This window comes from Mesorhizobium sp. LHD-90 (assembly GCF_030929505.1).
Taxonomy (GTDB): Bacteria; Pseudomonadota; Alphaproteobacteria; order Rhizobiales; family Rhizobiaceae; genus Kumtagia.
Map to the genome: position 1 here is coordinate 169518 of NZ_JAVFVV010000008.1, position 56489 is coordinate 226006.

At 65.1% G+C, this 56489-nt stretch carries 54 protein-coding genes (1 of these 54 only partly in view); 18 read left to right on the forward strand and 36 right to left on the reverse strand.

Translation table 11 applies throughout. From position 1 onward, the window contains the following. Positions 1-790: the 5' portion of an L-threonine 3-dehydrogenase gene (gene tdh / locus RB623_RS13315; RefSeq protein WP_308057327.1), read on the reverse strand. Its footprint begins 245 nt before the window's first position; the window shows 790 of its 1035 coding nt (coding positions 1-790); the start codon lies at positions 788-790; the stop codon falls past the left edge of the window. A 239-nt stretch (positions 791-1029) separates the two neighbouring features. After that, positions 1030-2217 (reverse strand): glycine C-acetyltransferase, encoded by a 1188-nt coding sequence (locus tag RB623_RS13320; protein WP_308057328.1) that lies wholly within the window; start codon positions 2215-2217, stop codon positions 1030-1032. 140 nt (positions 2218-2357) lie between these two features. Between RB623_RS13320 and RB623_RS13325 the strand changes: the two genes are divergently transcribed. Next, positions 2358-3464, forward strand: coding sequence for a mandelate racemase/muconate lactonizing enzyme family protein (locus RB623_RS13325; protein WP_308057329.1), 1107 nt, complete (start codon positions 2358-2360; stop codon positions 3462-3464). 177 nt (positions 3465-3641) lie between these two features. Further along, a complete protein-coding gene (locus RB623_RS13330; protein ID WP_308057330.1) occupies positions 3642-4004 on the forward strand; it encodes an SPW repeat protein in 363 nt (120 codons plus the stop codon). Between the two features lie 124 nt (positions 4005-4128). On the opposite strand, the gene RB623_RS13335 is transcribed toward RB623_RS13330, so the two are convergent. Together RB623_RS13335 and RB623_RS13340 are read right to left on the reverse strand one after the other, a co-directional pair. Continuing rightward, a complete protein-coding gene (locus tag RB623_RS13335; protein WP_308057331.1) occupies positions 4129-5331 on the reverse strand; it encodes an acyl-CoA dehydrogenase in 1203 nt (400 codons plus the stop codon). A gap of 155 nt (positions 5332-5486) precedes the next feature. Continuing rightward, positions 5487-7208, reverse strand: coding sequence for an adenylate/guanylate cyclase domain-containing protein (locus RB623_RS13340; protein WP_308057441.1), 1722 nt, complete (start codon positions 7206-7208; stop codon positions 5487-5489). A gap of 308 nt (positions 7209-7516) precedes the next feature. On the opposite strand from RB623_RS13340, the gene RB623_RS13345 reads away from it, so the two are divergent. After that, a complete protein-coding gene (locus tag RB623_RS13345; RefSeq protein ID WP_308057332.1) occupies positions 7517-8173 on the forward strand; it encodes a DUF2270 domain-containing protein in 657 nt (218 codons plus the stop codon). An 89-nt stretch (positions 8174-8262) separates the two neighbouring features. On the opposite strand, the gene RB623_RS13350 is transcribed toward RB623_RS13345, so the two are convergent. From RB623_RS13350 to RB623_RS13370, 5 genes are all read right to left on the reverse strand, one after another. Beyond that, a complete protein-coding gene (locus RB623_RS13350) occupies positions 8263-8559 on the reverse strand; it encodes a type II toxin-antitoxin system RelE/ParE family toxin (RefSeq protein WP_308057333.1) in 297 nt (98 codons plus the stop codon). Further along, on the reverse strand, positions 8556-8786 hold the full coding sequence (locus RB623_RS13355; protein ID WP_308057334.1) for a hypothetical protein: 231 nt from the start codon (positions 8784-8786) through the stop codon (positions 8556-8558). Before RB623_RS13355 ends, RB623_RS13350 begins: the two co-directional genes overlap by 4 nt. Positions 8787-8906: 120 nt before the next feature. Beyond that, positions 8907-9590 (reverse strand): superoxide dismutase, encoded by a 684-nt coding sequence (locus RB623_RS13360; protein ID WP_308057335.1) that lies wholly within the window; start codon positions 9588-9590, stop codon positions 8907-8909. 199 nt (positions 9591-9789) lie between these two features. Then, positions 9790-10059, reverse strand: a complete 270-nt coding sequence (locus RB623_RS13365; protein WP_308057336.1) for a hypothetical protein — start codon at positions 10057-10059, stop codon at positions 9790-9792. 43 nt (positions 10060-10102) lie between these two features. Continuing rightward, a complete protein-coding gene (locus RB623_RS13370) occupies positions 10103-11857 on the reverse strand; it encodes an adenylate/guanylate cyclase domain-containing protein (RefSeq protein WP_308057337.1) in 1755 nt (584 codons plus the stop codon). A gap of 139 nt (positions 11858-11996) precedes the next feature. On the opposite strand from RB623_RS13370, the gene mutL reads away from it, so the two are divergent. Continuing rightward, positions 11997-13826, forward strand: coding sequence for a DNA mismatch repair endonuclease MutL (gene mutL, locus RB623_RS13375; RefSeq protein WP_308057338.1), 1830 nt, complete (start codon positions 11997-11999; stop codon positions 13824-13826). A gap of 315 nt (positions 13827-14141) precedes the next feature. On the opposite strand, the gene RB623_RS13380 is transcribed toward mutL, so the two are convergent. The 3 genes from RB623_RS13380 to RB623_RS13390 all read right to left on the reverse strand — a co-directional run bounded on the left by RB623_RS13380 (position 14142) and on the right by RB623_RS13390 (position 16449). Next, positions 14142-14888 carry an amino acid ABC transporter ATP-binding protein gene (locus RB623_RS13380; RefSeq protein ID WP_308057339.1) on the reverse strand — a complete coding sequence of 249 codons (747 nt, stop codon included), beginning with the start codon at positions 14886-14888 and terminating at the stop codon, positions 14142-14144. Further along, complete coding sequence (locus RB623_RS13385) at positions 14885-15565, reverse strand: ABC transporter permease subunit (protein WP_308057340.1); 681 nt, start codon at positions 15563-15565, stop codon at positions 14885-14887. The genes RB623_RS13380 and RB623_RS13385 overlap by 4 nt, the downstream gene beginning before the upstream one ends. 110 nt (positions 15566-15675) lie before the next feature. Further along, positions 15676-16449 carry an amino acid ABC transporter substrate-binding protein gene (locus tag RB623_RS13390; RefSeq protein ID WP_308057341.1) on the reverse strand — a complete coding sequence of 258 codons (774 nt, stop codon included), beginning with the start codon at positions 16447-16449 and terminating at the stop codon, positions 15676-15678. A gap of 251 nt (positions 16450-16700) precedes the next feature. Between RB623_RS13390 and RB623_RS13395 the strand changes: the two genes are divergently transcribed. Continuing rightward, positions 16701-16937 carry a DUF2093 domain-containing protein gene (locus RB623_RS13395; RefSeq protein WP_308057342.1) on the forward strand — a complete coding sequence of 79 codons (237 nt, stop codon included), beginning with the start codon at positions 16701-16703 and terminating at the stop codon, positions 16935-16937. Here RB623_RS13395 and lpxK read toward each other — a convergent pair. From lpxK to RB623_RS13425, 6 genes are all read right to left on the reverse strand, one after another. Then, positions 16930-17949: a tetraacyldisaccharide 4'-kinase gene (gene lpxK / locus RB623_RS13400; protein ID WP_308057343.1), complete on the reverse strand. Its 1020-nt coding sequence runs from the start codon at positions 17947-17949 to the stop codon at positions 16930-16932. The genes RB623_RS13395 and lpxK overlap by 8 nt on opposite strands. Further along, positions 17950-19266, reverse strand: a complete 1317-nt coding sequence (waaA, locus tag RB623_RS13405; protein ID WP_308057344.1) for a lipid IV(A) 3-deoxy-D-manno-octulosonic acid transferase — start codon at positions 19264-19266, stop codon at positions 17950-17952. It lies immediately after the preceding gene. Beyond that, positions 19263-20051 (reverse strand): lysophospholipid acyltransferase family protein, encoded by a 789-nt coding sequence (locus tag RB623_RS13410; protein ID WP_308057345.1) that lies wholly within the window; start codon positions 20049-20051, stop codon positions 19263-19265. Before RB623_RS13410 ends, waaA begins: the two co-directional genes overlap by 4 nt. After that, complete coding sequence (locus tag RB623_RS13415) at positions 20051-20305, reverse strand: DUF4170 domain-containing protein (protein ID WP_308057346.1); 255 nt, start codon at positions 20303-20305, stop codon at positions 20051-20053. Before RB623_RS13415 ends, RB623_RS13410 begins: the two co-directional genes overlap by 1 nt. An 84-nt stretch (positions 20306-20389) precedes the next feature. After that, positions 20390-21214: a 3'(2'),5'-bisphosphate nucleotidase CysQ gene (locus RB623_RS13420; protein ID WP_308057347.1), complete on the reverse strand. Its 825-nt coding sequence runs from the start codon at positions 21212-21214 to the stop codon at positions 20390-20392. After that, the gene (locus RB623_RS13425) at positions 21201-22544 is read right to left on the reverse strand and encodes a TldD/PmbA family protein (protein ID WP_308057349.1); all 1344 of its coding nucleotides are present in this window, start codon (positions 22542-22544) and stop codon (positions 21201-21203) included. The genes RB623_RS13420 and RB623_RS13425 overlap by 14 nt, the downstream gene beginning before the upstream one ends. A 122-nt stretch (positions 22545-22666) precedes the next feature. Between RB623_RS13425 and RB623_RS13430 the strand changes: the two genes are divergently transcribed. Both RB623_RS13430 and RB623_RS13435 read left to right on the forward strand, forming a co-directional pair. Further along, positions 22667-23083, forward strand: a complete 417-nt coding sequence (locus tag RB623_RS13430; protein ID WP_308057350.1) for a VOC family protein — start codon at positions 22667-22669, stop codon at positions 23081-23083. A 52-nt stretch (positions 23084-23135) separates the two neighbouring features. After that, positions 23136-24527, forward strand: a complete 1392-nt coding sequence (locus tag RB623_RS13435; protein ID WP_308057351.1) for an MATE family efflux transporter — start codon at positions 23136-23138, stop codon at positions 24525-24527. Between the two features lie 299 nt (positions 24528-24826). Here RB623_RS13435 and RB623_RS13440 read toward each other — a convergent pair whose 3' ends face one another. The 5 genes from RB623_RS13440 to RB623_RS13460 form a co-directional block, all read right to left on the reverse strand. Further along, positions 24827-25669, reverse strand: a complete 843-nt coding sequence (locus RB623_RS13440; protein WP_308057352.1) for a patatin-like phospholipase family protein — start codon at positions 25667-25669, stop codon at positions 24827-24829. Continuing rightward, entirely contained in the window at positions 25669-27012 is a 1344-nt protein-coding gene (locus tag RB623_RS13445; RefSeq protein ID WP_308057353.1) for a pitrilysin family protein, read from the reverse strand. Before RB623_RS13445 ends, RB623_RS13440 begins: the two co-directional genes overlap by 1 nt. A 35-nt stretch (positions 27013-27047) precedes the next feature. Next, the gene (locus tag RB623_RS13450) at positions 27048-28370 is read right to left on the reverse strand and encodes a M16 family metallopeptidase (protein WP_374121674.1); all 1323 of its coding nucleotides are present in this window, start codon (positions 28368-28370) and stop codon (positions 27048-27050) included. 179 nt (positions 28371-28549) lie between these two features. After that, complete coding sequence (gene rsmD, locus RB623_RS13455) at positions 28550-29104, reverse strand: 16S rRNA (guanine(966)-N(2))-methyltransferase RsmD (protein ID WP_308057355.1); 555 nt, start codon at positions 29102-29104, stop codon at positions 28550-28552. 6 nt (positions 29105-29110) lie between these two features. Continuing rightward, positions 29111-31330, reverse strand: coding sequence for a pseudouridine synthase (locus RB623_RS13460; protein ID WP_308057356.1), 2220 nt, complete (start codon positions 31328-31330; stop codon positions 29111-29113). Positions 31331-31406: 76 nt separating this feature from the next. On the opposite strand from RB623_RS13460, the gene RB623_RS13465 reads away from it, so the two are divergent. Continuing rightward, positions 31407-31859, forward strand: coding sequence for a nucleoside deaminase (locus RB623_RS13465; RefSeq protein WP_308057442.1), 453 nt, complete (start codon positions 31407-31409; stop codon positions 31857-31859). Between the two features lie 30 nt (positions 31860-31889). Here the strand turns inward: RB623_RS13465 and RB623_RS13470 are convergent, their stop codons facing one another. Beyond that, entirely contained in the window at positions 31890-32594 is a 705-nt protein-coding gene (locus RB623_RS13470) for a hypothetical protein (RefSeq protein ID WP_308057357.1), read from the reverse strand. Between the two features lie 132 nt (positions 32595-32726). Next, positions 32727-35900: an isoleucine--tRNA ligase gene (ileS, locus tag RB623_RS13475; protein ID WP_308057358.1), complete on the reverse strand. Its 3174-nt coding sequence runs from the start codon at positions 35898-35900 to the stop codon at positions 32727-32729. Between the two features lie 469 nt (positions 35901-36369). On the opposite strand from ileS, the gene RB623_RS13480 reads away from it, so the two are divergent. Then, positions 36370-37422: a hypothetical protein gene (locus tag RB623_RS13480; protein ID WP_308057359.1), complete on the forward strand. Its 1053-nt coding sequence runs from the start codon at positions 36370-36372 to the stop codon at positions 37420-37422. A gap of 39 nt (positions 37423-37461) precedes the next feature. Here RB623_RS13480 and RB623_RS13485 read toward each other — a convergent pair whose 3' ends face one another. Next, on the reverse strand, positions 37462-38280 hold the full coding sequence (locus tag RB623_RS13485) for a MipA/OmpV family protein (RefSeq protein ID WP_308057360.1): 819 nt from the start codon (positions 38278-38280) through the stop codon (positions 37462-37464). 90 nt (positions 38281-38370) lie between these two features. Further along, positions 38371-38697 (reverse strand): hypothetical protein, encoded by a 327-nt coding sequence (locus RB623_RS13490; protein WP_308057361.1) that lies wholly within the window; start codon positions 38695-38697, stop codon positions 38371-38373. A 251-nt stretch (positions 38698-38948) separates the two neighbouring features. Between RB623_RS13490 and RB623_RS13495 the strand changes: the two genes are divergently transcribed. Then, positions 38949-39512: an HdeD family acid-resistance protein gene (locus tag RB623_RS13495; protein ID WP_308057362.1), complete on the forward strand. Its 564-nt coding sequence runs from the start codon at positions 38949-38951 to the stop codon at positions 39510-39512. Between the two features lie 3 nt (positions 39513-39515). On the opposite strand, the gene RB623_RS13500 is transcribed toward RB623_RS13495, so the two are convergent. Next, positions 39516-40502, reverse strand: coding sequence for a bifunctional riboflavin kinase/FAD synthetase (locus RB623_RS13500; RefSeq protein ID WP_308057363.1), 987 nt, complete (start codon positions 40500-40502; stop codon positions 39516-39518). A gap of 16 nt (positions 40503-40518) precedes the next feature. Continuing rightward, positions 40519-41361 (reverse strand): TIGR01459 family HAD-type hydrolase, encoded by an 843-nt coding sequence (locus tag RB623_RS13505; RefSeq protein ID WP_308057364.1) that lies wholly within the window; start codon positions 41359-41361, stop codon positions 40519-40521. 588 nt (positions 41362-41949) lie between these two features. Between RB623_RS13505 and groES the strand changes: the two genes are divergently transcribed. From groES to RB623_RS13535, 6 genes are all read left to right on the forward strand, one after another. Further along, on the forward strand, positions 41950-42246 hold the full coding sequence (gene groES, locus RB623_RS13510; protein ID WP_308057365.1) for a co-chaperone GroES: 297 nt from the start codon (positions 41950-41952) through the stop codon (positions 42244-42246). Positions 42247-42305: 59 nt separating this feature from the next. Then, entirely contained in the window at positions 42306-43949 is a 1644-nt protein-coding gene (gene groL / locus RB623_RS13515; protein ID WP_308057366.1) for a chaperonin GroEL, read from the forward strand. 116 nt (positions 43950-44065) lie between these two features. Continuing rightward, a complete protein-coding gene (locus RB623_RS13520) occupies positions 44066-45754 on the forward strand; it encodes a hypothetical protein (RefSeq protein WP_308057367.1) in 1689 nt (562 codons plus the stop codon). Between the two features lie 544 nt (positions 45755-46298). Further along, complete coding sequence (locus tag RB623_RS13525; RefSeq protein ID WP_308057368.1) at positions 46299-46883, forward strand: class I SAM-dependent methyltransferase; 585 nt, start codon at positions 46299-46301, stop codon at positions 46881-46883. 164 nt (positions 46884-47047) lie between these two features. After that, complete coding sequence (gene fumC, locus RB623_RS13530) at positions 47048-48439, forward strand: class II fumarate hydratase (protein ID WP_308057369.1); 1392 nt, start codon at positions 47048-47050, stop codon at positions 48437-48439. A 106-nt stretch (positions 48440-48545) separates the two neighbouring features. Continuing rightward, on the forward strand, positions 48546-48965 hold the full coding sequence (locus tag RB623_RS13535; RefSeq protein WP_308057370.1) for a DoxX family protein: 420 nt from the start codon (positions 48546-48548) through the stop codon (positions 48963-48965). A 124-nt stretch (positions 48966-49089) separates the two neighbouring features. Here the strand turns inward: RB623_RS13535 and RB623_RS13540 are convergent, their stop codons facing one another. Further along, entirely contained in the window at positions 49090-49686 is a 597-nt protein-coding gene (locus tag RB623_RS13540; RefSeq protein ID WP_308057371.1) for a glutathione S-transferase family protein, read from the reverse strand. 234 nt (positions 49687-49920) lie between these two features. Then, the gene (locus RB623_RS13545; protein WP_308057372.1) at positions 49921-50613 is read right to left on the reverse strand and encodes a helix-turn-helix domain-containing protein; all 693 of its coding nucleotides are present in this window, start codon (positions 50611-50613) and stop codon (positions 49921-49923) included. A gap of 237 nt (positions 50614-50850) precedes the next feature. Here RB623_RS13545 and RB623_RS13550 point away from each other — a divergent pair, with 237 nt between their 5' ends. Both RB623_RS13550 and RB623_RS13555 read left to right on the forward strand, forming a co-directional pair. Next, the gene (locus tag RB623_RS13550; RefSeq protein ID WP_308057443.1) at positions 50851-51957 is read left to right on the forward strand and encodes an acyl-CoA dehydrogenase family protein; all 1107 of its coding nucleotides are present in this window, start codon (positions 50851-50853) and stop codon (positions 51955-51957) included. 361 nt (positions 51958-52318) lie between these two features. After that, positions 52319-53161 carry a hypothetical protein gene (locus RB623_RS13555; protein WP_308057373.1) on the forward strand — a complete coding sequence of 281 codons (843 nt, stop codon included), beginning with the start codon at positions 52319-52321 and terminating at the stop codon, positions 53159-53161. Between the two features lie 119 nt (positions 53162-53280). Here the strand turns inward: RB623_RS13555 and RB623_RS13560 are convergent, their stop codons facing one another. The 5 genes from RB623_RS13560 to RB623_RS13580 form a co-directional block, all read right to left on the reverse strand. Next, positions 53281-53997, reverse strand: coding sequence for a ribonuclease T2 (locus RB623_RS13560; protein ID WP_308057374.1), 717 nt, complete (start codon positions 53995-53997; stop codon positions 53281-53283). Between the two features lie 7 nt (positions 53998-54004). Beyond that, complete coding sequence (locus tag RB623_RS13565) at positions 54005-54442, reverse strand: hypothetical protein (protein ID WP_308057375.1); 438 nt, start codon at positions 54440-54442, stop codon at positions 54005-54007. A 67-nt stretch (positions 54443-54509) separates the two neighbouring features. Beyond that, positions 54510-55370: a 23S rRNA (adenine(2030)-N(6))-methyltransferase RlmJ gene (locus tag RB623_RS13570; protein ID WP_308057376.1), complete on the reverse strand. Its 861-nt coding sequence runs from the start codon at positions 55368-55370 to the stop codon at positions 54510-54512. A 13-nt stretch (positions 55371-55383) separates the two neighbouring features. Next, on the reverse strand, positions 55384-55998 hold the full coding sequence (locus tag RB623_RS13575) for a hypothetical protein (RefSeq protein WP_308057377.1): 615 nt from the start codon (positions 55996-55998) through the stop codon (positions 55384-55386). A gap of 19 nt (positions 55999-56017) precedes the next feature. Next, positions 56018-56467 carry a DNA polymerase III subunit chi gene (locus tag RB623_RS13580; protein ID WP_308057378.1) on the reverse strand — a complete coding sequence of 150 codons (450 nt, stop codon included), beginning with the start codon at positions 56465-56467 and terminating at the stop codon, positions 56018-56020. Positions 56468-56489: the final 22 nt, after the last annotated feature.

Genomic DNA, 56489 nt, shown 5'->3' on the forward strand with positions numbered 1-56489 from the left:
CGATCTTGCCGCCATTGTTCATGGTGTCGATCATGTCGCGGAAGGCGGGCGCCGCGCCCGACATCTCCAGCCCGACGTCAAAACCCTCGGTCATGCCGATGCCGCTCATTACGTCGCGCAGCTTTTCCTTCGAGGCATCGACCACATGCTGCACGCCGAGTTTTTTGGCCAGCGCCAGCCGCACCGGGTTGATGTCGGTGATCACCACTTTTCGTGCACCGACGCACTGGGCGACGAGCGCGCCCATGATGCCGATCGGCCCGGCGCCGGTGACCAGCACGTCCTCGCCGACCAGGTCGAAGGAAAGCGCGGTGTGCACGGCATTGCCGAGCGGATCGAAGATCGCCGCCACCTCGTCCGGAATGTCGTCGGGGATTGGCACGACATTGTGCTGCGGGATCGCCAAAAATTCGCCGAAGGCGCCCGGCCGGTTGACGCCAACGCCCAGCGTATTGCGGCAGAGATGCCCCCTGCCCGCGCGGCAGTTGCGGCAATGGCCGCAGACGATGTGGCCCTCGCCGGAGACGCGCTGGCCGACCTTGTATTCGGTCACCGCGGAGCCAAAATCGGCGACCGTGCCGACAAATTCATGGCCGGTCACCATCGGTACGGGCACGGTTTTCTGCGCCCACTGATCCCAGTTGTAGATATGGACGTCGGTGCCGCAGATCGCCGTCTTCTTGACCTTGATCAGCACGTCGTTGGGGCCGATCTCGGGGACCGGTACCTGTTCCATCCAGATTCCCGGCTCGGCCTTGGCTTTGACGAGGGCACGCATCATGTTGGACATAAGATTACTCCGAGCCGGTCAAATGAGTTCATCATCCTGCGGCCTGCCGTCAGAATCGGCTAGTGCCTCGAATTCTATCGGCGCCTGGCGACGGGTAAACCGCGCGCGGGCACATTCTGAATGCGAAAAGAGGTACTGGGAGCCGCCGTCAACCCAAAGATTCATCAGCCGGAACTCTATTGCATTCCGGTCGGAACTTTCGATCAAGCGCCCACAAAAGCAGCACTGGCTTCCAGGATTCATATCACGCCGAGTTCTCGCCCCACCTCCTCAAACGCCTCGACCGCTCGATCGATATCCGCGCTCGAATGCGCCGCCGACATCTGCGTCCTGATGCGCGCCTGACCCTTCGGCACCACCGGGAAGGAAAAGCCGATGACGTAGATGCCGCGCTTCAGCATCCTTGCCGCCATTTCCTGCGCAAGTGATGCGTCGCCCAGCATCACCGGGATGATCGGATGATCGGCGCCGGCGAGCGTGAATCCCAGCTTGGTCATCGACGCGCGGAAGCGCGCGGCGTTGCCGTAAAGCTTTTCGCGCAGGCCGTCGCCCTGCTCGATTAGCTCGAATACTTTCAGCGACGCGCCGGCGATCGCCGGCATCAGCGTGTTGGAGAACAGGTACGGCCGCGAGCGCTGGCGCAGCCAGTCGACCACTTCGCGCTTGCCCGAGGTGTAGCCCCCGGACGCGCCGCCCAGCGCCTTGCCGAGCGTGCCGGTGATGATGTCCACCCTGCCCTCGACGCCGCAATGTTCAGCCGAGCCGCGACCGTGCTTGCCGACGAAGCCGACGGCGTGGCTGTCGTCGACCATGACCATGGCGCCGTATTTTTCGGCGAGATCGCAGACGCCCCGCAGATTGGCGATGATGCCGTCCATGGAAAACACACCGTCGGTGGCGATCAGCTTGAAGCGGCTGCCTTCCGCCTTCTTCAATTCCTCTTCCAGCGCAGCCATGTCGTTGTTGGCGTAGCGAAAACGTTTCGCCTTGGAGAGCCGCACGCCGTCGATGATCGAGGCGTGGTTGAGCGCATCAGAGATGATGGCGTCCTCTTCGGAAAGCAGAGTCTCGAACAGGCCGCCATTGGCGTCGAAGCAGGAGCCGTAGAGGATCGTGTCCTCCATGCCGAGGAATCGCGAGATCGTCGCTTCCAACTGCTTGTGTTCCTCCTGCGTGCCGCAGATGAAACGCACCGAGGCCATGCCGTAGCCGTAGCGGTCGAGTGCATTCTTGGCCGCCTCGCGCAGATCAGCATTGTCGGCAAGGCCGAGATAGTTGTTGGCGCAGAAGTTCAGAACCTTGCCACCGCCGGCCACCTCGATCTCGGCGGACTGGGTGGAGGTGATCACCCGCTCGGATTTATAGAGCCCGGCCAATTTCAGCCCTTCCAGTTCGGTTGACAGATGGGCGAGGAAAGGCTGGCTCATGAAAAACCTCCGGATGCGGCAGGGTTAGCGCCGAAAGCCACCGAACTCTAGCAGAAATCCGACCAGCCCACGCGCCGCTTCTCTCGCGGCGGGCAGCGTGCCGGCCGGCTACGTTGGATGAACATCGAGGCCAAGACACAATGACAATCGTTTCGATCACGCTGTTCCGCCAATGGCATCCGTTCCGCGACGGGACCTATCGCTGTTCGGGCGGACGCAGCGCCGAAGGATTCGATTCCACCATCGTCGAGATAAGGACGCGCGACGGGCTTGCCGGCTATGGCGAGATGGCGCCGCTCGGCAGCTTTTATGACCCGGCCTTCGCCGCAGGCGCGCGCGCGGCAATGCGCGAGCTTTGCCCGCGGCTGGTCGGCGAGGGCGCTTCAGGCATCGAGGCGCTGAGCCGCCGCATGGACCTGCTGCTGAAAGGGCATCCCTACGCCAAGGCGGCGATCGACATGGCGCTGTGGGATCTTGCCGGCAAGCGCGCAGCACTGCCGCTCGCCGCGCTCACCGGCGGCGCGGAAGGCTCGGCCGTCCCGCTCTACCGATCGCTGGCGCAGGAAGCGCCCGACGCCATGGCGGCACGGGCGCAAAAATACGTCGCCGAGGGTTACCGCCGGCTGCAGGTCAAGGTCGGGCTCGAGGTCGACGAGGATGTGGCGCGGCTGGAGGCGGTGCGCGCCGCCGTGCCTTCCGGCACCGTGCTGTTTTGCGACGCCAATGCAAGCTGGGGCACTGCGGAGGTCAGGCGTTTCCTCGGCGCCACCCGCGATCTCGACTATGTGCTGGAACAGCCCTGTGCCAGCTATGAGGAGAACCTGGCGATCCGCGCCGCCTGCGACCGGCCGCTGGTGCTCGACGAGACCATCGACAGCGTCGACGTGCTGCTACGCGCCATTTCCGACGGGCTGGTCGACGGCATCACCATAAAGCTGGCGCGGGTCGGCGGCATCACCAGGGCCAAGCTGATCCGCGACGTCGCGATTGCCCGCAATTTGAAGATCACCATCGAGGACACCGGCGGCGCCGAGATCGACACATCAGCCTATTGCGCGCTGATGCTGTCGACGCCAGAAACACTTCGCCAGCACACGGTCGATTTCCACAACTGGGTGACGGTTTCGAACGCCCGCGCCGATTTCCGCATCGAGGGCGGCGCCATCACGCCGCCGTGCGGAGCGGGACTGGGGGTCGAGGTCGATCCGAAGGCGTTGGGCGAGCCTGTTTTCGTGGCGCGGTTGTAGGTCGCTTCGCGAGAACGAAAGAGCGTCGTCTACGCACGAACAGAACGTTCACGACGATTTGTTCCGCGTGGTGGCATTGCAGCTCTTGAACGATCGTTCACCGAAATTACCTCGATGCGAAGCGTGCTGTGCACGCGAAGTGAACGCTTTGATCAAGCTTCATCCGTGGAGGTTGTCATGGCTTATTCGCTGATGGAAGGCAGGAAAGGACAAGACTGGATCAACCTTGTCCTCGCGGTCTGCCTGTTCATTTCCCCCTGGCTCGTCGGGTTCGTGACCGACGCCAGGCCGGCGTGGAACGCCTGGATCGTGGGCGTCGTGCTCGCCGGCTTTGCGCTCGCAGCGATTTCGGCGTTCGCCGAGTGGGAGGAATGGGTGAACTTCGTGCTCGGCCTTTGGCTGGTCGTTTCGCCCTGGCTGCTCGGATTTTCCGCCAATGTGAACGCGATGTGGACCCATGTGATCATGGGCGTGCTTGTCGCGGCCGCGTCGGCCTGGGCGGTCTGGGACTTTCGACATGGCCCGCACGCGCATGCGTGACCGGCCCGGCGGCCAAACGCCGAACCGAACGATGTAAGACAATCGGTCCGCCATGCAGATGGCGGGCCGATGTCGTTAGAGCGAGATGAGATGATACCCCGCACAGGACGCGGGGAAAAGCGGCTCAGAAAAACGCCTGCAGCCCGGTCTGCGCGCGGCCAAGGATCAGCGCATGCACGTCGTGCGCGCCTTCGTAGGTGTTCACCGTTTCCAGATTCTGCGCGTGGCGCATGACGTGGTAGCCGATCTGGATGCCGTTGCCGCCATGCATGTCGCGGGCCTGGCGGGCGATGTCGAGCGCCTTGCCGCAATTGTTGCGCTTGACGATGGAGATCATCTCGGGGGCCATCTTACCCTCGTCCATCAGCCGGCCGACGCGCAACGAACCCTGCAGTCCGAGCGCGATGTCGGTCTGCATGTCCGCCAGCTTCTTCTGGTAGAGTTGCATGCCGGCCAGCGGCTTTCCGAACTGTTTTCGGTCGAGGCCATACTGCCGGGCGCGGAACCAGCAATCTTCCGCCGCGCCCAAAGCGCCCCAGGAGATGCCGTAGCGGGCGCGGTTCAAACAGCCGAACGGCCCCTTCAGGCCCGCGACGTTGGGCAGCAGCGCGTCCTCGCCGACCTCCACATTGTCCATCACGATTTCGCCGGTGATCGAGGCGCGCAGGCTGAGCTTTCCGTCGATCTTCGGCGCGGAGAGGCCCTTCATGCCCTTTTCCAGGACAAAACCCTTGATCTGGTTGTCGTGCGCGGCCGACTTCGCCCACACCACGAACACATCGGCGATCGGCGCGTTGGAGATCCATATCTTCGAGCCCGAGAGCCGGTAGCCGCCGGCGGTCTTTTCGGCCCGCGTCTTCATGCCGCCCGGATCGGAGCCGGCGTCCGGCTCGGTCAGGCCGAAGCAGCCTATCCATTCGCCCGACGCCAGTTTCGGCAGGTATTTCGTGCGCTGTTCCTCCGTGCCGTAGGCATGGATGGGGTACATGACCAGCGACGACTGCACCGACATCATCGAGCGGTAGCCGGAATCGATGCGCTCCACCTCGCGCGCCACCAAGCCATAGGACACATAGCCAGCGCCGAGCCCGCCATATTCTTCCGGAATGGTGATGCCGAGCAGGCCGGCCTCGCCCATCTCGCGAAAGATCGCCGGGTCGGTCTCCTCATTCATGTAGGCCGCCTCGACGCGCGGCGCGAGCTTGTCTGCGGCGAATGCCGCAGCACCGTCACGCAGCATGCGTTCGTCCTCGGACAACTGATCCTCCAGCAGGAACGGATCGTTCCAGACAAAGGAAGCGGCGGCGGCCTTGCTCTCGAGGTTCATGTCAAAAATCCAGTCCTGGTTCTCGCATCGATTTTAGTGCGGAAAGTGCAGCCGGTCGAAGCCTTTCTGGGGCCTTCCGTCAAGTGGAAACGAACCCGGTCGGTTGGACCAGTCATTGACGCGCCTTCACTCTGTAGCGGCCAAGCCGGTCCGGGCTACTCGGGCAATCCGGCCTTGATCAATCCCTCGCGCAGCAATTCGCGGTCTTCGGCCCGTTCGAGCAGGATGTCCTTGCGAAAAAACTCGGCGATGGAAAAATCCGGCCTCTCTTCCAAGATAGCCGCCTTCAGCGCCTCGACCTCGGTGGCATGCCCAAGCTGGGCGTCGCAGGCGGCAAGTCGCGCGCGCAACCAGTATCCGGGGGTCGGAATTTCGGAGAACTCCTGGGCGGCTTCGGCAAATCGCCCCAGCGAATAATAGACGACGCCGAAACGGGCATGGTACCAGACCGGTGGAAATGGATTGAGCCGCCCCGCCTCCTGCATCCTTTCCAACCCCTCGTCGATCTTGCCGCGAAGAACCAGCAGATAGCCCAGGCCCATCCGCCGGTCGGCGTCATTCGGATTGAGTTCCACCGCACGCCGGAAATGCTGCTCGGCAGCGTGGTATTGGCGCCGAAACAACCACATGGTGCCGATTACGCGATGGCAATGGCTTTCCTGTGGATCGAGTTCGAGCGCCCGCGACGCCATGACGAATGCTTCGTCGATGATCTCGGGAGGGGCTGCCGTATGCCCATAAAGGGCCGTGTGGGTCATGGCCAGGTTCGCATGAGCCAGGGCGAAATACGGGTCGAGCTCGACCGCGCGCGCGAACATCTCCTGGGCCTTCCTGTTGTCGTCCCCGGCGAAGCCTCGGTAGTGGGCCAGGCCGCGCAGCAGGCAGTCATAGGCGTCGAGGCTGGTTGTCGGCACGCGCAACGAACGCTGCAACCTCGCATCCTGAATTCGCCCGACCAGGGTGGAGACGATCGTCCGAGCAAGTTCGTCCTGGACAGCGAAGATGTCGGTCAGGCTGCGATCGTAGCGCTCGGCCCAGATGTGGGCGCCGGTGGCCGCCTCGATCAGTTGCGCCGTGATCCGAATACGGTCGCCGGAGCGACGGATGCTGCCCTCCAGAAGGTGGGATACGCCAAGCTGGCGTCCGATTTCAACCAGGCTCGTCGGCTTGCCGCGGAAGGAGAAGGAGGAATTGCGGGCGATGACGAAGAGCGAACGGTAGTGCGTCAGTCCGGTGATGATGTCCTCGGTAACACCATCGCTGAACACTGTCTCTTCAGCCTGCCCGCTGAGATTGTCGAAGGGCAGAACAGCTATCGACGGGCGGTCGGAAACGACGGGCATCGCGCGCGGCGGCGACTGCGCCTGCGTCGCGGACCATCGCCACACCCGCACGGGCCGGGCGATGTTTTTCAGCGTTTGCTCACCGGCCTCGCGCCACTCGACATCCAACTTGCCGGCAACGTCTTCGTGAACGCGGCCCGAGATCGCTATGCCGTCAACCTCCGCCAATGCCTGTAGCCGAGCGGCGACGTTGATGCCTTCGCCGTAGACATCGTCCTCGTCGACGACGATCTCGCCCTGGGTGATGCCCATCCGGAACGCCAGCCGGCGTGAATCGGGTATGATCGCATTCTGCTCTGCGAGCAGCTTCTGCATGCCGACGGCACACCGGACCGCGCCGACGACGCTGTCGAACTCGGCCAGGATGCTGTCGCCGGCCGTGTTGATGACGCGTCCGCCGTCGGCACGGATCATGGGAAACATGATGGCGTGCTGGTCGTGGAGGGCTTTGACGGTGCCCTCCTCGTCCTCACCCATCAGCCGGCTGTAGCCGGCGACATCCGCTGCCAGGATCGCTGCGAGGTGTCGGCGCATGGCGTAGGTCGTCCCCCCGGGCCATCGGCAACGCGACCGAGGTCGCGACGCCGCACGGCCATCATAGCTCGAAAATGTCGAAAAAGCTCGGCCCTGCCAATTGCTTCGAACGAGCTTCGCCGCTGCGGCTCCAAGGTGCGGAAGCCGCCCGCGACCACCGCGCAAATCGCGCCACGCGCCGCGACGGGGATTGAATTTGGCAGGTTACTCGTTGCGAGGCATAATCCTGGTGCACGCAGGGAGGATCGCATCATGGGGTAGTTCCGCCGCAGACAGAAGGTTCGGCCCCGGGATTTGCAACCCCGCCCATGCCAACCACGGCGTCGGAGTACATCACGGCGCTGGCGCATTACCACCGCGCCGAGATCGCCCGCATGGCCGGCTGGCGCGACCGTATCGACCGTACGACCAATTGGGCCATCACCGGCGGCGGCGCGATGCTGTCGGTGTCGCTGTCCTCGCCGTCATCGCACCACGGCGTGCTTCTGTTCACCATGCTGCTTGTGCTGCTCTTCCTCATCATCGAGGCGAGGCGCTACCGCTTCTTCGACGTCTATCGGGCGCGCGTGCGCCTGGTCGAACGCAACTACTTCTCGCCGCTGTTCCTGTCCGGCCGAGCGGCCGATCCCGAATGGGCGCACGCTCTCGGCCGAAGCCTCGACAACCCGAAATTCATGGTCAGCCTCCACAGCGCCATGTCACGGCGCCTGCGGCGCAACTACTTCTGGATCTTCCTGGTCATCCTGGTGGCATGGGCGCTCAAGCTGTCGACGCCGAAGCTGCAGGACGTCGCCGCCAGCCGCGATGTCGTGACTTCGCTGCGCGAGATGGCCGACAATGCGGCGCTGGGTTTCCTGCCCGGCTGGTTCGTCCTGATCGCGGTGGCGATGTTTTATAGCTGGCTGGTCCTTACCGCAGTTCAGCATCGCGAGCCCTTGCCGGGTGATGGCGACGTGCATGTGTAAGGGCACGGCCTTGCCCATCGCACCAACAACACGCTTGGATCGGCGTAAATGCAGCCTCGCTCGTCGGGCCGATATAGCAATCCAAGGCTCTAACTCGGCCGTGCCGGCATAGTTTGCGGATTACGAGCGCCGTGGATGATGCGCATGATCACGACTTCAGCATCGAATATCTCGTAAAAGATCAAATAGGGATGTTTACCTGTGTTGACATACCGAACATTAGACTCGTCCGTCTGCCTTCCACTGAGGGGGTATTGGCCGATGAACTGACGTGCTTCCCTAAACCTGTCGCGGAATCCGGTACTGGCGGAGGCCGATCGGGTGGAAAGAAAACCAAGAATGTCGACGATGTCCTGAACGGCTGCGGGCGCGAGCCGCGTTTTCATGAGGCATACTTCTTGAACACCGCCTCGAGCTCTTCCTCGGTCGCGAACTCGCCACGTGCGATTTGCGCTCGGGCGACAGCGATTGCTGCCCGTTCCTCCTCGGAAAGCACATAAACTTCATCGCTCGTGCCGCGAACGATTTCAAATATCGTGCGCGCGATCTCGTCCTGCTCTTCAGGCGAAAGCTGGCGGGCGGCCTCGATGGCCTGTTCGAGAAGCTTGGTCATCTGGACACTTTATCACGATTTGCGGTGACAACATATTCGCGGGTGGAAGCCGTGGAGACAGAGCCTTCGCCGGAAATCCCTGCGATTGCGCCCAAAACTGAGACCAGCTTCGAACGCCCGCTACGAACCCATGCGCTCGCCCGCCGCCTGCCAGTTGATGCGCTCGGACAGCACGGCCGCGACGTGCTCGGCCTTGCGGTTCTCGTAGTCGAGATAATAGGCGTGCTCCCAAAGGTCGATGCCGACAAGCGGCGTCAGGCCATCGGGCAGCGGGTTGCCGGCATCCTGGTAACCCTTGACGGCAAGCTTGCCGCCGTCCGCAACCAGCCAAACCCAACCGGTGCCGAAGACAGTGTCGCCTTCCTTGGCGAAGGCGTCGTACAGCCCCTTGTCGCCGCCGAAGTCGCGCTCCAACGCCTGCGCGAAGGCGCCGGCCGGCTTGGTCGGGCCGCCCTTGAACTGCTCCCAGTAGAAGACATGGTTCCAGGCTTGGCCGGCCTGGTTGAAGATCTTGTCTTCCCCGTCCTTTTTCGAGGCGACCACCGCCTCCTGGAGTTCCATGTCGGCATAGGGTGTGCCGGGCACGAGCTTGTTCAGCTTGTCGAAATAGGCCTTGTGGTGCTTGCCGTAATGGAGGCCGACCGTGCGCGACGAGATCTGCGGCGCGAGCGCATCCTCGCCATAGGGTAGCGGCGGCTGCTCGAACGGGCTCGCGGCGCGGGCGATGTGTGGGCGCAACAGCACGCCGGCGGTGGCTACGGCGCTCAGCGCCAGCACGGTCCGTCTCGTCATGGTGGCAGGCATGAAATCTCTCCTCGTCTGGCCCTGTCGCCAGCCCAACTCGGACGCGCGGGAGGAGTTCCGTCACGAGGACGCTACCGGCCGCTCGATCCGCCTTGTCGCAGACGCCGCCCAATACCACGCGTCCGGCATACAAGCCTAGGGTGTGTCGAGATTCAGATCAGGCCGGCATCCCCTAAATCTCCGCACACCCTGGCGCGCCTTATTTGACGTAGCCCGAGCGCGCCTTCCTTGCCTGTTCCTCGAAAATCAGCGCGCAGCCCTCCTTGTCGGCCTCGGACGCGAACCCTTCCATGACTTTTCTTGCGCACAGGAAAAGCGAAGGCGGAGGAATGGCGTAGTTATCCGCGCAGAGATTGTCGATGAGGGCGCCCCTGGTGCCGTCCAGCATCCAGCTTATGCAAAGCCGGAACAGCGGATCGTCGAATGCCACGTCGCGCGGCGCGGCATGGCTGGGCGTGGAGGCCGCCATTACAACGAGGCAAGACAACAGCCGTCGACGCCAGCGCACCGGATCAATGCAACCCCGCTCTACGAAGCCCCTCGACATAGACGGCGCGATCCTTTGAATGGACGATCGGGTGATAGGCCTCCACCCACGCTATGGATAGGTCAGGCTGAAGCTTCGTGGCCTCCGCCAGCGCCATGCCGGCCAGCACGGTGTCGCCCGCCATTCCCGCGGCGGCGGCGAGGCTGCGCCATGCCGTTCCGAAGTGGGGCCGCAGCTTGACTGCGCGGTGCTGAAAATCGACGGCCTCGGCAAAACGCCCGCGCATGAAATGGCAGGTGCCGATCGTCGACAGCGTCGCTGATTGGATCGAGTCGCGCGGACTGAGCCGCGTAGCGATCGCCAGATGTCGCATCCCGTTTTCCGCTTCGCCTCCATAACCATAGGTCGAACCGAGGATCATGTGGGCGAGCGCAAAGCTCGGATTTCGATCGATCGCCAGGCCAAGCGCGGCGACGGCCTCGTTGAAATGCCGCCCGACCATGTGAACGTAGCCCACAGTGACATGGCCCCAGGCATCGCTGTCGTCCTGGTCGATGCCACGCTGTGCCAACGACATCGCCGTCGCGAGCGTCTGTGGCGGATCGGCCAGGCCGAGATGGGCGCGGGCGGCATACAACCAGCCAAGCAAACTCGTCGCCCGCGCATAGTCCGGATCGATGGAAATCGCGCGCTGCAGCAGATTGAAGCCGATTTCCGTTTCGGCGACCGTCCAGACCCAGACATACGGCATGGCGCGAACGACACAGCCCCAGGCGTCGAGGTTTTCGGGGGACCTGTTCCGCAATCGCAGGTTTTCCGCCGCGTAGAGTTCGGGCTCGATGGCGGCCACAACACTCATGGTGATCTCGTCCTGCACCGCGAAAATATCCGCCAGCGCGCGGTCGTAGCGCTCGGCCCAGACATGAATGCCATTGGCGCCATCGACAAGCTGCGCCGTGACGCGAAGGTGATCGTTCGCCCTGCGCACGCTGCCTTCCAGCACATATTGGACGCCGAGCTCCCGCGCGACCTGACGGACATCGGGAGCCTTCCCCTTGTAGGCAAAGGTTGAATTTCGGGCGATCACGAATATCCAGCGCATCTTCGAAAGCGCAGTGATGATGTCCTCGGCAATGCCGTCGCTGAAATAATCCTGCTCCTTGTCGCCGCTCATGTTCTGGAAAGGCAATATGGCAATGGAGGGCTTGTCGGGCAGCACGAGAGGACCAGCGTTCAGTGCCTGCTCGATCAGATTGCCTGGCTGGTCCACCGCGTAGACGGCAACCGCCTCGGGGATGTTGTGAACCTTGTGTTCGCCCAGATCACGATAGACGAAGGGAAGCTTGCCCTTGACCTGATCGTAGACATTACGGCCGATGCACACGGCGCCGGGATGAGCCAGCTTCTCCAGACGCGCGGCGACGTTGACGCCCTCGCCGTAAATCGTGTCGCCGTCGGCAATGACGTCCCCCAGATTGACGCCGATCCGGAACGCCATGCGCCGGTCTTCCGGCAGGTTGCTGTTTTCCTTTGCCAGCGCCCGCTGCATTTCCATCGCGCATTCGACCGCGCTCAGCGCGCTGGCGAATTCGACCAGCAGGCTGTCGCCGGCGGACCCGACAACCCGGCCGGCATGACGATCGATCTCGGGGTCGAGGATTTCCGAGCGCAGCTTCTTCAGCAGTGCCAGCGTACCCGCTTCGTCGGCGGACATCAGGCGCGAGTAACCGGCCACGTCGGCGGCCAGTATAGCCACGAGTTTGCGGCTCTGCTCCTGCAAGAACGGCCACCTCCTCGTCGCAGTCTAGCCGAACGCAAAATGCAAGCGAACAGGAATTCGCCACCCGAGGGCAATCGATCCGCCTTGCAGACTGCCTTTCCCATGGAAGGTCGGTCTCGAATCCGCCTATAATCCTCGCATGCCGATCCGCCAGCTATCCGAAACCCTGATCAACCAGATCGCCGCCGGCGAGGTGATCGAGCGTCCGGCGAGCGTGGTGAAGGAACTGGTCGAGAACGCCGTCGACGCCGGCGCCACCCGCGTCGAGATCGCCACGGCCGGGGGCGGGCTGTCGCTGATCCGCGTCAGCGACGACGGCATCGGCATTCCCGCCGACGAGCTTGAACTCGCGGTGTCGCGCCACTGCACCTCGAAACTCGCAAACGGCATCGACGACATCCGAACGCTGGGGTTCCGCGGCGAGGCGCTGCCATCGATCGGCGCTGTCTCGCGGCTCGCGATCCGCTCGCGCACAGCGTCCGGCGAGGCGGCCGAGATTTCCGTGGAAGGCGGCCAGGTTTCCGCCGTAAGGCCGGCGGGCGCCAATCGCGGCACGGCGGTGGAGGTGCGCGACCTGTTCTACGCCACGCCGGCGCGGCTGAAATTCATGAAGGGCGAGCGCGCCGAGGCCACGGCAATGGCCGACGTGGTCAGGCGCATCGCCATCGCCTTCCCCAAAGTCCGCTTCACGCTGTCCGGCCCGGACCGCTCGACGCTCGACTTTTCCGCCACTGGCGACCGGTTGCGCCGCATCGCCCAGGTGATGGGGGCGGAGTTCCCGGAGAATTCGATCGCCATCGATGCCCTGCGCGAAGGGGTGCGGCTCGACGGCCATGTCTCGACCCCGTCCTATTCGCGCGCCAACGCGCTGCAGCAATATGTCTATGTCAACGGCCGGCCGGTGCGCGACCGGCTGATCGCCAGCGCCATCCGCGGCGCTTTCGCCGACACTTTGGCGCGCGACCGCCACGCGGTCGCCACCCTCTTTCTGTCGCTCGATCCGGCGCTTGTCGACGTAAACGTCCATCCCGCCAAGGCCGACGTGCGTTTCCGCGATCCCGGCCTGGTGCGCGGGCTGATCGTCGGCGCGATCCGCGAGGCGCTGGCCGCCTCCGGCATCCGCCCCGCCTCGACCGGAGCGGCGGCCATGCTCGGCGCCTTCCGTCCCGGCCCGACCGCCTACGACCATCCCGGCCCGACCGGCGGCCATCGCGGCTACAATCCGGGCTTCCGCGGCGCCGTCGCCGGCACGTTCGACGCCGCGCGCTCGTTCCAGCGGCCGCTGGCGCCGGGCTTCGGCGAAGCGGCGCAGGCCGCCTTCGACACCGGCTCCTTGGAAAGCGCCGACACCCGGGCAAGCGGCGATGCTCCCGCCCCGGAAGCACTTGGGCTGAGGCTCGGCGCGGCGCGGGCGCAGGTCCACGAAAACTACATCGTCGCGCAGACCGGCGACTCGCTGGTCATCGTCGACCAGCACGCGGCGCATGAGCGCCTCGTCTACGAGGCGCTCAAGAACGCGCTCGCCAGCCGGCCGATGCCGGCGCAGTTGCTGCTGCTGCCGACCATCGTCGATCTTCCGGAAGACGATGCCGAGCGGCTGGCGCTGCATGCCGAGACGCTGCGGCGCTTCGGCCTCGGCATCGAGCGCTTCGGCCCGGGCGCTGTGGCGGTGCGCGAGACGCCGGCCATGCTCGGCGAAACCAATATCGAGCAACTCATCCGCGACCTCGCCGACGAGATCGCCGACAACGACACAGTCGACACGCTGAGGGAACGCCTGCATGCCATCGCCGCCACCATGGCCTGCCACGGCTCGGTACGCTCCGGCCGCCGGCTGCTGCCGGACGAAATGAACGCGCTGCTCAGGCAGATGGAGGCGACGCCGGGGTCGGGCACCTGCAACCACGGCCGACCTACCTATGTCGAATTGAAGCTCACCGACATCGAAAGACTGTTCGGAAGGCGGTGAGATGGATGCGCCGGCGTTGGAGGCCGAACTTGGTGCGTCCTTCGAGGCTCGCCCGTGATGATTTATCCCTTCATTTTCAAAACAATGCGGGTTCGCACCTCAGGATGAGGGCGGTTGTGCCTGCAACGCAGATCGTCCAGGTCGTCGACCGTAGTTGCGAGAGGCTGCTGCAAGAAGAAGAGAGCGACGTTGAAGATTGGCGTTGCAGGCACACGGTCCTCATCCTGAGGTGCGAGCCCGTACGACATTGGAACAAAAGGATAAAACGTCACAGGGCGAGCCTCGAAGGACGCACCTCAATACAACCGCCGCCCCTCACCGCTGCGTCAGCGTGGCGATGAAACGTTTGGTGCGCTCGCGCTCGGGGCTGCCGAAGATCTTTGCCGGCTCGCCCTTCTCGACCACCTTGCCCGCATCAAGAAACACGACCTCGTGCGCTACCCGCGAGGCAAGCCGCAAATCGTGGGTGGCCATGACCATGGTGGTGCCCTCACTTGCCAACTGGCCGAGCACGTCCACGACCTCCTCCGACAGTTCCGGATCGAGCGCCGAGGTCGGCTCGTCGCACAGGAGCACGCGCGGCGACGGCGCCAGGGCGCGGGCGATCGCCACGCGCTGCTGCTGGCCGCCCGACAGCGTCGCCGGCCAGGCGTCGGCCTTGTGCGCCAGCCCGACTTTTTCGAGCAGCGCCTGCGCCCGTTGGCGCGCCTTGCCGGTCGGCCATTTGAGCACGGTGACCAGCCCCTCCATGACGTTCTCGATCGCCGTGCGGTGGGGAAAGAGCTGAAAATTCTGGAAGACCATGCCGGTCTGACGGCGCAGCCGCTGGATCGAAGCCCAGCCGACTTTCTGGCCGGGATGGAACCGCAACGAATCCTCGCCGATGCGCACCGTGCCGGCGGTCGGGATCTCCAGGAGGTTGACGCAGCGCAGCAACGTGCTTTTTCCACCGCCGGAAGGGCCGACCAGCGCGGTCACGGAGCCCTCGCGCATGCGCAGCGTGACGTCCTTCAGCACGACGTTGTCGCCAAAACGTTTTTCGATATCGACGAGTTCGATCACGACCGCGCCTCCAGGAAGCCGCCATAGCGGTTGAGCCGGTGCTCCAGCCGCACCTGCAGGGCCGACAGGATCGAACTCAGCGCCAGGTAGATCAGCGCCGCCTCGATGTAGAGGATCAACGGCTCGTAGGTGGTGGCGACGATGCGCTGCGCCGCCTGGAAGAGTTCCGGCACGGTGATGGCGGCTGCGAGCGAGGTGTCCTTGACCAGCGAGATGAAGGTGTTGGAGAGCGGCGGCACCGCCACCCGGCCGGCCTGCGGCAGGATGGTGCGGCGGATCGTCTGCTGAAAGCTCATGCCGATCGAATAGGACGCCTCCCACTGGCCGCGCGGCACCGAGGAGATGGCGGCGCGGATGATCTCGGAGGAATAGGCGCCGATGTTGAGCGTGAAACCGATCAGCGCCGCCGGAAAGGCGTCGATGATGATGCCGGCGCTGGGCAGGCCGTAGAAGATGAGGAAGAGCTGCACCAGGAGCGGCGTGCCGCGGATGATCCAGACATAGAAGCGGATCGCCGCCGCGAAGGGCGCCGGCGCGAACAGCCGGATCAGCGCCGCGATCAGGCCGACGGTCAGCCCGAGAGCGAAGGACAGGATCGTCAGCGGCGCGGTGAATTTCACCGCCGCCCACAACAGCGGGCCGAGCGAGTCCAGCATCAGTTGAAGCCAGTGGGGCACGCGTCATCTCCCGAAACCACGAAGGCGGCAGACCTTGGCATGAAGCAAGCGGGCAAACAAACGGGCGGCCGGTCCATGAACCGGCCGCCCGCAGGATTTCCGCCGTTTTCCTACTGCGAGACGTCCTGACCGAAATACTTGTCGGAGATTTGCTTGTAGGTGCCGTCGGCCTTGATCTCGGCCAGCGCCTTGTTGATCGCCTCCAGCAGCTCCGGCTCGCCCTTGCGAATGATCACGCCTGAATGGTCGGCCTCGTCCTCCTGCGCCACGATCTTCACCGGGGCGTCGGGCTTGTGTTTCTTGAAGTCGAGGAAGGACAGGCTGTCGTTGATGGTGGCGTCGGCGCGGCCGCTGAGCAGAAGCTGGATCGACTGGTCGAAGCCGTCGGTGCCGACCAGCTCTGCGCCATTGGCCTCGGCGAGCTTGCCGAAATTGCTGGTCAGCGACTGCGCCGACTTCTTGCCCTTCAGGTCGGCGAAGGACTTTATCTCCTCATTGCCGGCGCCGACGATCAGCACCGCCTTGGAGGCGATATAGGGATCGGAAAAATCGTACTTCTGCTTGCGCTGCTCGGTGATGCCCACCTGGTTGATGACGGCGTCGTAGCGGTTGGCGTCGAGGCCGGCGATGAGGCCGTCCCACTTGCCCTCCAGGAACTCCGCCTTGACGCCGAGGCGCTTGGCGATGGCCTGGCCGATCTCGACGTCGAAGCCGACCAGCGCCCCGGAGGTGTCGTGATAGGTGAAGGGCGCGTAGGTGCCCTCCGTGCCGATCTTGATGACGCCGGCCGACTGGATCTGCGCCAGGTTCTCGCCGGCATGCGAGGGGGCCAGCGCCAGGAGTTGCAGGGCTCCGGCGACGAGCAGCGACTTGAGGAGTTTCATGATCAGGATCCTGCCTTTGGTTGGATCGGAAGCGAAGATAGCCGCTTATCCGGGATAAATGGGAAGGCCGTAAGAAATTTCATTCCCGTTTCTCCCGTCTTGAATGAACCATTTTCCTCAAGGAGCCTGATCTTGGCGCTCGCGTGCAATGAGCGCCCACCTTGCGGCCTGTCCGAAGGTCATCGGGCGGCTACAGCTTGACCTGCCTGCCGATTTATGGCGGAAGGGGCGGATTGAAAGGGATCTCGAGCATGAACCGCTTCGAGGGTCCGGGCGCAAGGGAAGCCGGGATCCGCTACCTCGATGGAGATTTCCAGGTCACCAGCCCCGGATCGTTCGTGCGCTGCGCGGTGACCGGCGAGCGGATCGCCCTGGACGAGCTGAAATACTGGAGCGTCGCGCGCCAGGAGCCCTATGTCGACGCCGCCTCCTCGCTGAAGCGCGAGCTCGACTCCGACCCGTCGCTGCGCACCCGTTCGCTCAGGTAGCGCGGGCGCTCCAGGCCCGAACCGCCGCCTCGACGATGGTTGTGGTCGCCTGTGCCGGCGTGAAGACCGCGTCGACCTCCAGAACCTCGATCCCGGCCCGGATTTCCTGAAGCGCGGCATCGCCGCCGAGGCGGGCCGCGTCCTTGGCGGTCGTCGCCAATGCCAGATCCTGTGCCCGCGCGGCCGAAACCAGTTCGCGCAGCTCGGCCTGCGTATAGAAATGATGGTCGGGGAACCGCCGCGCCACGGCGACGTCGGCGCCGGCCGCCCTCAGCGTATCGAAGAATTTGTCCGGATGGCCGATGCCGGCGAAGGCGAGCACCCGCCGTCCGGCGAAGCGGCCTGCATCGAGGGGCTCCAACGCCGCCGAAAACACCGGCTTGCCGGTGCGCGCGGCCGCCGCGACGATCTCGTCCGCACCGGGGCCTTCGCCCATGCTGAGCACGGCGTCGGCGTAGCGGAGTTGGTCGGCCATGGCGGCGCGCAGCGGCCCGGCGGGAAGGACGCGGCCGTTGCCGACGCCGTGCCGGGCATCGACCACCAGCAGGGCGTGATCGAACCTGATACGGGCGCTCTGGAACCCGTCGTCCATGACAATGAAATCGCATCCCCGCGCCACCAGCAGCCTTGCCGCCGCCGCGCGGTCCGGCGAGACGGCGACCGGCGCATGCGCGGCCAGCAGCAGCGGCTCGTCGCCCACGGCGCGCGCATCGTCGCGTCCCGGCTCGACGATCTGCGGCGCGGCGGCATTTCCGCCATGGCCGCGCGACAGAAATCCCGGCTTGAGCCCCATCGCCCTCGCTTGCCTTGCGAGCGCGATCGCCACCGGCGTCTTGCCGGAGCCGCCGACGGTGAGATTGCCGACGCACAGCACGGGCGCGCCGATCGTTTCGCGCGGGGCGTTGGCGAGGCGGCTGCCGGCAATGGCGCCGTAGATCGCAGCAGCAGGCGCCAGCGCTGCCGCCTCCCAGCCCGCCGGCCGCCACCAGAAGCCGGGCGCGTCGAAACCCACCTACGCCCCGTTCGGCTTTTCCAGCCGCGACTTCACCACCAGCGGATGGATGAACGGGTCGAGCGCCTTCAGCGTCCGCTCCAGCGCGCCGCGCATCTCCTCGACCGCCGCCGCGCCGGCGCTGATCATCTCGCGCCGGGCCGGCTCGTTGCTGAGCAGATAGTTCACGGCGCCGGCCAGCATATCCTTGTCGCGCACCAGCCGGGCGCCGCCGCCGTCGATCAGCCGCTGGTAGGAATCGCGGAAGTTCTGGACGTTGCGACCGGCGAGCACGGCGGTCTCGAGCATGGCCGGCTCCAGCGGGTTCTGCCCGCCCTCCGCAGCCAGCGAGCGCCCGACGAAGGCGATTTCGGTCAGGCGCAGGTAAAGCCCCATCTCGCCGATCGTGTCGCCCAGCAGGATGTCGGTGTCGTCCTTGATCTCGCCGCCACCTGTCCGGCGCACGACGTTGAGGCCCATCGCCGAGAGTTCGGAGTGGAGCGCGGATGCACGGTCCGGGTGGCGCGGCACGACGATGGTCAGCAGGCCGGGATGGCGGGCCTTCAGCGCCAGATGCACCTCGGCGGCATATTTTTCTTCGCCGTCATGGGTCGAAACCGCGGCCCAGGTCGGGCGCTTGCCGATCTGGCCCTTCAGCACCGCCAGTGCGCCGGCATCCGCGGCGGGCGGGCCGACGTCGACCTTCAGATTGCCCGAAACCGTGACGGGGCGCGCGCCGAGCGCCTGGAACCGCTCGCCGTCCAGGTCGGACTGAGCCACCACATGCGCCAGGTTCTCGAACAGCGCCTCGGCAAGATAGGGGCGCTTTTTCCAGGAGCGGAACGAACGGTCCGACAGCCGCCCGTTCACCAGCACCTGCGGCACCCGCCGGTCGCCGAGTTCGAGGATGGTCATCGGCCAGATCTCGGATTCGGCGATGATGACGAGGTCGGGCTCCCAATAGTCGAGGAAGCGGTCGACGGCGGGCTTGAGGTCGAGCGGCACGTATTGATGGATCACCGTCTCGCCGAACACCTCCTGCGCGAGATGCGCGGAGGTCACTGTCCCGGTGGTGAGCACGACATTGACGCCGTAGCCGAGGATGCGCTGCACCAGCGGCACGACCGCGTTGGTCTCGCCGACGCTCGCCGCATGCACCCAGATGATCGGACCGGGCGGGCGCGGCTTGCTGGCATGGCCGTAGCGCTCGCGCCGGCGGGCGCGGTCCTCCTTGCCGCGGCTGGCGCGCCAGGCGACATAGGTGCCGATCACTGGATAGATGATGGCGCCCCCCAGGCGGTAGGCTTGCAGCGTGGCGCGTGCCCAGCGTTCGCTCATGCGCGGCGGTCGACGATGCGGTAGACCCGCTCCGTCACCTCGTTCAGGGCGGCGGTGATCTCCTGCCGCTTGCGTTCCATCTCGGCATCGTCGGCGTCGGCCGGCACAGCGATCGGTTCGCCGACGATCATCGCGCAGCGGCCGAAGGGCAGATTGATGGTGGTCTTGTCCCAGGTCTTCTCCAGCACCTTGCGGCGGCTGGTGGTCATCGCTACGGGCACCACGGGGCGGCCGGAGAGCCGCGCCAGCGTCACGATGCCCATGCCGGCCTGGCGCGGCGTGCCGTGCGGGATATCGGCGATCATGCAGACGTTGCTGCCGGCTTCCAGCACCTTCTTGAGGGCGATCAGCGCCTGGGCGCCGCCACGGTCACGCTTCTTCTTGTCCTCCCGCCCGCCCGAGCCGCGCACCGCCTCGAAGCCGAATTTCTCGACCACCAGCGCGTTGAGTTCGGCATCGGCGCTGCGCGACACCATCGCCGACAGCGGCTTGCCGCGCGGATAGAGCACCGGCGCCATCAGATGCTGGCCGTGCCAGATCGCCAGGATCGAGGGCGTGATCTTCTCGTAGGACGTCGCGATGTCGCTCGATCCGGCGGCGTAACGGTTGGTCGAGCGCACGAGCCGCAACGCGCCGGCCAGCAGCGTCGCCAGCGTCGACTTGGCCACGGTCGATTGCGCAAGCGGCTGGCGGATGCGCCGCCACAACCCCTTGGCCCCGCCTACCTTGCGACGCTTCTTGGCCCCGGCGCGGATCGCCGACGGCGCCACTGGATTATCCGTCATCAGCTCTTGTCACCCGAGGCTCTGCCCTCCGGATCGAGCAGACGGTGCAGGTGCACCACGTAGTAGCGCATATGGGCGTTGTCGACGCTTGCTTGCGCCTTTCCCTTCCACGCCGTCAGCGCGGAGGCATAGTCGGGGAAGATGCCGACGATGTCGAGTTTGTCGAGATCGCGGAAATCGTTGGATTTCAGCGATTTCAGCTCGCCCCCGAAAACGAGGTGCAGAAGCTGCTTCTTGCCGTCTTCTTCAGCCATTGCAGGATCCTGAGTCGCGAAAACAAGCGCGCATTGGTCTAGTGGAATTTGGTCGTATTTGAAACCGGAGGTGCGAATTACCCGCTACCCGCCGGCAGGCGGGCCCACCTGCGAGGCGATCACTCCGGCCATCGCATCGAGCAGCTCGCCGCTGCCGGCAGCCAGCGCTCCATGCCTGACGATCTCGCCGGCAAACGGAGGATGCTTGCCGGTTTCGTCGAGCAGCCGCCCTCCTGCCTCGCTGAGGATCAGGTCGGCGGCGGCGAGGTCCCAGTCATGCGAATTCGGCTTGACGAAGGTGGCGTCCAGGCTGCCGTCGGCGATCATGGCGAGGCGATAGGCGAGCGAGGGGATGTAGCTTCGCCGCTCCAGCCGGTTGAGCCACTGCTCCGGCATTGTGTCCACCAGCGCCTTCGGGCCGCCGATCTCCAGCCTGTCGCCAGGCCGACGCACGCGGATGCGAGCCGCATTGCGCCAGGCGCCCTCGCCCGGCAGCGCCCAGTAGGTCTGCCTGCGCGCCGGGCATTCCAGCACGCCGGCCACCGAGCGCCCGCGCTCGACCACCGCCACGCTGACGCACCAGACGTCCCCGCCTTCGAGGAACGCCCGCGTTCCGTCGATCGGATCGACCACGAAGGTGCGCCGCGCGCTCAAGCGCGCCGCCGAGTCGGCGGTCTCTTCTGATAGCCAGCCATAGTCCGGTCGGGCCGCAAGCAGCGTCTCGCGCAGAAAACGGTCGACCGCGTAGTCGGCCTCGCTGACCGGCGAGCTGCCGGCCTTCATCCAGACTTCCGGCTTCTGCCGGAAGTAACGCATGGCGATCCGCCCGCCCTCGCGCGCGGCGTCGCGCAGCAGGTCGAGGTCGGCCCGCAGGCCTGTGTCTGCTTCTGGTGTCTCAACTGCCGGCAAGAGTCATGCCTTCGATGAGAAGCGTCGGCGCGGCGGTGCCGTAGTTGCGGTCGAGATCGCTGGCTGGCTCCATGCGCAGGAACATGTCCTTGAGGTTGGAGGCAATCGTCACTTCGGACACGGGATAGGTGAGCTCTCCGTTCTCGATCCAGAAGCCGGAGGCGCCGCGGCTGTATTCCCCGGTCACCATGTCGACGCCCTGGCCGAACACCTCGGTCACGTAGAAGCCGGTCTTCAGCGCGCGGATCAGCGCCTCGGGGGTCTCCTCGCCCGGTTCGATCGACAGGTTGGTGGAGGACGGCGACACCGAGGAGCCGCCGCGCGCGCCGCGCCCGTTGGTGGTCAGGCCAAGCTCGCGCGCCGCCGAAGTCGACAGGAACCAGTGGTTCAGCACACCTTTGTCGACCATCGTCAGCGTCGGTCCGTCCACGCCCTCGCCGTCGAAGGGCCGCGACGCCTGGCCGCGCCGGCGCGCCGGCTCGTCGATCACGGTGATCGCGCTTGAAGCCACCTGCTTGCCCATCATGTCGCGCAGAAAACTGGTCTTGCGCGCCACGGAGGCGCCGTTGATGGCGCCGGCCAGATGTCCGGCAATGCCGCGCGCAACGCGCGGATCGAACACGACGGTAACCTCGCCGGTCGCGGCCTTGCGCGGGTTCAACCGCCGCACCGCGCGGTCGCCGGCGCTGCGGCCGATCGCTTCCGGCGTGTCGAGATCGGAAAAATGCAGGCGCGACGAAAAATCGTAATCGCGCTCCATGCGCGTGCCTTCGCCGGCGATCACGCTGGCCGAACGCGAGAAGCGGGTGCCGACATACTGGCCCAGAAAGCCGTGCGACGTCGCCAGCACCAGTCCGCCGAGACCGGCGCTGGCGCCGCTGCCGCTGGAATTGGTGACGCCGGCCACCGCCAGCGCCGCTTCCTCGGCGGCGAGCGCGTCCTCCTTCAGCCGGTCGGCCGAGACGACGGTCTGGTCGTAAAGGTCGAGGTCGCGTACCGACTTCGCCAGAAGTGCGGCGTCGGCAAGCCCCTGATACGGGTCCTCCGGCGAAACCTTCGCCATTGCCACCGCTCGCTCGGCCAGAACTTTCGGATCGGAAGCCGCCGTCGCCGAAACGCTTGCGACGCGCCGGCCGACGAAAACCCGCAGCGAGACGTCGTCGCCTTCCGAGGCGTTCGTCGACTCGACCTTGCCGAGGCGCACCGACACGCTGGTCGAGCGGCCGCGCACCGCGACCGCGTCGGCCGCATCCGCTCCTGCCGCCTTTGCGGCCTCGACAAGGGCCGAGACTCGGTCGATCAGGCTGGCGGCTTCTAGGGTTGCGTCCATTCGGCTATCCGGCTCATGCGTTTTATGCTGCACCATCTATTGTTCCGCCCCGGCTTGTGCAATGGCTTGCGGCAGCACGCCGCCCCTGCCGGCGCGGCAGCCACGCCCTCGGAACGAATTCGATGACACCCTTTCACCTTGCTTTCCCTGTCCGCGACCTCGACGAGACGCGCGCCTTCTACGGCGACGTGCTCGGCTGCGCCATCGGACGCTCGTCCGAAACCTGGGTCGACTTCGACCTTTACGGCCACCAGATGTCGGCGCATTTGCGGCCGTCGCTCACGAAGGCCGATGCCGACGGCAAGGTCGACGGCAAACTCGTGCCGATCCCGCATTTCGGGGCGGTGCTGCTGATGGACGCCTGGCAGGCGCTGGCGGAACGGCTTGAGGCGGCGCCCGGCGTCGACTGGATCGAGCGGCCAATGATCCGCTTTGCCGGCGAACCGGGCGAGCAGGCGACGCTGTTCATCCGCGACCCTTCGGGCAACGCGCTCGAATTCAAGGGCTTTCGCTCGCTCGAACAGGTTTTCGCGCACTAAAGTCTAACAACCGTCGCGACGGCGCAGCGCCGAGACGAAAGCGGACAGGTCGATGCCGGCTCCCGTCGCAATATTCACCACCGGCTCGACGCTGCGGCACGTCATCGTCATGGCGGGAACCGGCTCGGTCGGCCTGATCTCCATCTTCATCGTCGACGCTCTCAACCTTTTCTACATCTCGATGCTCGGCATCGAGGAACTGGCGGCGGCGGTGGGTTTCGCCTCCACGCTGCTGTTCTTCACCATCTCCGTCGCGATCGGCTTCACCATCGCCTGCGGCGCGCTGGTGTCGCGCTGCCTCGGCCGGGGGAACCGCGAGGAAGCGGCGCGCATGGGTGGCGCCTCGCTCGTCTTCATGGCCGCAACCACGCTGCTGATGACGGTGCTCATCTGGCCGTTCCTGCGCGATCTCACCTGGCTGATGGGCGCGCGCGGCGAGACGCTGGAGCTTTCGACCCGCTTCCTGCAGATCGTCTTTCCGTCCACGCCAATCGTTGCGCTCGGCATGTGCACCACCGGCATCCTACGCGGCGCCGCGGACGCCCGGAGGGCCATGTATGTGACTCTGGGCAGCGGGCTGGCCGCCGCCGTTCTGGATCCCATCTTCATCTTCGCGCTCGGCCTCGGGCTCGACGGCGCGGCGATCTCGACGGTGCTGGCGCGTTTCGTCATGCTCGCCATCGGCCTCCACGGCGCCCATGTCGTCCACCGGCTGGTCCGCCTGCCGGACCGCACCCGGCTGATCGAGGCGGCGCGGCCGTTCTTCTCGATCGGCTTTCCAGCGGTGGTGACCCAGATCGCGACGCCGGTCGGCAACACCTTCGTCACCATCGAGATGGCGACTTTCGGCGACCAGGCGGTGGCGGGCTGGGCGATCATCGGGCGCATCCTGCCGGTCGCCTTCGGCGTCGTATTCGCGCTGTCCGGCGCGGTCGGCCCGATCCTCGGCCAGAACTTCGGAGCGCGCAAATACGACCGGCTGGTTTCGACCATGCGCGACAGCCTGATCGTCACCATCGTCTATGTCGCCGTAATGTGGGCGCTGCTGGCGATCTTCGCGGAACCGATCGCCAGCCTGTTCGGCGCGCATGGCCTGTCCCGCGACCTGGTCGTCTTCTTCTGCCGCTTTGCCGCCGGCAGCTTTCTGTTCACCGGCGCGATCTTCGTGGCAAGTGCGGCCTTCAACAATCTCGGCTATCCGACCTATTCGACCGTCTTCAACTGGGGCCGCTCGACGCTCGGCGTCATCCCCTTCGTCTGGGTCGGCGCCTCCCTCTACGGCGCGCACGGCGTCGTGGCCGGCTGGGGCCTCGGCGCTGTCGTCTTCGGCATCGCCTCGGTGGTCGTGTGTTTTCGCGTCATCCACAGGATCGGCGCCCAGGTACCCGATGAGGACGACGCGGCACGCGGTCTCGCGCCTCCTCCGGAAACCGGCGGCCGATAGATCCGGTAGACGGGAGACTTGCGAAGATCGTCGCAGGCACTTTTCCGACGATGGCAAAATTCTGCCAGACCACCGTCACGGTGTCAAGGATTATTTTCCTATTATCGGCGACCATCCGTCGACCGTCGAGACGAACGGCAAAAGCCGCGGGCGAAAGCCCGAACGGCGATTCTTGAGTCGTCAAACGGTGATTTCGAGGGGGTTGGAGAAGCCCAAAACGCCGAAATCAAACGGCGCATCCGTCAACTGATTGCTCTGGCTCGATTTTCCGGACTTCACGCGCCTTCTCGGCCGACGCATCAGGCCCGCCGCCTCTCGCGGTTGGCGATAGCCTCCTCGACCGCCCGCTTCAGTTCGTCCTTGATCGAAACCGTCTCGGCCAGCACCGACTCGATCTTCATGAAATCCAGCACACGGAACTGCGACACGGGCGGCCTGAGCAGGATATCCGGCTGCGCGTGCTCCAGCTTGCCGGCGATGATCGACTGCATCATCAATTGCGTGGCGCCGAACATCATGTCGATCGAGGTGAGCCGTGTCCGCCCCCCCTCTTCCGGCGCGCCGACCACGTCGATGGCAATGACGATGTCCGCCGATCCCGTGACGAGGTCGAACGGCACCGGATTGTAGATGCCGCCATCGATGTAAAGCACGCCGTCGCGCCGCACTGGGCTGAACACGGCGGGAATCGCCGCCGAGGCGCCCAGCGCGGAAAACAGGTCGCCCTCCTCGAACACCGCCAGCCTGTGCCCGTAAAAATCCGTTCCCGTGACCTTCAGCGGGACCTTCAGTTCCTCGAAGCGGTCGGGAATGGCGTCCGGCAGGAAGGCTTTGAGAATGCGCTCGATGTTGAACTGGGTGACGCGGATGCCGCCCTGCAGCGCCTCGGCGAAGGTGCCGGGGCGAGCCTTCCACATGCGGCTCACCACCTCGGCGCGGCGGCTGAGGATCGAGCCTGCATAATGATGGATGTCGCGGCCGGACATGCCGGCCGCCATGCCAGCGCCCATGATGGCGCCGATGGAGGAGCCCGAGATCGCCACGGGCCGGATGCCCAGTTCGTCGAGCGCCTCGACGACGTGGATATGCGCGAGGCCGCGCGCTCCTCCCCCGCCGAAGGCGACCGCGAATGTCGGGCTCATCAGTTTCCGGCCTCTCCCTTGTCTTCAGCCGGGCCGACGATCAGCACTGCCGGCTCGACGCTGAGCAGTTTCTTCGCCACCGCCTTCGCCTGGTCGACCGTGACGGCATTGATGAAGTCGGCGCGGCGCTCGAAATAGTCGGCGCCCAGCCCGACATTCTGCAATTCGACCAGCGTCGAGGCAATGGAACTGGATGAATCGAGATTGTTGATGGCGTAGGCGCCGATCATGTATTTCTTGGCCGCCGCCAGTTCCTGCTCCGTCGGCCCGTTCTCGGCCATCTCTTTGACCACCTCGCGAATGATGCCGAGCGTTTCGCTGCCCTTGCCGGCGCGCGTCGATGTGCCGACGGTCAGCGCATTGGCGTGCTCGTAATTCACGATCGATGAATCGATTCCGTAGGTTAGGCCGCGTTTTTCACGCACTTCCTTGAACAGCCGCGAGGTGAAGGAGCCGCCGCCGAGGATGTGGTTCATCACCACCGCCGGGAAGAAATCCGCGTCCTTGCGGGCCACCCCCGGATAGGTGAGATGCAGCCCAGTCTGGGGCAGCGGATAGTCGTAGCGCACCACCTGGCCGAGCTTCGGCGCGATGTCGGCCACCGGCGTCAACGCCGGCTTTTCCGGCAGGCCGCCGAACAGCTTGTCGAGGTCGCGCTTCAGCGTTTCGGCGTCGATCGCGCCGACCACGGCGACGTGCAGTTGCTCGCGGGCTAACAGCGCCTTGTGGAAGGCGCGCAGGTCGTCCGCCGTGATGGTCTTCAGCGACTCCTCCGTGCCCTCGTCCGGTCGCGAATAGGGATGGTCGCCATAGATCGCCTTGAGCCAGCGGCGCGTCGCCTCGGTCTGCGGGTCCTTGGCCTGCGACTGGATGCCGGAAATGATCTGGTTGCGGATACGGTCGACCGGCGCCTGGTCGAAGCGCGGCTGGGTGATCGCCAGCCGCATAAGCTCCAGCGCCTCGTCCTTCTGGTCGGCCAGCATGCGCATGGCCCCGTAGATGTTGTCGCGGCTGGCGTTGAAGCGCATCTCAGCGCCGGCATCGTCCAGGCGCGTCTGGAAGGCGTCGCTGTCAAGGTCGCCGGCGCCCTCGTCGAACAGGCCGGTGATCAGGTTGGCCATGCCTTCCTTGCCTGGCGGGTCCTGCGTCTCGCCGCCTGCGAAGGAGAAGCGCAGCGAGACGATCGGCACCGAATAGTCCTCGACCAGCCAGGCTGTGATGCCGCCCGGCGATGTGACTTCCTGAATCTTTACGGCTGCTTGCGCTGGAAAGCTGACAATCAACAACAGCAGGCTGAGCGCCTTGGCTGCACTACCAATATGGGTCGCGGCGTGGTTTCGCATTATGCTTCCGAAGATCATGCTCGTTCCCGCCCGGATCAATTGGAGGTTTCCTGCGACGGCAGCAGATAGGCCGTCACGGACTGATGCGGCTTGAGATATTTGACGGCCACCGCCTTGACCTGGTCGGCGGTCACGGACTTGATCCGGTCCGGCCACGCCTGCACGTCCTTGACGGTGCTGCCGGTGGTCAGCGCCGAGCCGTACATGTTGGCTAGGCTGGACGGGCTGTCCTGGGCGAAGACCATGCTGCGCACCAGCCGGTTCTTGGCCTTCTCCAACTCATCCGCGCCGATGCCGTCGCGCTGGACGCGAGCGATTTCGGCATCCACCTCGTTCTCCAGCTTCTGCAGACCGTCGGAGCCGCGCGGCGAGCCGTAGACGGTGAAGCTGGTCTCATCGAGCGCGGTGCCGTCGTAATAGGCCCCGCTGCCGGCCGCGATGCCGTCCTTGACCACAAGCTGCTGGTAGAGCCGGCTGCGCGTGCCGCCGCCAAGTATCTCGGACAGCAGGTCGAGCGCCTCGGCCTCGCCCGGCTCGGCGGTGCGGTAGGATGGCGCCAGCCAGTATTTGGCGAAGCTCGGTATCGTGACGCGGGCGTCCACCATCGTCACCGTGCGGCCGGTGTTCTGCTCCGGCTCGGTCGGCCGGATGCGGGGCGGCAGGTCGGGACCGCGCGCCACCTTGCCATAGGTTTCCTCGGCCAGCTTGCGTACCTGGTCGGCCTCGACGTCGCCGGCCACCACCAGCACGGCGTTGTTCGGACGGTAATACTGGTTGTAGAAGGCGACCGCGTCGTCGCGGTTCAGCTTTTCCATCTCGTGCATCCAGCCGATCACCGGCACCCGGTAGGGGTGGTTCTGGTAGAGCGTCGCCTGCACCTCTTCCGACAGCAGCGATTCCGGATCGCCCTCGATGCGCGACCGGCGCTCCTCCAGCACCACGTCGCGCTCCGGCCCGATCACCGCGTCGGTGAGGATCAGGTTGCGCATGCGGTCGGCTTCCAGCGCCATCATCGTGCCCAGCGCGTCCGGCGGGATCGTCTCGTGATAGGTGGTGTAGTCGTAGGAGGTGAAGGCGTTCTCGCTGCCCCCGATGGCGGCAACCGCCGCGTCGAACTCGCCCGGCTTGTGGTTGGTCGTGCCTTTAAACATCAGGTGCTCGAAGAAATGCGCGATGCCGGATTTTCCGGGCGGCTCGTCAGCGCTGCCGACCTTGTACCAGACCATATGCGTGACGATCGGCGCGCGGTGATCCGGGATCACCACCACCTCCATGCCGTTGTCGAGCAGAAAATTCTCGACCGGCTCCCGCTTTCCCTTTGCATCCGCGAAAGCGGCGGCGGGGACCGACACGATCATCAGGCCGAGGAACGCGGCACGAAAAAACTGGCGGACCGTCTTGGCTTCGAGATTCATGCGGGCTCCTCGGCGGGGTTCGGTCCGGCCTTATATGGGCCGCCGACGCAAGGCGGAAAGTGAATTGTTCGTCATGTTGGGCGCAGAGCAGGGCCGAATTCAGGCGGATCGAGGCCGCGAACTCACGCGACCTGAAGGAACCGGATCACGGTTTCGCCGTAAGAACGCTCGTCGAGCAGCTCAAAACCTTCGACAGGTCCGAAGCCCGTGGAGGCCGCTTCCTCGACCAAGCACAGGGCGCGCGGCGCCAGCCAGCCGCCGGCGAGAGCCGACGCGAGCGCCTGCTCTCCCAAGCCCCTTGCATAAGGCGGATCGGCGAAGACCAGGCCGAAGGGCTGGATGTTGCCCGCCTCGCCCAGCCTCGTCGCGTCGCGCCGAAAAATCTTGGTGCGCCCGGTCAGGCCGAACGCCTCGACATTGGTGCGGATCAGGCCCCTGCCCTCCGCCGATTCCTCGATGAACATGCAGAAAGCGGCGCCGCGCGACAGCGCCTCGAGGCCCAGCGCGCCGGTGCCGGCGAACAGGTCGAGCACGCGCGCACCGGCAAGCCGCTCGCCGAAACGGTGGGCGACGACGTTGAACACCGACTCGCGCGCACGGTCGGTGGTCGGGCGGATATCCTGCGAGCGCGGCGTCGCCAGCGGCCGGCCGCGAAATTCTCCCCCGACGATGCGCATGCGCGACTACTCGTCGTCGCGCGGCTTGCGCGGCCGCACCGGTCGATCGCCCGGACCGCCTTTGCCGTCCCGGCCCTCGCCGCGTGGCTTGCCGAAGGGTTTTGCGCCGCCGGGCTTGCCGTAGGCCGGCTTGCGGCTTTTCTTGGCCTCCTCGGCTGCAGCTTTTTCGGCGGCCAGCCGCCCGGCGCCTTGCGGCCGCGACCCTGGAGCCATCCAGACATTCGCCTTGCGCTGCCCCGGCGGCTCGACCGGACGCTGCTCGCGCTCGCCGAATTTTTTCCCGCGCGGCGGACGATCCCCGGCGTCAGGTTTCGCGCCACGCTCGAAACGTCCGCCGCCGGTTCCGCGCCCTGGCTTGTCGCCGAATCCGCCTCGATCGGGCTTGGTCGACAACCTGCCCAGCGCGTCCTCGCGAATGCGGTCCTTGCTGCGTCCGCGCGCCTTGATCAGGCCGCCCTCGCCGACCGCGAGGGGCCGGGGCGTGCGGTGCGGCTCGGACTCCGGTCGCTCCTCGCGGGACTTCGGCTTGTTGGAGAACGGCTTTACGATATCGGCCTCGAAATTCGCACCGGATTCCTCGATCAGACGCTCGCCGAGCTGGTCGCGCAGCATCCTGCCCTTCAGCTCCTGAACATGGCCTTCCGGCAGTTCGCCGAGCTGGAACGGGCCGAAGGAAATGCGGATCAGCCGCGTCACGTCGAGACCGAGCGCGCCAAGAATGTTCTTGACCTCGCGGTTCTTTCCTTCGCGCAGGCCAATCGTCAGCCAGGCGTTGGTGCCCTGCTCGCGGTCGAGCGACGCCTCGATCGAGCCGTAGAACACGCCGTCGACCGCGATGCCGTCCTTCAGCGCCGCCAAGGCGCTTTCCTCGACCTTGCCATGAACGCGCGCCCGGTAGCGGCGCAGCCAGCCGGTCGCCGGCAGTTCCAGCGTGCGCGCCAGCCCGCCATCGTTGGTGAGCAGCAGCAGGCCCTCGGTGTTGATGTCGAGCCGCCCGACGGTGATCAGCCTGGGCAGATCGGCCGGCAGCACGTCGAACACCGTGCGGCGGCCTTCCGGATCGCGATTGGTGGTCACCACGCCGGCCGGCTTGTGGAAAAGGAAAAGCCTTGTACGCTCGATCGGCGGCAGCAGGTTGCCGTCGAGTTCGATCACGTCTTCGGCCGTCACATTGACCGCCGGGCTTGCCAGGACCTTGCCGTTGACCCGAACCCGACCCGCGGCGATCAGGTCCTCGGCGTCGCGCCGCGAGGCAATGCCGACCCGCGCCAGGCGCTTGGCGATGCGCTCGCCGCCCTCTTCCGCGGAGATCGGCGCGCGGGAAAACGGCTTGCGCTCGCCGGAAGGCCGCGAAGGCCCGGCGTCCCGTTTCTCAAACGGTTTTCGCGGCGAACGCTGTCCGTCGCCGTCCCTGTCGAAACGGCGCGGGCGGTCACCTTGTTCGCGCGGGCGGTCTTCACGCTCGAACCTGCGCACCGTACGATCCCCCTCCCCGGAGTCCGGGCGGCGCTTGGTGAAAGGCCTGTCTCCCGCATCGGAGCGCGACGGCCGCTCGGGGCGCGCCGCGGTATCGTCCCTGCGTGACAGCGAGCGTTCATGGCGGCCCGGCCGCGAGTCGCCATCGCCACGCGGCGTGAACGATCTTTCCTCGCGCTGCTTGAACGGCCTGTCCTCGCGGGGTGAAAAACTCTTGCCTTCCGGACGGGGTCGGTAGGGTTTTGCGGCGCGTTCGCCAGAGGCCTCACCACCGTCGTCGCGCGGTTTGAACGATCTGTCCTCGCGCGGCTTGAACGGCCTGCTCCCGTCGCGCGGCGCAAACGGTTTGTCACCGCGCGGCTTGAATGGCCGGCCCTCTCCGCGAGGCTCGTCGCTGCGGCGGAACGACTTCGCCGGACGCTCCCCCGCATCGTCGCCTTCGCGACGGCGGAACGGCTTTTCGCGAGCTTGGCGCTCGCCCGAGGCCGTATCACCGGAGAACCGAGCTTTCGCGGCCGGCCGATCGCCGTCGCGGAACGGCTTGCCGCCCTTGGCCGCGAAACCGCCACTTTTGCCGCCGAATTTCTTCTCTCCGAACGTCTTCTTTCCGCCGAATCCAGGCTTGTCGCCCTTGGCGCGAAATCCCGGCTTGCCGCCTTTCGGGCCAGTTCCGCCGGTGCGGTTGCCGGTTTTGCGGTCGCCGGGCGCGCGCGCGCTCCTGCCGGAAGGTTTTTTCGGTTCGTCGTCCATGGGCCTTTGCCTTTCAGGGCGCGGTGTAGCAGTAACGTTCCGGACGCGCGAGGGAAATGTCTGCATGGTTCCCCCCTTGAAACGCCCGGATTTCATGAGTTTGGCGCTTGCCGAAGCCGAGGCCGCGGCGGCGCGTGGAGAGGTGCCGGTCGGCGCCGTGCTCGTGCGCGGCGACGAGATGCTTGCCTGCGTCGGCAATCGCACCCGCGAGCTGAAAGACGCGACAGCGCATGCCGAGATGCTGGCTATCCGCGAGGCGTCCGGAAAACTCGACGCCGAGCGGCTGACCGACTGCGATCTCTATGTCACGCTGGAACCCTGCGCCATGTGCGCGGCGGCGATCTCATTCGCGCGGATCCGGCGCCTCTATTTCGGCGCCGTCGACGAGAAAGGCGGCGCCGTCGTCAGCGGGCCGCGTTTCTACGCCTCACCGACCTGCCACCACACGCCCGAAGTCTATCCAGGCATTGGCGAACGCCCCGCTGCGGAAATGCTGAAACGCTTTTTCCGGAACCGCCGCGATCCGTAGGAATTCTTGGGGACCGCGGTCTCGTCCCGCTTACCAGGGCAGGACGTCGGCCCAGCTCTTGTCGCTCTTCTTGCGCGCCTCGGCCTTCAGGCGACGCTCTTTCCTGAGCTCGTCCTCGCCGAGTTCGCCAACCGGCGCACCGGTCGCCGCCTGCCGGTAGTCGAGCGGCGGCTCGCTGAGGAATTTGCGGACTTCCGGATTGCCCTGGCGCTGTTCGGCCAGCTTCTTGCGGAACGCCTCACTCTGGGCGTTCGTCGCCACCAGGCCGACCGGCTGCACGCCGGTCTCCAGGTGGCGTGTGTTCATGACCGGGTTCTTTTCGGCTTTCGCCGCGGTCGCTCTCGCCAGATCGGGCTCGATGCTCGGGCTCCAGTTCGGATCGTCGCGGTTCGCGTCGGCATCGGCACGCAGCCGCGCCCGCTTTTCTTCCGGCGATTCCACCCAGGCGGGATTGTCGGCCGAGGCGACGCTTTCCTGCGGCGCCGGCAGCGCTGCGGCGGAACCCTTGACGGGCTTCACCAACTCGGGGCGCGGCTTGTAGTCGATCGGCGGACGTTCCTTGGGGGCGAGCGCCAGGATGTTGCTGACGTCGCCAAGGAGCTGCTCGCTCGATGTCTTGTCGGTGCCGTAGGTCGGCGAACTCATGCAGCCCGAGAGCGCAACGCCCACAACCGCCAGACCGGCAGCCATCGCTATGCCGGAACGGCGGTTTCCCGTCATGCCAAGAAGTGTCACGCGATAAGCCTCTTAAAGTCGCCCCGAATCCCCTTGTATGCGGATTGGCGGGCAAATCCGGCGATAGTTTGTCGCCGGATTGGTTAATTCTCTACCGTATGCGTTCACGCATAACAACGCATACGGCGATTTTCACGGCAATCTGCCCAGCTTTTGCAGTTCGCGCAGCGCCGCGGCGTCGCGCGCCGACACATCCGGGAACGCCGGATCGGAGCCGACATCGTCGGTATAGCGCCAGGAGCGCGCGCATTTCGTGCCCGACGCGAGTCGCGGCACGACCGCCACGCCGGCCACGTCGTCCAGCCGGAAGGCGTCCGCCGGCGCCTCGCCATCCGTGACGGCGATGGCGCTGGTAATCGCCACTTCCGCCATGTCGGCGTCGCTCACCGCGGCAAACAGGTCGGGATCCGCCACGAACACCTGAGGTGCCGCCTCCAGCGACGAGCCGATCACCTTCTTCGCCCGCTCGATCTCGAGCGCCGCCGTGACCACGCCGCGCACCTTCCGCACTTTTCGCCACTTTTCCGCCAGCGCGTCGTCGCGCCAGTCGGCAGGCACGTCTGGGAACTGCTCCAGATGGATCGAGCGCCGGTCCGGATAACGCTCCAGCCACGCCTCTTCCGTGGTGAAGGGCAGCATCGGCGCCAGCCACGTCGCCAGATGGTCGAACAGATGCCGTACCACCTGCACCGCTGCCAGCCGCCGCTTGCTCGACGGCGCGTCGCAGTAGAGCGCGTCCTTGCGGATATCGAAGTAAAACGCCGACAGATCGACCACCATGAAGTCCAGCAGCGATTTTGTGATGCGCTTGAAGTCGAAGGCGTCGTAGCCGCCGCGCACCACCTCGTCGAGCTCGGAGAGCCGGTGCAGCATCAGCCGCTCCAGCTCCGGCATCTCGGCCAGAGCCACATCCCTACCGTCGTCATGCGCCAGCGTGCCCAGCATCCAGCGGATGGTGTTGCGCAGTTTCCTGTAGGCATCGATGTTGGTCTGCAGCACGTTCTTGCCGAGCCGCTGGTCTTCCCAGTAGTCGGTGGTCATCACCCAGAGCCGCAGGATGTCGGCGCCGGATTGCTTCATCACGTCCTGCGGCACGACCGTATTGCCGAGCGACTTCGACATTTTCCGGCCTTCCTCATCCATGGTGAAACCATGGGTGACGACCGTGTCGTAAGGCGCCCTGCCCCGCGTCCCGCAGCTTTCGAGCAGCGAAGAGTGGAACCAGCCGCGATGCTGGTCCGAGCCTTCCAGATAGACGTCCGCCGGCCATTTCAGATCCGGCCGGTCCTCCAGCGTGAAGGTGTGGGTCGAGCCCGAATCAAACCAGACATCGAGGATGTCCTTGACCATCGTCCACGGTTCGTTGGCTTTCGGCCCGAGAAAGCGCTCTCGTGCTCCGTCCGCGAACCAGGCGTCGGCGCCTTCGGCCTCAAAGGCTTCGAGGATGCGCTGGTTGACCGCGTCGTCCTTCAGCACGTTGCCGTCTTCGTCGGCGAAGACGCAGATCGGCACGCCCCAGGCGCGCTGACGCGACAGAACCCAGTCGGGCCGTTCGGCGATCATCGCGCGCAGCCGCGTCTGGCCCGCCGCCGGCACAAAGCGCGTGGCGTCGATGGCGGCCAGGGCGCGGGAGCGGAGGGTGTCGGGCTTACCCTCCCCTTGAGGGGGAGGGTCGGCGCGAAGCGCCGGGGTGGGGTGAGAGCCAGTTACACCCCCACCCGCGCCGCTTCGCGTCGCGACCTCCCCCCTCGAGGGGGAGGTAAACCCACCCAGTTCCTTGTCCATATAGACGAACCACTGCGGCGTGTTGCGGAAGATCACCGGCTTCTTCGAGCGCCAGCTATGCGGGTACTGGTGCTTCAGCCGCCCGCGCGCGAACAGCATGTTGCGCTCGATCAGCGCGTCAATGACTGCCTTGTTGGCGTCGCCCTTCTTGCCGGAATCGTCGATGACGCGCGCCGCCCCGCCGGGACGGTCCGGGCCGAAGCCCGGCGCATCCTTGGTGAAGAAGCCGGCATCGTCGACCGTGAAGGGGATCGCGGTGTCGATGCCGCGCGCGGTCAGGTCTTTTCCGGCCGACATCCAGGCGTCGAAGTCTTCGCGACCGTGGCCGGGCGCGGTGTGGACGAAGCCCGTACCGGCATCCTCGGTGACGTGGCTACCGGCAAGCGTGGGGACGGCGAACTCATAGCCCCCGGCGAGACCCTTGAGCGGATGCGCAAGCGTCAGGGAGTCGAGCATCGCGCCCTCCACCTCGGAGATGCGCCTCAGCGTCAGCTTAGCCTTCTCGGCGCATTCCTGAGCGAGCCGGCTTGCGATTATCAGCTTCTCGCCGGGCCTCGGACCGAAATCATTCTCCGCCGTCTCAACCTCATAGAGGTTGTACAGCACATTCATGCGGGCAAACGCCACCGCGCGGTTACCCGGGATCGTCCAAGGCGTAGTGGTCCAGATCAGCACACTGGAATCGAGCAACTGCGGGACGAGCGCAAGCATGTCGTTTGTCAAGCCTTCGGCCTGCTCTGAGTAGGCGCCCTGTCCAACCTTGAAATGGTTTTCAAGCTCTTTGGTTTTGAGGTCCCTTAGCCCAAGAAATTTCTCTTGATCGAAGGCGACCACCGGAAACTTCACCCAGACCGTATCGCTCTCGTAATCGGCATACTCGACCTCGGCCTCGGCCAGCGCGGTGCGCTCGACCACGCTCCACATCACCGGTTTCGAGCCGCGATAGAGCTGGCCGCTCAGGGCGAACTTCAAAAGCTCACCGGCGATGCGCGACTCCGCGTGGAAATTCATCGTCGTGTAGGGGTTCTTGAAGTCGCCGATCACGCCGAGCCGCTGGAACTCGGCGCCCTGCACGGTGATCCATTTTTCCGCATAGGCGCGACATTCCTGCCGGAAGGCGACCATGGCGGCGGGATCGGACAAGTCTGGCTTGGCCTTGCCCTTGGAGCGATAGTTCTCCTCCTCGATCTTCCACTCGATCGGCAGGCCGTGGCAGTCCCAGCCCGGCACGTAGTTGGAATCGTAGCCGCGCATCTGGAACGAGCGGGTGATCACGTCCTTCAGGATCTTGTTGAGCGCATGGCCGATATGGATGTTGCCGTTGGCATAGGGCGGGCCGTCATGCAGCACATATTTCGGCCGGCCGGCCGCGTCCTCGCGCAAGCGGGCATAAAGGTCCATCTCCTGCCAGCGCGCCACGATCTGCGGCTCCTTCTCCGGCAGGCCGGCGCGCATCGGAAAATCCGTCTGCGGCAGGTAGAGCGTCTTTGAATAGTCAAGTTTTTCGGTTGCGTCGGTCATCGTCTTGCCATTGTGGACTGCCCGGCCGGAAAGCCAGGGCGTTCAACTATCATGAACTGGGAAAAGCGCGAGTGCGCTCTGGGCAAAAATCTCCCGGGGCTTCCGGCGGCTCAGGCCGCCCGGAAGGCCGGGCACATAATTCGTATCGTGGTCGCAAAAAGTGCGCTCATGGTCGCCTCTTTAGCCGAGCGCGGCGCCAAGATAAAGGGCCGAGGCGCCCGGCCTGAATGACTGGCGGGTTTCCCAAGAGAAGCAACAGCCGACTTGAGTACGGGCCGACCTGTTCGAAACGCCTGCGATCGCACAACCGGGCGACAAGCTTTGGCTTCGATGAGTGCTGTCGAAAACGAACGAAACGAGGCCGACACAAGCTGCGTTCCCGGCGACGCGCCTTTGTTACAAAATCCACATATAATGATCTTCCTTCCACAATCGCAAGTCGACGCCAGATCACGGAGCGAGGTCGGACATGAGCGGGGACAGGACTCTTTCGGCGGCGGAAGGCAACAAGATCAGGCTGAGGCTGAACGAACTCGGCCTGTCGCTCGACGGGATGCGCTGGTGGATCACCGGCTATTCGCGCCACTATTACGGCTTCGAGTTCCATTGCGACCAATACGAGCGCCTGCTGACGAAGGCCGAACACAACACCCGGTTCCGCAAGCACAACGTCACGCTGCCCGACGCCGATCCGTGGCGCGATGCCGGGATCGACGCGTTCGGCTACAGCCAGACCCATAGCTACAACTATCTTCACCTCGACATCTCGACCAACAAGCTTGGGCTGTGCCGAGTCTACATCGCTCCCAGCAACTGGGGTCGCATGGGCGACCCGCAGGCCGGCCCGCCGAAATATCTGAGCAGCGACGTCTACCAGGCCATCGCGAAGCGCATGTCGGTGCTCGGGATCAAGCTGGAGGAATTCATCGACGGCGAGCCCGCGATCGGCGGCACGACGCTCGACGGGATCAACTTCAATCCGCGCAACTACAAGAAGTTCGCGCAGGCCGTCCGGGACGCCCAGAAGGCCAATGGAAAAAGTTTCATCGAGGGCAAGAAGCACGGCACGCCCGATGTGATCGACCTGTCCTTCCTCGCCACCAGCGGAACCGGGTTCCGTGAAATCCAATGGACCGACGGGCAATCGGCGACGCTCGACTTCAGCGCCTTGCATCTTGCCTTGTCGCCGGTCCGCTGCAACGTCCACATCGACGAGTTCGGGGTCGTCATCGGCGGACCGGACGGCATATCGCTGTCACCGAACGCCCTGCACCACATCGCCAACGAACTGATCCTGAAGACCATCATAAAGGAGTTCCTCTACGATAAGATCAAACTGCCCAAGTGGTTCATCGACCACCTGTTCGTCGAACTCCCGAACACGTCAGGCGGCTTCAATCGGGTCGGCTGGGGATTCGAGTTCCACCCCTGGAAATCGGTGCGGATAACGGCCGGGCACTCCTGCACGCTCAACGACGGGGTCGACTGCAAGAAGACCTTTACGTTCAGCAAGTCGTTCTGAAACGGTCGCACAGTTGAGGCCGGCCGCACGTCCGGAAGATCAAGGCACCGTGAAATCGAACCGGTAGGTGGTCGACAGGCCGACCATGAACTGGTCGACCGAACCGCGCTCCTTCACCAGCGAGGAGTCCGCAGCGGGCCCGAGCAGGCGTGCATATTCGCCGAACAGGCTGGCGGTGACCTTCTCGGTCGCCTTCCAGGTGATGGCGCCGCCGACGCCCGCCGATTTCAGCCCGCCGCCGGGATCGTATTCGGCCAGGCCGGACGCCGCGCTCTCCCCGGCGTCGACGCCATAATAGGTCTCGAAATAGTCGGCAGAGGCGAAGGAGAGCCTCGGCCCGCCCGAAACCCGGATCGCCTCGGTGACATCCTTGAAGGCGTCGACCGCGATGTCACCGGCCATGCCCTGATGCGCAAACACACCCTGCCGCAACTCGCCACGCACGCGCAGCCAGTCGGTTGGGTAGAACTCCGCAAAGGCGCCGAGTTCGGCGCCCCATTTCACGTCGCTGAGCCCGTCGAGTTCATCGGAATCATCGGAATCGCGGGGAAACACGATCTTGCCGACCGCACCTGCCCTGAAGGCGCCGGTATCCATGAAGGAGAGCGATATGTTGTCGTTGCGCGAGGTGAAGCGCGCCTCTGGCCCCGCCTTGCCGAGGGAAATCATCGGCGTGGCGCGAAAAACCATGTCGCTGGCGCCCTCGAACTCCGGCGCGGCAAAGCCCGCCGCGCCGACCGTCAGATACCAGTCGCCATGCACCCAGTCGAAGAAGCCGGATTTTTCCTCGGCTCCCGCCGGGGCGACGCCAAGAGCCGCCGCGGCCGCGAGCCCGAGAGCGACGATTCTTTTCGACATGGGAGATTCCGTCTCAGAAGGCAGTCTGAAGCGGTTTTCGGCCATGAGGGTAAAGTTTGACTTAAATGATGTGGATCGGCGTTTTGATCCTCAGCTCAGATTGAGCAAGGTGACGGAGGCGAGCGCCAGGCCTATGCCCACATATTGCAGGCTGGAGAGTTGTTCCTCGAACACCAGCACGCCGACCGCAACTGCCCCGATCACGATCAGCGTATTCACCAGGGCGCCGGCGACGGCGAGATCCATCCGCCTGTTTATGAAGGCAAAGACGAAATACGACAGCGGCGACAGAACTATGAAAGCAACCAGGCTTCTGGCGTTTCCAGTCTTTCCCCAATGCGCACTCAGACTGTCGCACAAGATGAACAGACCGGCGCAGGCCAGCATCAACGCCCATACAATGGCGATGTTCCTCATCCGTGGAGTAGACCACCTCATCGTACCCGGCACAAGCCGGCTTCAGCGCCGATATTCTTAACTTTATCGACCGGACGCTAGGCGACCATCGCGGTTTGTCTGTCGGCCGCCGCCTTTGCGCGGTTTTCGGCAGAATTCTCTTTAATTTTGAACGGCATCGTTTGCGCTTCTGGTGCTGGACGCCCGCGGCACGCAGGGTTAGCTTGGGCTTGGCGATATGCCGCAGCATCTTTTTCAAGGAGAGGGCGACAATGACTGTATCCGAGGGAGTTCAGGGCCCGCTGAACGAAGCCAACCGGGAAACGCGAACAAAATGGGGGTGGTTCGTCGTACTGGGCGTGCTGCTTCTCGTGCTTGGCGTGATCGCCGCCGGCAACCTTCTCCTCGCCACCGCCGCGTCGGTCTTCTTCGTCGGCTGGATGATGATCGCGGGCGGCGTCATCGAGATCATACACGCATTCGGTGTCAAGAGCTGGGGCAGCTTCTTCTGGTGGCTGATCAGCGGCCTGCTCTACATCGTCGCCGGCTATCTGGCCTTCACCAATCCCTTGCTTGCTTCGGCGATCCTGACCCTGTTTCTGGCCATCGCGCTGGTGGTGTCCGGCCTGCTTCGCATCTGGGTCGGGTTCACCGGCAAGTCGCTGTCCGGCTGGGGCTGGATCGTCGCCTCGGGCGTCATCACGACGCTCGCCGGCGTAATCATCTGGAGCGGCTGGCCGGTCAACAGCCTTTGGGTCCTGGGCATCTTCCTGGCGGTCGACCTGATCATCCAGGGCGTCAGTTTCATCGCCTTCGGTTTCGGCCTGCGGAAATAGGTGTCAGAAGGCGAGCCTCTGGTCCAGTTCGGACAGCGGGCGGACGTCGGAAAGCAGCGCGCGCGCTTCCTCCTTGTCGCGCTGCATTTGCGCCAGCAGAGCGTCCAGCCCGTCGAATTTCTCCTCGCCGCGCAGAAAGCCGAAGAAAGAGACGTCGCAGATCTCGTGATAGAGATCGCCGGCGAAATCGAAGACGTAGGTCTCCAGCAGCGGCTCGCCTTCGCTCTCGACTGTCGGCCGCCGGCCGAAGCTGGCGACGCCGTCATGCAGGTCGCCATTCGGCCGCCGCAGCCGCACCGCATAGATGCCGTGCCTGAGCACTGCGTCCTCGGGCATAATCATGTTGGCGGTCGGAAAGCCCAGCGTCCGGCCAAGCTTCTTGCCGTGCACGACCTCGCCTTCCACCGTGAAGCGGTAGCCGAGCAGACCCGCCGCCTGCGACACGTCGCCGGCTTCGAGCAGCGCCCTGATGCGGCTCGACGACACCGCCTCGCCGCCCTCGTCGCAAAAGGCCTCGACCTGGGTGACGCCGAAGCCGCGGTCCTTGCCCGCCGCCACGAGGAAGGCCGGATCGCCCTGCCGGTTCTTGCCGAAATGGAAATCGAAACCGGTCACGACATGGCTGACGCCAAGCTGCCCCAACAGTACGCCATCGATGAAGTCGTCCGCCGACTGGCCGGCGAAATCGCGCGTGAACGGCTGCTCCACCAGGGCATCGAAGCCAAGCAGCCGCACCAGCCGCGCCTTCACCGGCGCCGGCGTGATGCGCGGCAGCCGAATGTCGGGGCGGAAGACGGCGCGCGGATGCGGCTCGAAGGTCAGCACCAGCGCCGGCACACCGCGCGCCCGCGCCTCGACCAGCGCCCGCTCCAGCACGGCCTGGTGGCCGCGATGCACGCCGTCGAAATTGCCGATCGCCACCACGCCGCCGCGCAGGCGCTGCGGCAGTCGCCCGGACCCGGTGAGCCGTTCGAAGCCGCCAGTCGTCATGATGCGCCGCCCAGCCCTATCTCAGGCGCGTGATCACGGCGACCGGAAGCCGGCCGTGATGGTTGAGGAATCCCATCAACTTCTCGCGGTCCGGATCGTCGATGTCGCCATAGTCCCTGGCGTGGATGCCGCCCGAGACATAGAGCACGTCGAGGCCATAGTCCTCCGCGCCCTTCACGTCGGTCAGCACACCGTCGCCGATGGCCAGCACCTCGCTCTTCGACAGGTCGCGGCCGAGTACCTCGCCGGCCGCATGCATGGCTGCGTCATAGATCGGCTTGTGCGGCTTGCCGGCAATCTGCGTGCGCCCGCCGAGTTGCCCGTAGGCCCGCGCCAGCGCGCCGGCGCAATAGATCGTGCGCTCACCGCGCTCGACCATGATATCCGGGTTGGCGCAGATGAAGGGCAGGTCGCGGGCGCGCATGCGCCGCAGCATCTCGGCATAGTCGTCGGGCGTTTCCGTATCGTCGTCGAACAGCCCCGTGCAGACCACCGCGGACGCCTCGAACTCCTCGACGATCTCGACGTCGAGCCCCTCGTAGAGGGTAAGATCGCGTTCGGGTCCGAGATGAAAGATCTTTCGCGGCCCGTTGGCGACGAGTTCCCGCGTCACGTCGCCCGAGGTGACGACGCGGTCCCAGCCTGTCACGCCGAGCGCCCTGAGTTGCGCGACGATCGGCGCGGCCGGCCGGGGCGCATTGGTAACCAGGACGACCGCCTGTCCCCTTTCCTGCGCGAGCGTCAGCGCGGAAACGGCGTTGTGGAAGCTGTGCACGCCGTTATGCAGCACGCCCCAGACGTCGCAGAAGATGGCTGGATAGCCAGACAGCTCATCCAGCGATCGAACGAATTTTACCAAGGCCGCACCGCATGCTGTTGATTCACCGCCGTGGCGCCAGCCCTCCGGGCCGGCATTCGGCGGCATCCCGATTAACCGAGAGTTTTCACCCTGTCACCAGCTTTGACTTGGAGGCCATCTCGAAATCCGTCAGAGCGAGCGAAAATGCGGATCTCGAGAGCCGGGGCGCGTGCGCGCAGATACTTGCGCGCCGGAAGCGCAGACCTTCCCGTTTGCAGCCCGCCCTTCCGCCGAGCCGCCACGGTCCGCCTTTTCCCGCCCCCGTCTGGTCACGCCGGAGAATTCCGTTTAGAGGAAGCGCCCGACAGCGCAGTGGCTGCCGGCACGGTCCGCCGCAAGACACCGAATGCGGCCAGCAATGTTTGCTCCGTTTGCCTGTCCGCGTGGAGAATCTGTCGCCCTGATCGGAAGCCGGCGCAAAAACCGGCCGAAAATCCGCTCCGACCCGCATCGCGGACTTCTTGACAGAGCAAAAGCGAGCGCCTATCTCCGCGCCACGTTAGCACTCCTTCAGAGCGAGTGCTAACCGCAGTCCGGCCACGCCGGACGGAGGAGCCCTTTCAACGTCCGCATTCAAGGATAGTCAACATGGCAAAGTCGAAGTTCCGCCCGCTTCACGACCGCGTGGTCGTCAAGCGCGTCGATTCCGAAGAGAAGACCAAAGGCGGCATCATCATCCCGGACACCGCCAAGGAGAAGCCGCAGGAAGGCGAGATCATCGCCGTCGGCTCCGGCGCCCGCGACGAGAGCGGCAAGCTGGTTCCGCTGGACGTCAAGGCCGGCGACCGCGTGCTGTTCGGCAAGTGGTCGGGCACCGAGGTGAAGCTCAATGGCGAAGACCTTCTGATCATGAAGGAATCCGACATCATGGGCATCATCGGCTGATCGTCGGCCTCATCCGCACCATCCATCCAATATAGCCGCAAGGCACAAGGAGCTAAGACATGGCTGCCAAAGACGTAAAATTTTCCCGCGACGCCCGTGAGCGCATGCTGCACGGCGTCAACATTCTCGCCGATGCCGTGAAGGTCACGCTCGGTCCCAAGGGCCGCAACGTCGTCATCGACAAGTCATTCGGCGCGCCGCGCATCACCAAGGACGGCGTCACCGTCGCCAAGGAAATCGAGCTTGCTGACAAGTTCGAGAACATGGGCGCCCAGATGGTCCGTGAGGTCGCCTCAAAGACCAACGACATCGCCGGCGACGGCACCACCACCGCCACCGTTCTCGCCCAGTCGATCGTCCAGGAAGGCCACAAGGCGGTTGCCGCCGGCATGAACCCGATGGACCTGAAGCGCGGCATCGACCTCGCCGTGACCGAAGTCGTCGGTCTGCTCGGCAAGGCCGCCAAGAAGATCAAGACCTCGGAAGAGGTCGCGCAGGTCGGCACCATCTCCGCCAACGGCGACGAGTCGGTCGGCAAGATGATCGCCGAAGCCATGCAGAAAGTCGGCAACGAGGGTGTCATCACCGTCGAGGAAGCCAAGACCGCCGAGACCGAGCTGGAAGTCGTCGAAGGCATGCAGTTCGACCGCGGCTACCTCAGCCCCTACTTCGTCACCAACCCGGACAAGATGGTCGCCGAGCTCGAAGACGCCTACATCCTGCTCCACGAGAAGAAGCTCTCCAACCTGCAGGCCATGCTGCCGGTCCTGGAAGCCGTCGTGCAGACCTCCAAGCCGCTGCTCATCATCTCGGAAGACGTCGAGGGCGAGGCTCTTGCCACGCTGGTCGTCAACAAGCTGCGCGGCGGCCTGAAGATCGCCGCCGTAAAGGCTCCGGGCTTCGGTGACCGCCGCAAGGCCATGCTGGAAGACATCGCCATCCTGACGGGCGGCCAGGTCATCTCCGAAGACCTCGGCATCAAGCTCGAGAATGTCGGCCTCAACATGCTCGGCCGCGCCAAGAAGGTGTCGATCTCCAAGGAGAACACCACCATCGTCGACGGCGCCGGCAAGAAGGCCGAGATCCAGGGCCGCGTCGCCCAGATCAAGCAGCAGATCGAGGAGACCACCTCGGACTACGACAAGGAGAAGCTGCAGGAGCGTCTGGCGAAGCTGGCCGGCGGCGTTGCCGTCATCCGCGTTGGCGGTGCGACCGAAGTGGAAGTCAAGGAGAAGAAGGACCGCGTTGACGACGCGCTGAACGCCACCCGCGCTGCGGTGGAAGAAGGCATCGTTGCCGGCGGCGGCGTCGCCCTGCTGCGCGCCTCGGCCAACCTCAAGGCCACCGGCGTCAACTCCGACCAGACCGCCGGCATCGCCATCGTGCGCCGCGCGCTGCAGTCCCCGGCCCGCCAGATCGCCGCCAACGCCGGAGCGGAAGCTTCGATCGTCGCCGGCAAGATCCTGGAGAACAAGGGCGCGACCTACGGCTACAACGCCCAGACCGGCGAGTATGGCGACATGATCGCCATGGGCATCGTCGACCCGGTCAAGGTGGTGCGCACCGCTCTCCAGGACGCCGCGTCGGTCGCCGGCCTGCTGGTCACCACCGAGGCCATGATCGCCGAGGCTCCGAAGAAGGACTCGGGCGCGCCGGCAATGCCGGGCGGCGGCATGGGCGGCATGGGCGGCATGGATTTCTAAGTCCTGCCAACCAAGGCTTCACGAATGCGGAAGGGCGGCAGCGATGCCGCCCTTTTCGTTGATCTTAAGCATGTCCCTTAGCGCCGCCGAAACTTCCCCGCGACAAGGTTTTCGACATGGAGCGCGTTGGCGAAGTTATTGTCGGCATAGTCGTCATGGCGATCGCCTGCGGGCTAGGCGCCTCTGGCGGTGCTACAATCACCGTTTTGACAATGGGGTTTCTGGGCGGCGTTGGCATGTTTGTCAGCATCGTCTCACTCCTAGCTGTCGCATTGGTTCTCGTCGCGGTCGGGACTGGGAATGGCAAGCTCGGCTATGCCTGGGCGCCAGTCGTGTTCTTCGGCGGATGGGCACTGATATCCGTTGCCATGCGAGCAAATCTGAGCTTCGAGGCAGAAAACATAACGCCTCCCGAAATCGCTCCGGCTTTGGCTCAGGTCCGTACCCTGGTTGTCGATGCCCACCCCTCGCTGCCTAGAACCTTCGTCACTGAGGGCGCAGTCGAGCGATTGGTCGAAATCACCTATCAAAACAACGACCGTACCAAGGCGATCAAGACGATTCGCCAAACCATGCTTGCGGAGGGCGCCGATTGCACAGCGGAGGACAACGCTCAGTCGTCAGTTCTCCATCGGATAGGGCGCATTGACGAGTGCCTCAAAACCATTGATCTGGCGACACTGCCGGATGGCCTGCATATCCTCAGGCAACCGTTTGGTCGCGATAGCAGATATGCCCAGGAATTGACCGCGGTCATCGTGGCCGCCAATCAGAACACCCCGGCGCTTACGTGGAAGCGCGCCTACGCGCGTGTGCCTGCCTATTTTCCCTTTTTTCGCATGAGCATGGGGCCGTTCGACAAAGCTCCGACGATTTGGGAGACGCGTGCAGGACCGTTTGAGATGGTTGCCTATGGAGCACTTGATCTGAAGACCGAAGTGATGGCGGCGGCGATCTATGGCTTCGATCCAACCAAGCCGCCGCGCGCCCTCAGCTTATCGAACGCTGAGCTTTCCCACCAAGCGGCCATGTTGGCCGAACGTGGAGATCAGGGGGGACTCGCCGACGGATGGGCTTTGACTTCTAGACTGTTCGACGCGCGATATATCGACGACAACGCAGTCAAGGTTGCGATCCAGAAGGTTCGTGATCCCAGGGCCTTTCCGATTGACGAACTGCGCTTGGGTAGATTCGTACAGGCGTTCAGCCCGGAACAACGGGCCCGATTCAATGACGGTGCGATCCACGTCCTCTCCACGCCTTCTATTTGTAAATGGTGCTGGGTTGACGATACCACTTGGACAGATGTCGCACTTGCACATCGCGCGGTCGAAGCCTTCGGCAGCACTGTAGGTCTGGAGCGCTGGCAGTATATTGGGCTCGTGAACGTCGCGGGCGCAACGGCTTGGAACGGCCCCACGGCGACCGCGCCCGGTGCCAATCGTCAACTTATGCTGACGACCGCTGTCTCGTCTGCGGACGCTTCTGCAAGCACCAGATTGGCGGGCTTCATCGTCGCCACCCTCACGGAAATGCTGCAGAGCGAAGCGCAAGCACTTACCGCCGCCGTCGACAAACTCGACCAAAGCGATATTTATGCAGTCGCTACGAGCAGATACAATTCCCCTTCTCAACTCGACCAGATCGCACATCGGAACAGGAGTTTCCCTCGCGAAATCTTCGTGCAGAAACCAGAATGGCTGGCGTTCTGGAATGCGCTTTTGGCGCAAGTCGACATCATCCCGGCCGGCGAGAAACGCGAAATAGCGACGCGGCACATCAACGAAAAGCTGGCTGCCAATTGATATCCAAGGGTGGTGGCGCGCGAAGCGCGGCCAGACCCGCTCCGCCTTTCTCGCCTCGGCGGCACGACGTGAACTCGTGGAATAGCGTCCCCGTTCGTTCGATCGTTGCCGGCAAAAAGAATTCTCGGATCGACTGGAACCCTTTTGCCGCCGGTGCATTTCTTCATTGTCCGAGGCAGTTCAAAAGACCGCCAGGACAAAAAGACGCCTCCAGCACTGTCACAGGTGCGGGAGGCGTTTTTTTAGTTCGCCACCCCGCCAAAAAGGCCGTTGAAGCGCTCAGGCGATCCCGCCGCCGACGGCAGGGGTTCGCCACTCGACATCGAGCAGGCATCGGGTCTTTTCCCGAAATCGGGCGGAACTCTCCCGCGCTCCACGCATTTTATGGACGTGCAAAGGCGATCCGGACGACGAGTCGAACGGAAAGCCCGCGTCACAAATCGCCTCGCCGGAGCCCTCACCGGCGGGGCGGTTTCATTTTGCGGCGCTTGATCGGATCCTTGTCACCGCCGATAGTGCGCCTCCCGCAACTTCGTCTGAACCGATGGCCGAAAAAATCCCGCCCCGCCTTGTCTGGGCCGCCGCCAGGCTGGACTTCGAAAAGGACGCCAGGCTGCTGGAGATAGGCTGCGGCAACGGCGTGCTTGCCGGCCTTCTCTGCACCCGCCTCGACGGCGGTCGCCTCACCGCCATCGACCGCTCGGAAAAAGCGGTTGCCTCGGCCACGAAACGCAACGCCGATCACATCGCGGCCGGCCGTGCCGCCTTTTTCACCGCCGCTCTGGCCGACGCCGGGTCCGACGGTGCGGCGCCCGCCGATGCCGCACCGGGCGGCCCGGGCTTCGGCGCGCAATGCTTCGACAAAATCCTCGCCGTCAACGTCAACGTCTTCTGGATCGACCCGCGCCGCGAACTGGAGACCGTGAAGCGCCTGTTGAAGCCGGGCGCGACGCTCGAACTTTTCTACGAACCGCCCGGCGCCGAGCAGGCGGAAAAGATCGCCCGCTTGCTCCATGAAAAAATTTCCGCTGGCGGTTTCGAGATTTTGGCGCGCAGCGCCGAACCCCTCGGCGCGGCTGTGGGCGTCCACATCGCTGCCCGGCCCGTTCGCAGCCGCGTCACCGGCTGACAGCGGACGAGGCGTCGCCGCGGATCGAGGCCGGCCCAAAAACCGCCCGTCTTCTTTGAACCGATTTGGTTCCGGTCGCGCGCCATTCTTCGCTTGAAGCCCGTTGTGCGACGCGATACGCCAGCCCGCGACAACCGCCTGCCGGCATGAGGACGCGAGACGCGATGAGCGAGCACAGAACCGAGACCGACACGTTTGGCCCGATCGAGGTGCCGGCCGACCGCTATTGGGGCGCGCAGGCTCAGCGCTCGCTCGGCAACTTCAGAATAGGCTGGGAAAAGCAGCCGCTGTCGGTCGTGCGCGCGCTCGGCATCGTCAAGCGCGCCGCGGCGGAAGTGAACATGGATCTCGGGCGGCTCGACCCGAAGATCGGCAGGGCGATCGTCGAGGCCGCCCAGGAAGTCGTCGACGGCAAGCTCGACGAGCATTTTCCGCTGGTCGTATGGCAGACCGGTTCGGGCACCCAGTCCAACATGAACGCCAACGAGGTGATCTCCAACCGGGCGATCGAGATGCTCGGCGGGGTGATGGGTTCAAAGAAACCCGTGCATCCCAACGACCACGTCAACATGAGCCAGTCGTCGAACGACACCTATCCAACGGCCATGCACATCGCCTGCGCCGAGCGGATCGTCCATGACCTCCTGCCCGCCCTCAAGCACCTGCACGCCGCGCTGGACGCCAAGGCAAAAGCCTTCGACCACATCATCAAGATCGGCCGCACCCACACCCAGGACGCCACGCCGCTGACGCTCGGCCAGGAGTTTTCCGGTTATGCCGCGCAGGTCGCATCCTCGATCACGCGCATCGAGCTGACGCTGCCCGGCCTGCAGGAGCTCGCCCAGGGCGGCACGGCGGTCGGCACCGGCCTCAACGCGCCGGTCGGCTTCGCCGAGAAGGTGGCGGAGCGCATCGCGGCCATCACCGGCATCGGTTTCGTCACGGCGCCCAACAAGTTCGAGGCGCTCGCCGCCCACGATTCCATGGTTTTCTCGCACGGCGCCATCAATTCGGCGGCGGCGGCGCTGTTCAAGATCGCCAACGACATCCGCCTGCTCGGCTCCGGCCCGCGCTCCGGCCTCGGCGAGCTTTCACTGCCGGAAAACGAGCCGGGCTCGTCGATCATGCCCGGAAAGGTCAATCCGACGCAGTGCGAGGCGCTCACCCAGGTGTGCATCCAGGTCATGGGCAACAATTCCACCATCACCTTCGCCGGCAGCCAGGGGCATTTCGAGCTCAACGTCTACAACCCGCTGATGGCCTATAATTTCCTCCAGTCGGTGCAGTTGTTGAGCGACGCCGCCATCTCCTTCACCGACAATTGCGTCACCGGCATCGAGGCGCGTGAGGACAATATCAAGGCCGCGCTCGAGCGCTCGCTGATGCTTGTCACCGCGCTGGCGCCGAAGATCGGCTACGACAATGCCGCCAAGATCGCCAAGACGGCGCACAAAAACGGCACCACGCTGCGCGAGGAGGCCGTCGGCGGCGGCTACGTCACCGACGCCGAGTTCGACCAACTGGTACGCCCGGAGGACATGACCCATCCGGGATAAGAAAATCGTTCCGAAAGTGAACGATGTGTCGACATTTTCGCGCCTTTGGTGAACGATCGAACTGGGTTATGTCTCCGGTGACCTGAAACCTTCCGGAGACCTTCCCATGTCCAACGTTTCCACCGCCACTGCCTCCAGCAATGCCGCCGGCGCGGCCGTCGTGCTTGTCGGCCGCGTGCTTCTGTCGATTCTGTTCATCTTCGCCGGCTTCGGCAAGCTCACCGACATTTCCGGCACCGCCGGCTGGTTCGGCAGCATCGGCCTGCCGCTGCCGGTCATCGCGGCGGTCGTGATCGGCCTGCTCGAGTTTTTCGGCGGGCTTGCCATCCTCGTCGGCTTCAAGACCCGCATCGCAGCGATCGCCATCGCCGTCTTCACCGTCGCAGCCACGCTGATCGCGCACACCAACTTCGCCGACCAGGTCCAGCTTCTGTTCTTCCTCAAGAACGTCTCGATCACCGGCGGCCTGCTGGTGCTCGCCGCCTTCGGTCCCGGCGCGCTGTCGATCGACGCCCGCCGCGGCTGATTTCGCCGTCTCATCGGAAAAAGGCCCGGGCTCGTCCGGGCCTTTTTCATGCGCCGCAATGGGTCGGCCGGTCAGGCGCGTCTTCGGCCGGACGCTCCGTCCACGCAGGCGTGAAAGGCGGGCCTCAGGCCGGCAGGCAGTCCTTCAGCGCCGGGAATTTCTCGTCGAAGCGGGCGGCCCAGCGCTTCAGCTTCACCCGGCCGCGCTCCCATTGCCCGGCGAAGCGCAGGTCGAGATAGCCGAGGGTGGCGCGCAACGCGATGTGGCCGCCATTCGGCTTCTTGCCAAACTTCGGCGGGCTGGCGTTGAGCAGGTCGAGCGAGCGGACGACCTTCGACCATTGCAGGTCGAGCCAGGGCTGGTGGATCTTTTCCTCCGGGCGCATGCGCCGCTCGTAGACATGCGCCAGCAGACAGTCGCAGATGCCGTCGGCCCAGGCCTCCAGCCGCTCGGCTTCAAGGCGTCTCGCCGGATTTTTCGGGAACAGCGCATTGCCGGACAGGCGGTTCAAGTGCTGGACGATGGCGCGGCTGTCGAACAACGAACTGCCGTCGTCCAGCACCATGCACGGGATCTTTCCGAGCGGATTGACGGAGGTCAGTTCCTCCGGCTGGGGGCCGGTTTCCACCTTGTGCATTTCGATGGGCACGCCGGCATAGGCGGCCGCCATCCGGACTTTCGCGCTGTAGGGCGAAGCTGGCGCGTAGAGCACTTTGGGCATGCAGATTCTCCGGCAAGGGATGCCGGCGAAGCTATGGCCGAATATCGGCTGAGGCAATCGGATTTCGCGACCTTTGCCCCTCCCCCTTGCGGGGAGGGTGGCCGCGTAGCGGCCGGGTGGGATCGGTGCGGCCAAACGCCAACGTTGCTTTGCGTCGCAACACTGCCGCAACAACCCCTCCCGCCTCGCTTCGCTCGGCACCCTCCCCGCAAGGGGGAGGGAAAGTGGCGTGCCTCACGCCACCGCGCGCTGCTCGTGGACGAAGGGGCTGAAACCCATCCATTTCTGCATGGCGCTGGCGACCGGCCGCTCTCCGGCGAGTTCCAGCCGTCCGGCTGCGATCTCCGACGGGATCGCTGCGATGCCCATCCAGATCGCGGTCATTGTGTACAGCGAACTGCGCACCAGCAGGTTCAGTTCATACCCAGGGTCGAAATTGCACAAATCCACCGTGCCCGCATCGATGACCAGCCACCAATTCTTCTGCGCCTCCGGCAATTCGGGGTACTGAAACTGAATCGTGCAGCGGCCGGGCGGCAACGGCTGCGGATTGAGTTTTCGCCTTATGTCCCACATCAGCAATGACGGGTCGAGATTCTTCAGGGTCAGCCGGGATTCGACCCAGCGGTGACCCCACAGGCCCATCGACAACACGACGGGCTTCAACTCCTCGCCGGCCGAGGAAAGCCGGTACTCCGTGCCGCCCCGCTCGCCCGGCACGGCGTCGATGATGCCGCATTTTTCCAGATCTTTCAGGCGCTTGGACAGGAGCGCCGGCGACATGCGCGGCACGCCGCGGCGCAGGTCGTTGAAACGTTTGGAGCCGTAAAGCAACTCGCGCACCACCAGCATGGTCCAGCGCGTGCACAAAACTTCGGCGGCCATCGAAACTGGACAGAACTGCCCGTATCCACCACGGTCTTCCATGCATCCTCCGGGAAAATTCTTTCGTATGAGAATACACTGCTGCTGTTGAACTTGCCAAGCGTCGGCCGGCCTGCGGTTCAGGATCGTTCCAGGACCATTGCGAGCGGTACAGTTCCTGTACTTGTTTCGGGTCGCGGCCTGGAAGAATGTGGAACTCTGCAACATTCGGTAGGAGATACAACAATGACCGCACCCCTCAGAGCAGAACCCGCCGGCGCGCTGCGCCGCACCGACGTCATGGCAATCGCGCGACAACTCGGACCGCAGTTCGCCGAGCTCGCCGACGATGCCGACGCCAACGACCGCTTCGTCGCCGCGAACTTCGCTACGCTGAAGGAGGCCGGTCTGGTGGAGGCCGGCGTGCCGGCGGAACTGGGTGGAGGTGGCGCCGAAGTGGCCGAGCTTGCCGCGATGCTGCGCGAACTCGCCCGCCATTGCGCCTCGACCGCGCTGGCCTTCGCCATGCACACGCACCAGGTCGCCATTCCCGCCTGGCGCTGGAAGCACCAGAACGCGGTGGCGGTGGAGCCGCTGCTGAAGCGCGTCGCCGGCGAGCGCATCCTGCTGCTCTCCAGCGGCGGGTCCGACTGGATCGCCGGCTCCGGCGAGGCGGTGAAGGTCGACGGCGGTTACCGCGTGTCGGGCCGCAAGGTGTTCACCTCGGGCGCTGCCACCGGCAATGTGCTGATGACCGGCGCAGTGCTGCGCGGCGAGGACGGATCGGCCTCGGTGATCCATTTCGGCCTGCCGATGTCGTCGCCGGCGGTGAAGATCGAGGAGACGTGGCGGGCGATGGGCATGCGCGGCACCGGCTCCAACGACGTGGTGATCGAGGATCATTTCGTGCCCGACGCCGGCGTCGCGGTAACGCGCAAGAGCGGCGAATGGCACCCGCTGTTCCAGATTATCGCGACCATCGCTTTTCCGCTGATCTACGCCGTCTATCTGGGCGTGGCCGAGAACGCCCGCGAGATCGCCGTGGAAATGGCCAAGAAGAAGCGGCCGGGCCCGCATGCATTGCGGCTGGCCGGCGAGATGGATACCGCACTTCGGGCCGCGCAACTGGCGCACCGCTGGATGCTGGAGATCGTCGCGCGCAACGCGCCCTCGGCCGATTCGGTCAACGAGGTGATGATCGGCCGCACTCTTGTCGCCACGCACGCGATCCGTGCGGTCGAGCTGGCGATGGAGCTCGCCGGCGGCGCCAGCTTCTACCGCGCCAACGGGCTGGAGCGCTGTTTCCGCGACGTGCAGGGCGCGCGCTTCCACCCGCTGCAGGCTGGCCCGCAGGCCGAATATGCCGGAGCGATGGCGCTGGGCATGCCGACCGCAACGATCTTCTGATCGCACGGACACGGTCAAGATTGTCCGCTCGTGGTCAGGCGGACGATGAAGCGATGCCGCGCGATACAGGCACGCGCGGCATCGCTTTTTTTAAGGACGGGCACTTTTCTGTCGAGCATTCCCAAGGACCTACTCCCCGTGTACGGGGAGAGATATCCGGCAGGACAGTGAGGGGCGGCACAGACGTCGAAAGCAGGTTGGCCCTGGTTTCTGCTGGGATTGCAAGAGGATAGCTCGCCCCGGCGATCCTTCAGTGCCGGCCCTTGCCAGCAACTGTCAGGGTTATTTTCCAGAAAGTTATCCCCCTCTTTCCCGACGGAGCGATAATCCTGGTCGCCCGTGCTGGAAGGAGGCGGTGGCGATGGAGGTAAGTCCGGCGATCGACAAGAACTGGGAGGCGCTGAAGCGCCTGCTGGCGATGCTTGTCGGCATGGCCGAGCTGGGCGGTGGCGGGGCCACCCTGCCGCGCCATCTCCACCGCGCCATCCTCAAACTGCTCCGTCCGGCCGAATCCGCGGCGCGGCGGCTGATCATCGCGGCCGCGCGCGGTCTCGTCGTGACCCTGCCGCCGTTTCGCCCGCGAAAACCGAAGCCCAAATCCGTCGAGCCGGTCCTGCGCAGCCTCGGCATCGCCGTCACCATGTCGAATGCCGATTTTGCGCGCGCCGAAGCGGCCAGGAAAGCCGCCGCGCTGCGCGCCACACGACCGCGCGTAACAAACCTGTCGCTGCTCGATCCGCTGAAGAACCCGTTCCGCATCCGCCGCCGCTATGTGCCCGCGCACGCCGTGCCGCGCATCAGGTCGCTCGATGACAGCGCATCCTGCCGCCCCTTGCCTGCGCCGCCGTCGCCCGATGATCCGGTCAATGCATCGCGTCTTGGCCAGCGGCTTGAGGCGCTGGGCCGCGCACTCGACGACCTGCCGGGCCAGGCCAAACGCTTTGCCCGCTGGAAGGCGCGCCGCGACGCAGCGCGTGCGCGGGACAGGCAAGCCCGCGCAGCGGCCGCGCAAAGCAATCAAGGTGGCAGCACAGTCCGCTTCCGACGCGTCTCGCCGCTGCGGCGCGGGCGTCCACCCGGCGGACGGCTGTCGCGCTACGACCCGCACGCGACCCATCCGCGCAACATCCGCGAGATAGACGAAATTTTGGCGCACGCCCACGCGCTGGCCGTCTACGCGCTGGAAACTCCCGACACGTCATGAAGTGCGGCCGGCCCGACGCCGCAAAGCAAAGAACCAACGGCCAGCGCGGACTTTTCCGCTCCGTGGCGACGATCCGTGCTGTGCGGAAACATCGCTGCGAATTTGTTGGACAAATTCGCCTAGCCGCCGCGCATCGGCGGCATCACCACCTTGGCGGCGCGGCAGGCCCGGCGGTCGACCTCCGGGCAGGCGCGGAAGTCGAGATCCTTGGTCATGCAGATGCGCACCTCGCGCAGGAATTTTCGGTCACAGGTGACGGCGACATCGGCGGCGCCGAGCCCGGGATTGGAGTTGAGAAAGGATTTTTCGGCGTCGCCGGGCGCCAGCGTACGATAGTCGTCCAGCCGGCGGAACTCCTGAGGCACCACGACGCGCTCGCGAGCAAACCGCAGAGCCTTGAAATAGTCTGCCTGCGACAGGCCGGAGCAGGTGCCGTGCTTGCGCCATTGATGGCGGATCAGGCCGGCCGACGGCATCAGATCGTAAAGCGAACGCACCATGTCGTTGTCGACGTCGCGATCCTCGAGGCCGCAATCCTCCGGAAAACCGCGCTCGAACTGCGGCCACAGGCCATGGACGACGAATGCGTAGGGCCGGCCGGCAGCGCATTGCTGGCGGTTGGCGTTTTCGCCTTCCGCTTCGCAATAGCTCGGCGACCAGGACAGCGACAGGACGTAGAAATCAAACCCTTTTCCGAGCGGGATTTTCTTGCCCGCATCGGCAACCGCCTGTTTCAATTCGGCGGTCGCGGCCGGTTGCTGGTCGCAACCGGCAAGAGTGAGCAGGGCCGCGCCGAGCAGGACAGCCGCCCGTCGCCGCCACATGCCGCCGGACATGCTCAGGTCATCGCAGGACGCGGCAGGCCCCGTTGTAGACGAACCAGCGGTCGAAGCCCGACACGCAGAATTCGACATTCTCGCCGATGCCGACAAACCCCATGCGACCCTCGATCAGATACCAGAGGTCGCGCTGGTGACCATCCGACAGCAGCACCGTCGCGCCGCAATAGCGACGGGCGATGGGCCATTCCTCGGTTTCGGGGAAATAGCGATGCTCGTGGATGTCGCGGAAATCCTCGATGCGGACATTCGGCAGGTTCGGCACGTTGCTAACCTGATGGATAAAGCGTTGCCTGATCTTGGCGAGATAGCGTCCGTCTGCGCAGGCGCTGATCTCCTTGCCCCGATGGACCAGATAGTCAGCGGCGTGAGAGGCTGGGGCCAAGGCCAAGCTGCCGAGGGCCATTGCGGCCGCGACAACGGTTTTGACGACGTGCGACATAGAGCCCTCGCGATCGGTCCGGATGGATATGAGTCCAAAATCACTCTGCTAAATGGCCAGTCGCGGGTCAAGCGCCCGCCGCATCGCTCGCCAGCCATTCAAGCGACCATGGGGCCGACGGCGTTTCGCAGAGCACCGCCCGCAGGGCCGGCAGGATGACGCGCAGATCGGCCTCCAGCGTGAAGGGCGGATTGACCACGATCATGCCGGTGCCGTCGAGCGTCGGCTCGGCGGACGGCGCGCGGACGAAGAAACGGATGTCGAGGATCTTCGGGACGCCGGATTCTTTCAGGCCGTCGGCGAATCGCTCGACGGCATCCCGGTCCTTGATCGGATACCAGAGCGCATAGATGCCGCCCGACCAGCGGCGGTGCGCCTTCGCGAGCCCTTGCAACAGCCGGTCGAATTCGCCGGGCTGTTCGAAAGGCGGATCGACCAGGACCAGTCCGCGCTTTTCCTTCGGCGGCAGATGTGCGCCGAGCGCCAGCCAGCCGTCGAGTTCGATGACACGCACCTGATGGTCGCCCGCAAAGTTCTCCGCGAGGTCGGCGGCGTCCCGCGGGTGAAGCTCGATCGCCGTAAGCCGATCCTGCTTGCGCAGCAGGTGGCGGACGATTGTCGGCGAGCCGGGATAACGCGTCAGTCCGTTGCCCGCATTGACGGCCGCGACGGCCTGAAGATACGGGGCGAGCAATTCGGCGGCGGCCGGCGGCAGAGGCGCGCCGGCCAGCCGGCCGATGCCGTTCCGCCATTCGCCGGTGCGCCCGGCTTCGTCGCCCGACAGGTCATAGAGGCCGACGCCCGCATGGGTGTCGATGACCCGGAACGCCTTGTCCTTGAGCTTCAGATACTCCACCAGCCGGGCCAGCACCGCATGCTTGACGACATCCGCAAAATTACCGGCGTGGAAGGCGTGACGATAGTTCATGTCGCTATCGCCTTCAGGGCTGGCCTGCGTCCCTGCCCCAGCGCGGTTTCGGCGGCGGTTTGGTTCCGCCGTTGCCGCCGTCGGCGCGGCGCCGAAACGTCAGGAGAAAGCCGATCATGCCGATCGCCATGAGCGAGAAACCCACGGGTTGCGCGCGCTGGTCGTAGGACCCGCCGCCGAAAAGCAGCAGATCGACGGACGAGACCCGGATGCCCTCGGCGTCACCCGGCCCGACGGTGAACGTATAGCCTGCGTCGCCGACTTCCGGGATCGAGCCCGCCTCGATGCGAAACACCTGAAGATGCGTCTGCGGCGACTCCTCGCGTTTTTCCGCGCTGTCGAGCGTCAGCGTATTGGCAAGCACGGTCCTGCCGTCGGTCGCCGCCGTGATGGTCAGCACCCGCGCCCCGGCATCGAAGTCTTGCGGCAGGACGGCCGCGAGATCGATCACCGCCTTTACCGGCGCATCCGCGCCCGTCAGCCGCGCATCGATGGGCTGGAAGCCGCCCGCGTCTCCCACCCGCCATGTGCCGATCTCGTGGGCGGTGCGGTTCTGCATCGCCCAGGGATAGGCGAAGCCGATGCCGGCGCCGATCAAAAAGATCAGCAGGAAAATGACGCGCGTCATGCGCGGAACTCCACCGCCTTCACGCCTTGCGCTCCCAGCGGCGGTCGGGGGTCTGCTGCCAATAGGTCACCGTGTGGCCGGCGGCCTTCTGGATCTTCCACTGGCCGCGCGCCTCCTCGACCTGCGCGGCGTCGTGGCCGTCGAACATGAAGACCATACGCTCATAGGCCTCCGCCGGCGGCGGCGAAGCGCCATCGACGACAAAACGGATGGTGGCGGCGTTGCGATTGTCCTCAGCGACCGTAAGCAGGATCGGCTGGGCATCGGCATGCGGCTCGCGGTCGGTGCCGTGCGCCAGGAACGAATCGTCGCGATAGGTCCACAGATGCAGGTCCAGCCCGTCGCGGCGCTCCTCGCTGCCGGTCTGGACAACTGCCCGCCAGCCGCGCTGCACCGTCTTCTCGAGCAGCGCCGGCAGCGCATCCTCGAGCGTCGATTCGGTCAGATGGTAGAAAAGGACGTCGGTCATGCCCGCCTGTGTCTTAGCAGTC

Coding starts and splice junctions, on each gene's coding strand:
- RB623_RS13360 (WP_308057335.1), bottom strand. CDS start 9,590: ATGCCTGCCACCATGACGAGACGGACCGTGCTGGCGCTGAGCGCCGTA.
- RB623_RS13410 (WP_308057345.1), bottom strand. CDS start 20,051: ATGACGGATAATCCAGTGGCGCCGTCGGCGATCCGCGCCGGGGCCAAG.
- RB623_RS13480 (WP_308057359.1), top strand. CDS start 36,370: ATGAGCGGGGACAGGACTCTTTCGGCGGCGGAAGGCAACAAGATCAGG.
- RB623_RS13335 (WP_308057331.1), bottom strand. CDS start 5,331: ATGAACCTCGAGAGCAAGGCCGCCGCCGCTTCCTTTGTCTGGAACGAT.
- ileS (WP_308057358.1), bottom strand. CDS start 35,900: ATGACCGACGCAACCGAAAAACTTGACTATTCAAAGACGCTCTACCTG.
- RB623_RS13390 (WP_308057341.1), bottom strand. CDS start 16,449: ATGAAACTCCTCAAGTCGCTGCTCGTCGCCGGAGCCCTGCAACTCCTG.
- RB623_RS13550 (WP_308057443.1), top strand. CDS start 50,851: ATGGCAATCGCGCGACAACTCGGACCGCAGTTCGCCGAGCTCGCCGAC.
- RB623_RS13460 (WP_308057356.1), bottom strand. CDS start 31,330: ATGGACGACGAACCGAAAAAACCTTCCGGCAGGAGCGCGCGCGCGCCC.
- mutL (WP_308057338.1), top strand. CDS start 11,997: ATGCCGATCCGCCAGCTATCCGAAACCCTGATCAACCAGATCGCCGCC.
- RB623_RS13540 (WP_308057371.1), bottom strand. CDS start 49,686: ATGCCCAAAGTGCTCTACGCGCCAGCTTCGCCCTACAGCGCGAAAGTC.
- groL (WP_308057366.1), top strand. CDS start 42,306: ATGGCTGCCAAAGACGTAAAATTTTCCCGCGACGCCCGTGAGCGCATG.
- RB623_RS13355 (WP_308057334.1), bottom strand. CDS start 8,786: ATGACCAAGCTTCTCGAACAGGCCATCGAGGCCGCCCGCCAGCTTTCG.
- RB623_RS13435 (WP_308057351.1), top strand. CDS start 23,136: ATGCCGGCTCCCGTCGCAATATTCACCACCGGCTCGACGCTGCGGCAC.
- RB623_RS13495 (WP_308057362.1), top strand. CDS start 38,949: ATGACTGTATCCGAGGGAGTTCAGGGCCCGCTGAACGAAGCCAACCGG.
- rsmD (WP_308057355.1), bottom strand. CDS start 29,104: ATGCGCATCGTCGGGGGAGAATTTCGCGGCCGGCCGCTGGCGACGCCG.
- RB623_RS13395 (WP_308057342.1), top strand. CDS start 16,701: ATGAACCGCTTCGAGGGTCCGGGCGCAAGGGAAGCCGGGATCCGCTAC.
- RB623_RS13350 (WP_308057333.1), bottom strand. CDS start 8,559: ATGAAAACGCGGCTCGCGCCCGCAGCCGTTCAGGACATCGTCGACATT.
- RB623_RS13425 (WP_308057349.1), bottom strand. CDS start 22,544: ATGGACGCAACCCTAGAAGCCGCCAGCCTGATCGACCGAGTCTCGGCC.
- groES (WP_308057365.1), top strand. CDS start 41,950: ATGGCAAAGTCGAAGTTCCGCCCGCTTCACGACCGCGTGGTCGTCAAG.
- RB623_RS13365 (WP_308057336.1), bottom strand. CDS start 10,059: ATGGCGGCCTCCACGCCCAGCCATGCCGCGCCGCGCGACGTGGCATTC.
- RB623_RS13320 (WP_308057328.1), bottom strand. CDS start 2,217: ATGAGCCAGCCTTTCCTCGCCCATCTGTCAACCGAACTGGAAGGGCTG.
- RB623_RS13490 (WP_308057361.1), bottom strand. CDS start 38,697: ATGAGGAACATCGCCATTGTATGGGCGTTGATGCTGGCCTGCGCCGGT.
- RB623_RS13525 (WP_308057368.1), top strand. CDS start 46,299: ATGGCCGAAAAAATCCCGCCCCGCCTTGTCTGGGCCGCCGCCAGGCTG.
- RB623_RS13325 (WP_308057329.1), top strand. CDS start 2,358: ATGACAATCGTTTCGATCACGCTGTTCCGCCAATGGCATCCGTTCCGC.
- waaA (WP_308057344.1), bottom strand. CDS start 19,266: ATGAGCGAACGCTGGGCACGCGCCACGCTGCAAGCCTACCGCCTGGGG.
- RB623_RS13330 (WP_308057330.1), top strand. CDS start 3,642: ATGGCTTATTCGCTGATGGAAGGCAGGAAAGGACAAGACTGGATCAAC.
- RB623_RS13340 (WP_308057441.1), bottom strand. CDS start 7,208: ATGCGCCGACACCTCGCAGCGATCCTGGCAGCGGATGTCGCCGGCTAC.
- RB623_RS13570 (WP_308057376.1), bottom strand. CDS start 55,370: ATGAACTATCGTCACGCCTTCCACGCCGGTAATTTTGCGGATGTCGTC.
- RB623_RS13555 (WP_308057373.1), top strand. CDS start 52,319: ATGGAGGTAAGTCCGGCGATCGACAAGAACTGGGAGGCGCTGAAGCGC.
- RB623_RS13545 (WP_308057372.1), bottom strand. CDS start 50,613: ATGGAAGACCGTGGTGGATACGGGCAGTTCTGTCCAGTTTCGATGGCC.
- RB623_RS13415 (WP_308057346.1), bottom strand. CDS start 20,305: ATGGCTGAAGAAGACGGCAAGAAGCAGCTTCTGCACCTCGTTTTCGGG.
- RB623_RS13485 (WP_308057360.1), bottom strand. CDS start 38,280: ATGTCGAAAAGAATCGTCGCTCTCGGGCTCGCGGCCGCGGCGGCTCTT.
- RB623_RS13430 (WP_308057350.1), top strand. CDS start 22,667: ATGACACCCTTTCACCTTGCTTTCCCTGTCCGCGACCTCGACGAGACG.
- RB623_RS13535 (WP_308057370.1), top strand. CDS start 48,546: ATGTCCAACGTTTCCACCGCCACTGCCTCCAGCAATGCCGCCGGCGCG.
- RB623_RS13440 (WP_308057352.1), bottom strand. CDS start 25,669: ATGAGCCCGACATTCGCGGTCGCCTTCGGCGGGGGAGGAGCGCGCGGC.
- RB623_RS13345 (WP_308057332.1), top strand. CDS start 7,517: ATGCCAACCACGGCGTCGGAGTACATCACGGCGCTGGCGCATTACCAC.
- RB623_RS13520 (WP_308057367.1), top strand. CDS start 44,066: ATGGAGCGCGTTGGCGAAGTTATTGTCGGCATAGTCGTCATGGCGATC.
- RB623_RS13450 (WP_374121674.1), bottom strand. CDS start 28,370: ATGATCGTGTCGGTCCCCGCCGCCGCTTTCGCGGATGCAAAGGGAAAG.
- RB623_RS13565 (WP_308057375.1), bottom strand. CDS start 54,442: ATGTCGCACGTCGTCAAAACCGTTGTCGCGGCCGCAATGGCCCTCGGC.
- RB623_RS13445 (WP_308057353.1), bottom strand. CDS start 27,012: ATGCGAAACCACGCCGCGACCCATATTGGTAGTGCAGCCAAGGCGCTC.
- RB623_RS13575 (WP_308057377.1), bottom strand. CDS start 55,998: ATGACGCGCGTCATTTTCCTGCTGATCTTTTTGATCGGCGCCGGCATC.
- RB623_RS13580 (WP_308057378.1), bottom strand. CDS start 56,467: ATGACCGACGTCCTTTTCTACCATCTGACCGAATCGACGCTCGAGGAT.
- RB623_RS13500 (WP_308057363.1), bottom strand. CDS start 40,502: ATGACGACTGGCGGCTTCGAACGGCTCACCGGGTCCGGGCGACTGCCG.
- fumC (WP_308057369.1), top strand. CDS start 47,048: ATGAGCGAGCACAGAACCGAGACCGACACGTTTGGCCCGATCGAGGTG.
- RB623_RS13560 (WP_308057374.1), bottom strand. CDS start 53,997: ATGTCCGGCGGCATGTGGCGGCGACGGGCGGCTGTCCTGCTCGGCGCG.